At 68.1% G+C, this 47,752-nt stretch carries 39 protein-coding genes and 1 pseudogene (1 of these 40 running past the window's edge); 19 read left to right on the plus strand and 21 right to left on the minus strand.

Translation table 11 applies throughout. From position 1 onward, the window contains the following. On the plus strand, positions 1 to 604 hold the end of the coding sequence (locus tag RQI43_RS16200) for a divergent polysaccharide deacetylase family protein (RefSeq protein WP_311275837.1). Its footprint begins 623 nt before the window's first position; only the last 604 of its 1,227 coding nucleotides appear in the window; its start codon lies off the left edge, out of view; it ends in the stop codon at positions 602 to 604. Positions 605 to 875: 271 nt separating this feature from the next. On the opposite strand, the gene RQI43_RS16205 is transcribed toward RQI43_RS16200, so the two are convergent. Then, a complete protein-coding gene (locus tag RQI43_RS16205; RefSeq protein WP_311275800.1) occupies positions 876 to 2,069 on the minus strand; it encodes a murein L,D-transpeptidase family protein in 1,194 nt (397 codons plus the stop codon). Positions 2,070 to 2,390: 321 nt separating this feature from the next. On the opposite strand from RQI43_RS16205, the gene RQI43_RS16210 reads away from it, so the two are divergent. After that, positions 2,391 to 2,729, plus strand: a complete 339-nt coding sequence (locus RQI43_RS16210) for a RidA family protein (protein WP_311275838.1) — start codon at positions 2,391 to 2,393, stop codon at positions 2,727 to 2,729. 108 nt (positions 2,730 to 2,837) lie between these two features. Here RQI43_RS16210 and RQI43_RS16215 read toward each other — a convergent pair whose 3' ends face one another. Then, entirely contained in the window at positions 2,838 to 5,390 is a 2,553-nt protein-coding gene (locus tag RQI43_RS16215; RefSeq protein ID WP_311275801.1) for an ABC transporter ATP-binding protein, read from the minus strand. A gap of 289 nt (positions 5,391 to 5,679) precedes the next feature. Here RQI43_RS16215 and RQI43_RS16220 point away from each other — a divergent pair, with 289 nt between their 5' ends. Both RQI43_RS16220 and RQI43_RS16225 read left to right on the plus strand, forming a co-directional pair. After that, positions 5,680 to 9,312 carry an autotransporter domain-containing protein gene (locus RQI43_RS16220; protein WP_311275802.1) on the plus strand — a complete coding sequence of 1,211 codons (3,633 nt, stop codon included), beginning with the start codon at positions 5,680 to 5,682 and terminating at the stop codon, positions 9,310 to 9,312. 272 nt (positions 9,313 to 9,584) lie between these two features. Continuing rightward, entirely contained in the window at positions 9,585 to 10,442 is an 858-nt protein-coding gene (locus tag RQI43_RS16225; protein ID WP_056422280.1) for a class II glutamine amidotransferase, read from the plus strand. Here RQI43_RS16225 and RQI43_RS16230 read toward each other — a convergent pair. Together RQI43_RS16230 and RQI43_RS16235 are read right to left on the minus strand one after the other, a co-directional pair. Beyond that, entirely contained in the window at positions 10,415 to 11,098 is a 684-nt protein-coding gene (locus RQI43_RS16230) for a TenA family protein (RefSeq protein WP_056454689.1), read from the minus strand. The genes RQI43_RS16225 and RQI43_RS16230 overlap by 28 nt on opposite strands. Next, positions 11,095 to 11,982, minus strand: a complete 888-nt coding sequence (locus RQI43_RS16235) for an aldose 1-epimerase family protein (protein WP_311275803.1) — start codon at positions 11,980 to 11,982, stop codon at positions 11,095 to 11,097. The genes RQI43_RS16230 and RQI43_RS16235 overlap by 4 nt, the downstream gene beginning before the upstream one ends. A gap of 248 nt (positions 11,983 to 12,230) precedes the next feature. Between RQI43_RS16235 and RQI43_RS16240 the strand changes: the two genes are divergently transcribed. Beyond that, a complete protein-coding gene (locus RQI43_RS16240) occupies positions 12,231 to 13,931 on the plus strand; it encodes an HWE histidine kinase domain-containing protein (RefSeq protein WP_311275804.1) in 1,701 nt (566 codons plus the stop codon). 58 nt (positions 13,932 to 13,989) lie between these two features. On the opposite strand, the gene RQI43_RS16245 is transcribed toward RQI43_RS16240, so the two are convergent. The 9 genes from RQI43_RS16245 to urtA form a co-directional block, all read right to left on the minus strand. Continuing rightward, a complete protein-coding gene (locus tag RQI43_RS16245) occupies positions 13,990 to 15,018 on the minus strand; it encodes an aliphatic amidase (protein WP_311275805.1) in 1,029 nt (342 codons plus the stop codon). Positions 15,019 to 15,094: 76 nt separating this feature from the next. Then, on the minus strand, positions 15,095 to 15,412 hold the full coding sequence (locus tag RQI43_RS16250; protein ID WP_311275806.1) for a zinc ribbon domain-containing protein: 318 nt from the start codon (positions 15,410 to 15,412) through the stop codon (positions 15,095 to 15,097). Between the two features lie 241 nt (positions 15,413 to 15,653). After that, entirely contained in the window at positions 15,654 to 16,883 is a 1,230-nt protein-coding gene (gene fmdA / locus RQI43_RS16255; protein WP_056422266.1) for a formamidase, read from the minus strand. A 114-nt stretch (positions 16,884 to 16,997) separates the two neighbouring features. Beyond that, positions 16,998 to 18,014: an alpha/beta fold hydrolase gene (locus RQI43_RS16260; protein WP_207414353.1), complete on the minus strand. Its 1,017-nt coding sequence runs from the start codon at positions 18,012 to 18,014 to the stop codon at positions 16,998 to 17,000. Between the two features lie 53 nt (positions 18,015 to 18,067). After that, on the minus strand, positions 18,068 to 18,820 hold the full coding sequence (gene urtE / locus RQI43_RS16265) for an urea ABC transporter ATP-binding subunit UrtE (RefSeq protein ID WP_405030639.1): 753 nt from the start codon (positions 18,818 to 18,820) through the stop codon (positions 18,068 to 18,070). A gap of 14 nt (positions 18,821 to 18,834) precedes the next feature. Further along, a complete protein-coding gene (urtD, locus tag RQI43_RS16270) occupies positions 18,835 to 19,620 on the minus strand; it encodes an urea ABC transporter ATP-binding protein UrtD (protein ID WP_018041704.1) in 786 nt (261 codons plus the stop codon). Between the two features lie 14 nt (positions 19,621 to 19,634). Continuing rightward, positions 19,635 to 20,801 (minus strand): urea ABC transporter permease subunit UrtC, encoded by a 1,167-nt coding sequence (urtC, locus tag RQI43_RS16275; protein ID WP_207414355.1) that lies wholly within the window; start codon positions 20,799 to 20,801, stop codon positions 19,635 to 19,637. Positions 20,802 to 20,814: 13 nt separating this feature from the next. Then, complete coding sequence (urtB, locus tag RQI43_RS16280) at positions 20,815 to 21,741, minus strand: urea ABC transporter permease subunit UrtB (protein ID WP_018041706.1); 927 nt, start codon at positions 21,739 to 21,741, stop codon at positions 20,815 to 20,817. Positions 21,742 to 22,031: 290 nt separating this feature from the next. After that, complete coding sequence (gene urtA, locus RQI43_RS16285) at positions 22,032 to 23,291, minus strand: urea ABC transporter substrate-binding protein (RefSeq protein ID WP_311275807.1); 1,260 nt, start codon at positions 23,289 to 23,291, stop codon at positions 22,032 to 22,034. Between the two features lie 475 nt (positions 23,292 to 23,766). Here urtA and RQI43_RS16290 point away from each other — a divergent pair, with 475 nt between their 5' ends. Continuing rightward, positions 23,767 to 27,201: an ATP-binding protein gene (locus tag RQI43_RS16290; protein WP_311275808.1), complete on the plus strand. Its 3,435-nt coding sequence runs from the start codon at positions 23,767 to 23,769 to the stop codon at positions 27,199 to 27,201. Then, positions 27,194 to 28,096 (plus strand): DNA-binding response regulator, encoded by a 903-nt coding sequence (locus RQI43_RS16295; protein ID WP_311275809.1) that lies wholly within the window; start codon positions 27,194 to 27,196, stop codon positions 28,094 to 28,096. The genes RQI43_RS16290 and RQI43_RS16295 overlap by 8 nt, the downstream gene beginning before the upstream one ends. 2 nt (positions 28,097 to 28,098) lie before the next feature. Here RQI43_RS16295 and RQI43_RS16300 read toward each other — a convergent pair whose 3' ends face one another. Further along, positions 28,099 to 29,226 (minus strand): acyltransferase family protein, encoded by a 1,128-nt coding sequence (locus RQI43_RS16300; RefSeq protein ID WP_405030640.1) that lies wholly within the window; start codon positions 29,224 to 29,226, stop codon positions 28,099 to 28,101. Between the two features lie 208 nt (positions 29,227 to 29,434). On the opposite strand from RQI43_RS16300, the gene RQI43_RS16305 reads away from it, so the two are divergent. Then, positions 29,435 to 29,929 carry a lipocalin-like domain-containing protein gene (locus RQI43_RS16305; RefSeq protein ID WP_311275811.1) on the plus strand — a complete coding sequence of 165 codons (495 nt, stop codon included), beginning with the start codon at positions 29,435 to 29,437 and terminating at the stop codon, positions 29,927 to 29,929. 61 nt (positions 29,930 to 29,990) lie between these two features. On the opposite strand, the gene RQI43_RS16310 is transcribed toward RQI43_RS16305, so the two are convergent. The 3 genes from RQI43_RS16310 to RQI43_RS16320 form a co-directional block, all read right to left on the minus strand. Further along, positions 29,991 to 32,198, minus strand: a complete 2,208-nt coding sequence (locus tag RQI43_RS16310; protein ID WP_311275812.1) for a TonB-dependent siderophore receptor — start codon at positions 32,196 to 32,198, stop codon at positions 29,991 to 29,993. 273 nt (positions 32,199 to 32,471) lie between these two features. Continuing rightward, positions 32,472 to 32,855, minus strand: a complete 384-nt coding sequence (locus tag RQI43_RS16315) for a restriction endonuclease (protein ID WP_311275813.1) — start codon at positions 32,853 to 32,855, stop codon at positions 32,472 to 32,474. 10 nt (positions 32,856 to 32,865) lie between these two features. Then, complete coding sequence (locus RQI43_RS16320) at positions 32,866 to 33,699, minus strand: alpha/beta hydrolase (RefSeq protein WP_311275814.1); 834 nt, start codon at positions 33,697 to 33,699, stop codon at positions 32,866 to 32,868. Positions 33,700 to 33,918: 219 nt separating this feature from the next. On the opposite strand from RQI43_RS16320, the gene RQI43_RS16325 reads away from it, so the two are divergent. The 4 genes from RQI43_RS16325 (at position 33,919) to RQI43_RS16340 (ending at position 37,066) form a co-directional block, all read left to right on the plus strand. Continuing rightward, complete coding sequence (locus tag RQI43_RS16325) at positions 33,919 to 34,698, plus strand: site-2 protease family protein (RefSeq protein ID WP_311275815.1); 780 nt, start codon at positions 33,919 to 33,921, stop codon at positions 34,696 to 34,698. 56 nt (positions 34,699 to 34,754) lie between these two features. Further along, positions 34,755 to 35,009 carry a hypothetical protein gene (locus RQI43_RS16330; RefSeq protein ID WP_018041714.1) on the plus strand — a complete coding sequence of 85 codons (255 nt, stop codon included), beginning with the start codon at positions 34,755 to 34,757 and terminating at the stop codon, positions 35,007 to 35,009. A gap of 112 nt (positions 35,010 to 35,121) precedes the next feature. After that, a complete protein-coding gene (locus RQI43_RS16335) occupies positions 35,122 to 36,129 on the plus strand; it encodes an SDR family oxidoreductase (protein ID WP_311275816.1) in 1,008 nt (335 codons plus the stop codon). 1 nt (position 36,130) lies between these two features. Next, the gene (locus RQI43_RS16340) at positions 36,131 to 37,066 is read left to right on the plus strand and encodes an alpha/beta hydrolase (RefSeq protein WP_311275817.1); all 936 of its coding nucleotides are present in this window, start codon (positions 36,131 to 36,133) and stop codon (positions 37,064 to 37,066) included. 27 nt (positions 37,067 to 37,093) lie between these two features. On the opposite strand, the gene RQI43_RS16345 is transcribed toward RQI43_RS16340, so the two are convergent. After that, on the minus strand, positions 37,094 to 37,444 hold the full coding sequence (locus RQI43_RS16345; protein ID WP_311275818.1) for a winged helix-turn-helix domain-containing protein: 351 nt from the start codon (positions 37,442 to 37,444) through the stop codon (positions 37,094 to 37,096). 207 nt (positions 37,445 to 37,651) lie between these two features. Between RQI43_RS16345 and RQI43_RS16350 the strand changes: the two genes are divergently transcribed. The 7 genes from RQI43_RS16350 (at position 37,652) to RQI43_RS16380 (ending at position 43,801) form a co-directional block, all read left to right on the plus strand. Next, on the plus strand, positions 37,652 to 38,707 hold the full coding sequence (locus RQI43_RS16350) for an NAD(P)-dependent alcohol dehydrogenase (RefSeq protein ID WP_311275819.1): 1,056 nt from the start codon (positions 37,652 to 37,654) through the stop codon (positions 38,705 to 38,707). Between the two features lie 37 nt (positions 38,708 to 38,744). Further along, complete coding sequence (gene modA, locus RQI43_RS16355) at positions 38,745 to 39,530, plus strand: molybdate ABC transporter substrate-binding protein (RefSeq protein WP_311275820.1); 786 nt, start codon at positions 38,745 to 38,747, stop codon at positions 39,528 to 39,530. A gap of 8 nt (positions 39,531 to 39,538) precedes the next feature. Then, positions 39,539 to 39,748 carry a molybdopterin-binding protein gene (locus RQI43_RS16360; RefSeq protein ID WP_056422220.1) on the plus strand — a complete coding sequence of 70 codons (210 nt, stop codon included), beginning with the start codon at positions 39,539 to 39,541 and terminating at the stop codon, positions 39,746 to 39,748. An 89-nt stretch (positions 39,749 to 39,837) separates the two neighbouring features. After that, complete coding sequence (locus RQI43_RS16365; protein ID WP_311275821.1) at positions 39,838 to 40,221, plus strand: hypothetical protein; 384 nt, start codon at positions 39,838 to 39,840, stop codon at positions 40,219 to 40,221. A gap of 385 nt (positions 40,222 to 40,606) precedes the next feature. Further along, complete coding sequence (locus RQI43_RS16370; RefSeq protein WP_311275822.1) at positions 40,607 to 41,950, plus strand: PLP-dependent transferase; 1,344 nt, start codon at positions 40,607 to 40,609, stop codon at positions 41,948 to 41,950. 2 nt (positions 41,951 to 41,952) lie between these two features. After that, complete coding sequence (locus tag RQI43_RS16375) at positions 41,953 to 43,014, plus strand: isopenicillin N synthase family oxygenase (protein ID WP_056422213.1); 1,062 nt, start codon at positions 41,953 to 41,955, stop codon at positions 43,012 to 43,014. 160 nt (positions 43,015 to 43,174) lie between these two features. After that, positions 43,175 to 43,801, plus strand: a complete 627-nt coding sequence (locus RQI43_RS16380) for a carbonic anhydrase (protein ID WP_311275824.1) — start codon at positions 43,175 to 43,177, stop codon at positions 43,799 to 43,801. Between the two features lie 298 nt (positions 43,802 to 44,099). On the opposite strand, the gene RQI43_RS16385 is transcribed toward RQI43_RS16380, so the two are convergent. From RQI43_RS16385 to RQI43_RS16395, 3 genes and pseudogenes are all read right to left on the minus strand, one after another. Then, the gene (locus RQI43_RS16385) at positions 44,100 to 45,260 is read right to left on the minus strand and encodes a VWA domain-containing protein (RefSeq protein ID WP_056422208.1); all 1,161 of its coding nucleotides are present in this window, start codon (positions 45,258 to 45,260) and stop codon (positions 44,100 to 44,102) included. Further along, entirely contained in the window at positions 45,257 to 47,575 is a 2,319-nt protein-coding gene (locus RQI43_RS16390) for a DUF5682 family protein (RefSeq protein WP_056422205.1), read from the minus strand. The genes RQI43_RS16385 and RQI43_RS16390 overlap by 4 nt, the downstream gene beginning before the upstream one ends. After that, positions 47,568 to 47,752, minus strand: a pseudogene (locus tag RQI43_RS16395) (hypothetical protein); the annotation flags it as partial. The pseudogene RQI43_RS16395 and the gene RQI43_RS16390, both read right to left, overlap by 8 nt.

The following is a 47,752-nucleotide window of genomic DNA, read 5'->3' on the forward strand; positions in this document are numbered from 1 at the left end:
CTCACCCTATGGCGGCGATCTCGAACGCAGCGTCGCCCGCGCCCGCGATTTCGGCCATGAGATCCTGGTCCAGGCGCCGATGGAGCCGTTCGATTATCCCGACAGCGATCCCGGCCCGCAGACCATGCTGACGAGTTCGCGGCCGCCGGAAAACCTGGACCGTCTGTCCTGGGTCATGAGCCGGTTCGGAGGCTATGTCGGTCTCGTGAACTTCATGGGAGCCAAGCTCGAAGGCGATGCCGCCGCCTTCGAGCCGGTATTGCGCGAGATCGGCGCGAGGGGGCTCGGCTTCGTGGATGACGGCGCGTCGTCGCGCTCGCTGGCGACGTCTCTCGGCGGCAAGCTCAAGATCCCCGTCGCCCGCGCCGAGATCGTCCTCGATGCCTTGCCCCAGGCGGACGCGATCGACCGCGAACTCGCCCGGCTGGAGGCCCAGGCCAAGGCGACCGGGTTCGCGCTGGCCTCGGCGGGCGCCATGCCGATGACGATCGAGCGGATCGCCCGCTGGGCGAGTGACCTCGAAGCCCGCGGCGTTCGCCTCGTCCCCGTCAGCACCGCCCTGCGGGGAGCGCCACCCGCGCGGCTGTCGAGCGCGGGACCGTGAGAGGGGCGGCGGCTGAGTCCTTCGGCTGAGCTGATCGACCACGTGCGGTCCGGGCGTGAGCATCCCCTCGCCCCGCCTGCGGGGAGAGGGACGCGTCTCCCCCTCGTCGGGAAGCGCGTCGAGGCGGAAGCCGACGGTGAGGGGGCTCGTCCGGATGAGGTTCATTCGGGAACCGCCCCCTCACCCTCGCTCCGCTCATCACAGGCACGACAAGGTGCCTGTGATCCTCTCCCCGCGCGCGGGGAGAGGGGAACCTGCTCATTCGTATGCGCTAGCGCTGCGCCAGGGTTTCGATGATGACCGGCGGGGTCGGGGCCGGCATCTGTCCGGTGAGGGAGGCCGAGAGCATCGTCGGCAGGGTCTGATCGTAGCGCATGACGAGGGCGGCGAAGCGCGACGGCTCGGTCTCGTAGGCCGGCTTGAACCCGCGCACCCGCATGAGCGCGGGAACCGAAGCCGCCACCATCCAGCGCGACCAGACCGCCTCGGCGACGAGGACCGGGCGGCGCTGGGCCGGAATCACGATCACGTCCTGGCCGGCATAGGCGAGGGCCTCGGGCCGGCTGACATCGCCGAGCGAGACGCCCTTGGCGGAGAGGGCGGCCCAGAAGGGATGCTGTGCCCCGTCCGAATAGGTGGTGCGCACGGCAGCGCTCCCATCCTCCACCAGGCTTGCGATGCGCGCCTCCTCCTGCACCCGGCGCGCCGTCACCAGCGATTCCAGGGCGGGGTCCTTGTAGGGAAGGAAGGCGTAGCGGCCGGCGGTGACGGTGACGTTCGGCTCCTCGCCCGTCGCCTCGAACCGGTCCGAACCTTCCTTGAGCTGGCGCCAGAAGGCGATGTTCGGGTCCGTCCGGTAGCGGGCCATGTTCGCCGCGCTCATCCGGAACGGGTAGGACTGGAACTGGAACGCCGCCTGTCCGCCGGCGAAGGCGTCGCGGGCGATGGCGTAGATCTCGCCGACCACCTGGTCGGTCATGGCGAAACACCCCATCGACGAGCAGACGCCGTGGACCATCACGGCCGAACCGGTGAAGCCGTGCGCGCGGTCATAGGCGTTGGGGTAGCCGACATCGAAGGAGAGGTAGTAGCTCGAATTCGGGTTCATCTGGCGCGGAGGCACCGAGTAGAACCCTTCCGGCGTCTGGCGGTCGCCGGTCTTGCGCTTGGGGCCGAGCTGGCCCGACCAGCGGCAGATCGGAAAGGTCTTGATATGGACGAAGCGCCCACTGGCGGCTTTCTTCCAGACCTCGATCTCGGATTCCTTCTTGTAGGCTCTGAACAGGACCGGCGCCGAGGCGCTGGTGCCCTTCTGGCTCATCAGCGCGAGGGTCGCCGCCGGGATCGGAGCCGTGGCCTTGGCCGATTGCGCCCGTGCGATGTCCGGCGCGGCGAGCCCCAGAGCCAGCAGGAGAAGCCAGGCGACGGCGCGGCGCTGTACGACTGGCGAGGGTAGAACGACCATGCCCGGCCCTGGAAAGGGATGCGCCGACCGACCGCCGACACCGTGCAACAGGGTGCACGAAGCCTTGCTTATCCCATCCCAATGGGGCGGCAATAGGGGAAGCGCCGCCGCCCTTCTTCTTTGGTCGACCGACGATCACCGACGCCGGCCGAAATGCGGAGGTTCGGCGGGTCGAGGGACGCTCTGTCGCGAAGATTACATCGGAGGGAGATATCGTCGGCCTGGCATTCGTGGGTTGTCACGCCATGCCGGCAATGGAGCATCGAGATGCTGCGACCCATCAATCCGCCCGGTCCCTCGATTCCCGGCATCTCGCAGGCAATGCTGGTTTCGGAGGGCCGATTGCTCATCCTCTCGGGCCATGTCCCCTTCGACGGCGCCAGCGAAGTGGTCAGCGGGGATCTGGCGACCCAGCTCGATCGGGTGTTCCGGAATATGCAGGCGACGCTCCACGCGGCGGGCGCCGATTTCAGCGCCGTCGCGCGTCTCACGATCTATGTCCGGGACTATGATCCAAGCCAGCTCCCAATCATCCGGGCGGTGCGCGATCGCTGGATCAACGCCGAATGCCCACCGGCCAGCGCATTGATCGGCGTTGCGGCGCTGGCATTCCCCGACATGTTGGTCGAGGTGGATGCGATGGCGTTCCTGCCCGCCTAGCCTCGCCGCCGTTGAGCGGCAGCGGCGTGGCGAAGCGGACCGGAGGGGACAGCGGCCGGCCATGTCGGACGGGCCACCGGCGACGAGGAGGGGCGTGTCCCGGCCCCGTCAGGCGGCCATCACCGTGTTGCGCTCCACATGCAGCACCGCGCCGAAGGGATCGTTCGCGTCGAGCGTATCGGTACTCGGCAGGCAGACGATGAGGCCGCGGCCGGCTCGCGCCGCGCGCAGGCTGGCGAGGCGCGTCCTGATCTCGGCGGCCTTGCCGTCGTCCAGCGCGATGGCGACGACCACGATGTCCGGTTTGCGCACGAGGCAGCGGGCGAGGTCGATGCCGATGCGCTCGCGCGAGCCGATGGCGTTCTCCCCGAGGCTCGCCCCGCCGCCGCCCATGCCCGGCTCCACGCGGCTGGCGAGGCCGAGCCGGTAGACGGTTGATTCGAGGCCCTGCTGCACGAGGACCCGGCGCACCAGGGCTCGCACGCGCGGCTCCGCCCCGGCCTCCTCGCCGTTGATGCGGCCGAACAGGAGGTTCTCCTCCAGGCTGGCGGCCGGGTTCAGCCGGTCGGGATCGTAGAATTCCACCGCCGAGCGCAGGTTCTGCGGCAGAAGCCGCGCGAAAGAGTGGCGTGCGGCGACGATGCGCTCCTCGAAAGCGGCGTCGATCAGGCCGAACCGGTGTCGCGTCTCGCTGTAGCGAAGCGCCAATCCGATCAGGCGCTTGCGGTCGCGCTGGCCCGCCGGGCCCCGGCGCCAGCCCTTCGCCTCCGGCTGACGGCTGACGAGATCTTCGAAGAACCCGCGCTCGGCCGCGGGAAACAGCGAGAACGCGTCGAAGAGCGGGTGGTCGTCCGGAAGGTCCGCGAAGATCTCGATGGTGCTGCGCGCTACCTGGAGCCCGATCTCGGTGAAGGGCCGGGTCAGGTCCTCGGCCTCGAGCACGGCGCGCAGGTAGGGATGGGCCGCGATATGGCTGCCGGAGAAGGCCGGTCCCACGGCCTCGCCGAACAGGATGTTCTCGCCCACCGTCGCCTGATGGTTGTAACGGGCGGGATCGAACGGCTCCACCAGCCGCGCCGCCTTGTCCTCTGCCAGGGCCTCGCGCACGGCATGGCGGGCGGAGACGATGGAATCGGCGATGCCGGGTTCGGCGTTCGGGTCCACCGTTCCCTCGAGGCCGCGTGCATAGACGAAAGTGTCGAGCCCGGTCAGGTGCAGCACCTCGATGAGGTCCGCCTCGGACGGCTTTTCCTGCCGCGCCGCGCCGTAGAGGATGTTCTGTTCCAGCGTGCCCTCGATCAGGATCGCCTCGGCGCCGGCCAGCGCGATGTGGCTGGCGCGCTCGGCCGGGTCGAGGCTGCGCAGGTCGATTCCGTCATAGGTCACCGCGCCCGCGGTGGGTTCGAGCTGTCCGGCCAGCAGGGCGGCCAGCGCCCGCGCGCCGCTGCCGCGCTCGCCCACGATGGCGAGGTGGGAGGGCATCGCCACGGTGACGTCGACGCCGGCGAGGCGTTCGCCGCTGGCGGGATCGTAGACGCCAACGCCGGACGCGGCGAGTTCCCCGCCCTTCGGCAGCGCGGCGAAGGCGCCGGGCCTGTTGCCGCCGCGCCCTTCGAGGGACACGAGCGTCGCCGCCAGATCGCGGAAGACCGGCGCCACGGCCTCATGGATCCAGCGCAGGCGCAGGGTGACCGCCAGGGCCAGAACGGCGAGGGCGAAGCCGCCGCCGGCCGCCACCAGGGCACCGGGCTCCACCGGTACCGTCGTGCCGTCGTGCCCGCGCCAGAGCGCCACCGCCACGACGATGGCAGGCAGCAAGATGACGAGCGCCGTGGACGGCGCGCGCGCATAGGCGAGGCGCGATTCCGATGCCGCCAGCGCGTCGCGGGTGCTGGCCCCCTTGGCGGCGAGGCGGCTGCGCTCGAAGGCCGCCGCGCCGTGAGCGCGTACCGCCGGCATCCGCCGGATGAGATCGGCGAGGGCCCGCCCCGCCGCCCCCCCAGCCCGCAGACGCAAAGCCGCGCGATCGTGCACACGCCGCTGGATCAGGGCGCGGGCGAGCCCGGATGCCAGGAGGCCGACGGCCACGGTGGGCAGCAGGCGCGGGGCGGCCAGGGCGGCGAGAATCAGGGCGAGGATTCCGCTGCCGATCGCCAGCGCCGGCACCAGGACCGCCAGTCCGAACAGGGTGTCGAGGCGGCCCAGCATGTCGGCCAGGATCTGCGCCAGGGCGCGGGCCTCGTCGCGGGCGCTCGGCGGCGCGCGCAGGATCGCCTCGGTGACCCGACCATGCAGGGCCGCCACCGTGCGCGCCTGCGCCTGGAAGCAGAGGCGCGCCACCGCCCAGCCGAGGCCGGCCGAGGCCAAGGCCGCCGCCGCCAGGCCGAGGAAGGCCACGCGCACGAGGTCGGCCGTGGGCAGGGCCCAGCCGGCGAAGGCGACGAACGGCTCCGCGTCGCCCGTCCGCCACGGCAACGTCGCGGTGATTCGCAGGAACCGGCCCGCCGTTTCGGTATCGTGGACCTGGACGCCCACGAGGTCGCGCATGCACAGCAGCGCGAGAAACGCGAGGGGCCCCCCGAGACCTAGCGCGAGCCCGACCGCGGCGACATGCTCGCTCCGCGCGGTCCGCCAGGTGAAGGCGATCGGATCCCGGTCCATCGGCACTCTGTGCAAATCGCCCCGGGAAACCGAGGCTCGCTGAGCGGCTTAGAGGATCGGGCGCGGCGGCGAAAGCGCTGGGGCGCACCTCGGCGGGCCATGCCGCCATTCTCCCGGCGCCGTTCTTCAGCCTTCGTCCATCGCGCCGGGAGCGGCCATCCGGCGCTACACGCGCGCCACGAATGCCCTGCCGTGTTCGCGCCAGGCGATTTTCGTCACGGCATCGTCTTACGGCCAAGCTAGCACCGCGCCGCCAACAGGCTGCTGCCTTTTTTCGTGCGAGGCTTCCGTGTCCACACCTCTCAAGACCGCCCTGCTTGCCGCGACGTGCCTCCTGCCGGTCGGTGCGCAGGCTCAGCAGATTCCGACCTCGCCGGGCATCGGCTTCACGAACAGCACCTCGGTCGTCCCCGGGACGGTCATTCCGCGCGTCCTCGACAGCTACATCGGCCTGATGACGTCCAATCCCGCCGTCATGATCCAGAACTACCAGACGGTGGTCGGGATGACGCAGGCCCGGAATGCGGACCAGACCCTGGCGGCGATCCACGACGACCGCACCGTACAGGCCTACAGCATCCTGAACGGGCTCGGCCCCCTTACCTCCGCCTACCTCACCGGGGCCGGGGCCTCGTTCACCGGCACCCGGCCGACGAGCCTTACGCCGACCACCTATGCGACGACGACGCTGGCCGACTACGCGGCCAACCTCAGCACCGGCGCGAGCGCGAGCGGCGGCGCGACGAGCTTCGGCGACGGGACGGCGACACCCCTCGCGGCGGCGGTCAGCTTCATCGACAACACGGTCCGGGCCAATGCTTCGACGGAACCGTCGAAGCGGGTCTTCGGGCGCTACCAGGGCCCCAATCCGGCCATCGACCCCCTGGCGCCCCGTTTCAACGATTACAACGCCATCACGAACAAGGCGGGCCTGACCACCGCGGACACGGCGAACTTCGTCGTGCCCGGCTACCTCTCCAATTTCCCCGTTCCGGCGGTCTACGGAACGACCGACCGTTGGGTGAAGGGCTTCACCGTCACCCAGGAGATGATCGATGCCAATGGCGGACGACCGCTGACGGCTCCCAATGTCGGCTCCTTCGGCCCCACCGGCGCCTTCAACCCGACGACGTTCGGGGTCGGCGAGTATGTTCCGGGAATCGGGACCTCGCCCCGTCCGTTCCGCGTCAGCACGGCGGTCGACGTGCCGACGCTGCTCAACCCCCGCACCAACACCACGAATGCCTACGCGGATGGCGGCTATCCGAGCGGCCACACCAATTCGGGCTATCTCCAGAGCCTCGGTGTCGGCTTCCTCGTCCCGCAGCGGATGCAGGAACTCCTGACCCGCGCCTCCGAGCTCGGTAACAACCGCATCCTGACCGGCATGCACTCGCCCCTCGACGTGATGGGCGGGCGCATGCAGTCGACGGCGATTGCCGCCACCAACATCTACGCCGCCCTCTACGACGCGGCCGGCAACCGGATCGACTGGACCAACCCCGCCAATGCCGGCGCCTACGCCGTGTATCAGGCCTACCAGCAGACCCAATCCTACCTGGCCGCGAGCTGCGGGGCGGGGACCGTGGCGGGGTGCCTCGCCGCAGGCGCGGCCTCCGGAGCGGCCGATTCCTTCGGCAACGCCGCGCAGAACAAGGCGGATTACACCGCCCGGATGACCTACGGCTTCCAGCCGACCGGACCCAGCACGCCCCTGACGGCCGCCGAGGTGCCGGTCCAGGCGCAGGTGCTCCTTCTCACCCGCTTCCCCTATCTCAGCGACGCCCAGCGTCGGGAGGTGCTGGCGACGACGGGCCTGTCCTCGGGCTACCCGCTGCTCGACGGCAACACCTATGACGGCTGGGGCCGCCTGAATCTCGTAGCGGCGGCGGACGGCTACGGCGCCTTCAACGGCGCCGTCACGGTGACGATGGACGCCGCCAAGGGCGGGTACGACGCCAGCGACACCTGGCGGAACGACATCGGCGGAACCGGCTCCCTGACGAAGGCCGGCACCGGCACGCTCACCCTCACCGGCACGAACACCTATTCGGGCGGCACCACCATCGCGGGCGGCACCCTCGTCGCCTCCGCCGCCAGCCTCGGCTCGGGTGCCATCACCGACAATGCCAGCCTGATCCTCGACCAGGCCACCGACGGAACGCTGGCGAATTCCATCGCCGGCACCGGCATCCTGACCAAGGCCGGATCCGGTACTCTCAACCTGACCGGCACCAGCACGTTCAGCGGTCTCACGGGCGTCGCGCAGGGGCGTCTCGACGTGAACGGCAGTCTCGCGCATTCCGTGGTGACGGTGGGCGAGGGCGCTGCCATCGGCGGCACCGGCACGGTGGGCGGGCTCGTGGCCCGGTCCGGCGCGGCGGTGGCGCCGGGCAATTCCATCGGCACCCTCAACGTGGCCGGCAATGCCAGCTTCGCGCCCGGTTCCACCTTGCAGGTCGAAGCCAACGCCGCCGGCCAGTCCGACCGCGTCACGGCGACCGGCACCGCCACCCTCGACGGCGGCACCGTCCAGGTGCTGGCCGGTGCGGGCCGCTACGACCCGCGCACGAGCTACACCGTCCTGACCGCCGCCCGCGGCGTCACGGGGCAGTTCGCCGGCGTCACCTCCAACTTCGCCTTTCTCACCCCGACCCTGCGCTACAGCGCGGGGGCGGTCGACCTGACGCTGACCCGCAACGACATCGCCTTCTCCACCATCGCCCAGACCCGCAATCAGGCCGGCGTCGCCGACGCCATCCAGGCGGGCGGCGCGGGCTCCGCCCTCTACGGGCGCACCGTCGGACTGACCACGCCCGAGGCGCGCGCCGCCTTCGGGGCGCTCACCGGCGACATCCACGCCAGTGCCGCGAGCGCCCAGTTCGAGACCGCCTTCTTCGTGCGCGAGGCCATCCTCGACCGCCTGCGCTGGGGCGCGGCGGAGGTCGCCGATTACGGCAGCCTGCCGGCCACTTACACGGCCGACCTGCCGGGTCGGTCCGCTCCTGTGGCGCCCGTGCCCGTGCGGGTTCTCGACCCGCGCGTGTTCGGGGTCTGGGGACAGGGTTTCGGCAGCTTCGGCCAGGCCCGTAGCGACGGCAACGCCGCCGGGCTCTCGCGCCAGACCTCCGGCTTCGTGCTCGGTGCGGATCTCCGTCTGGAGACCGGCTTCCGCCTCGGCGTGGCCGGTGGCTACACCGCGACCAGCCTCGACAGCGCAGGGCGCCTCTCATCGGGCACGATCGAAAGCGGCTTCGGCGGCGTCTATGGCGGCTTCGAGCGGGGGGGCTTCGCGCTACGCCTCGGTGCGGTCTATGCCGACCAGTCGAGCCGCATGAGCCGGGTCGTGAGCTTCGCCGGGTTCTCCGACAACGACACGGCCCGCTACGGCGGCTCGACCGTTCAAGGCTTCGGTGAGCTGGGTTACCGCTTCTTCCTGGGCGCTGCCCAGCCCGTCCTGGTCGCCAAGGGCGGGGCGGCTCCGGCCCCGGTCCAGCAGACCTATATCGAGCCGTTCCTGGGCGGGGCCTACGTGTCGATCGGGCGCGACCGCTTCACCGAAACGGGTGGACTGGCGGCGCTGACGAGCGCGGCGCAGAGCACCGAGGTGGCGACCTCGACGTTGGGCCTGCGCGGCCAGACCAGCTTCGATCTCGGGTCCGGTGCGCCGGTCTCGCTGAACGGGTTGGTTGGCTATCGCCGGGCCTATGGCGACGTGGTGCCGAAAGCCCTCCTGAGCTTCGGCACGGGGCCGAGCTTCCTCACCATGGGCACGCCGATCGGCCGGGACGCCCTGGTGGCACAAGCCGGGCTCGACGTGCGGGTGGCGCGCGGCACCACGCTGGGTGTGTCCTATACGGGCCAGGTGGGCGAGCGGGCGCAGGACCATGCCGTGAAGGGCAACTTCACCTATCGGTTCTGAACCTTACGGCGGACATTGCGCCGCCGGACCGCGCGGGTCCGGCGGCGTTTACATCCCAGGAGGAAATGGCCTCCGAAGGTCGTGCGCTTTTTCAGTGCCGACCAAGGCTTTCTGCGCGAGGAAGGCTGTTTGCGTGAAGCGGAGCGTTTCGGAAGGATTACCGGCTCCCGCGGGTGGGAAAATCCTCTAGAGTGGGTAGCTTGGCGGTCTCCCCAAGGACTCCGTCCTCCGCAAGCCCACCCGTTCCTCCCACGCGAAGTCCCCGAACCTCCATGTGCGAATTGCTCGGCATGAGCGCGAACGTGCCCACCGACATCCGTTTCTCCTTCGCGGGCCTCGCCCGGCGCGGCGGGGAGACCGGGCCTCACGCCGATGGATGGGGCATCACCTTCTACGAGGGGCGGGGCGCGCGCGCCTTCCACGAGCCCGAGCCGAGCGCGCGTTCGGTCCTCGCCAAGCTGCTGCGCGACTACGCGATCAAGAGCCGGATCGTGATCGCGCATGTGCGCAAGGCCAATCGCGGGCGGGTCGGGCTCGAGAACACCCATCCGTTCAGCCGCGAGCTCTGGGGCCGGCGCTGGACCTTCGCCCATAACGGCCAGCTCAAGGGCGTGAAGAAGTGGCCGCTGACCTGGTTCAAGCCGGTGGGCTCCACCGATAGCGAATACGCGTTCTGCTGGATGCTCGACCGGCTGCAAACCCGCTATCCGAGCCTGCCGAGCCCGGCGCGGCTCGACAATGCCGTCGCTGAACTCTGCGCCGAGCTGCACGGGCTCGGCGTGTTCAACATGCTGCTCAGCGATAGCCGGACGCTCTATGCCCACTGCGGCAAGCGCCTGTGCTACCTCACCCGCTGCGCGCCGTTCGGCACCGCGACCCTCATCGACGAGGATTGGCACGTGGATTTCGCGCAGGAGACGCGGACCGACGACGTGGTGACCGTCATCGCCACCAAGGCGCTCACCCGCGACGAGTGCTGGACCGATGTGGAGCGCGGCCACATGCTCTCCCTGCGCGACGGCATCGTCCGCATCGTCAAGCCGGGAGTGCCGAAGCCGGTGCGAATTCCTCCGCCCTGTTCCGGGGTCGGGCGTCCCGACGGTCAGACTGGCCAGGCCGCCTCGCGGTAAGCGCTGTCCCAGAACATCCATTCGAGCTGCGTCGCGCGGGAGAAAGCGCGGTGCATCCGCTCACGCAGCGAGAGCGAGACCCCGAGCGCCGCGGAATCGGTGGTCGCGATCATCTCGGCGACGGCGGTGCCGAATTCCTCGCCCGCGTAGGTGTCGATCCAGGCAGCGTAGGGATTGCCGGTGCCTGCCCGTGACAGGATGTCGGTGCCGATCTCGGCATAGATCCAGAAGCACGGGAGCAGGGCGCCGAGCAGGACCTCGTAGGGCTCGGCATAGGCCGTGGCGAGGAGATACGAGACATAATGGTCGCAGGCCGGCGAGAGCGGCGTCGCCGCGAAGGTCTCGGCCGTGATGCCGTAATCCCGGAAGAAGCCGCCATGGAGGGAGCGCTCGACCACGATCGCCGTCTCGGCGGCCTTGGCGAACTGCACGATGCCCTCGGGCTCCGGCGACTTCGCCGCCGCCAGGGCCAGCGCCCGGCCGAAACCGATGAGGTAATGCGCGTCCTGCAGGATGTAGTGGCGAAAGCGGGCCTCGCCGAGGGTGCCGGCGGCGAGTTCCGCATTGAACGGCATCGTCCGGATGGCCTCGTAGGCCGTCTCGTTGCGCGCCCAGGCTTCGGCCGAGAAGCCGTTCTCGTCGACGGGGCGGATCATGAGCGGGGACCTTCCAGGGTAAGGCTGACCCCGTGGCGGACGCGCTGGCCGGGGGCGATGAGGCGCTGTGAATCCCGGCGGGTCAGGTCGCCGTCGAACCCGGCCCAATCGGCATGGCCGGTCCAGCATTCCAGGGACAGGAACGGCGCCGTGGGCTTCGTCCAGATGGCGAGATGCGGGAAATCCGAGACATCCATGCGGATGGCGCTGCCGTCGGGAGCGGTGAAGCGCATCCGTGCGCTCGCCGCATCGCGCAGGACGATGGCCTCGGCGAATAGGTCGGGATCGAGGGGCAGGATGCGGCCTTCGAGGGGGAACGGACGCTCCTGGCGCAGGAGCAGGCCGCCATCCCCCACCTCGGGCGCCAGAGCCCGTTCGGGGTGCTCGAACTCCACCGCGTAGCCGCCTCCCGCCTTGCGCTCTCCGCCGGCGAAGGGCCAGGGGAAGGCCGGGTGGAAGCCCAGGGCGTAGGGCAGGTTCGTCCCACCGGTATTCTCGATCCAGATCTCGAAATCGAGATGGGCCGGGCCGACCCGCGTGGTGATGTCGAGTTGGAACGGAAACGGATAGCGAGCCCGCGTCGCCTCGCTCTCGATGAGGCGCAACGTGACGCTGTCGTCGCTCTGCGAGACGATCGTGAAGGGCAGGTCGCGGGCAAAGCCGTGCTGGCCCATCGGATAGGCCGTGCCATCCACCCGGACCACGCCGCCGGACGAGGCGCCGACCACCGGGAAGAGCCAGGGCGCATGCCGGTTCCAATGCGCCGGATCTCCGTTCCAGAGATACTCCCGCCCACCCACCTGCCAGGAGACGGGCTCGGCACCGGACGCCGCGACCACCGCCACGGTGCCGTCTCCGGCCTTGAGAGTGATGCGGTCGCTCATGTGGTCTTCCTCGGTGCTGTCACGCTCGGGGCCTTCACGCTGACGCGGTTGTGGCCGCAGGCGGAGCGCCGGTCCAGCCTCAACCGGGACGATTAAGCGTTCACCGTCACGGAGAAATCCCGGCGCCGCGCCAAATTGCCCATACGGCTGGTCCGCCAAGTCAGGCATACAGTATTATGGCCAAGCTGATTCGGTCGGCCGAACCGGGTCCGTCTGGCTGAAACGTTCCCCATGGCCGACCTCCCGTCATGACGCTCACATCCCGTATCGTCGCGCTGGTCGTGCTCGCCCTCGTCCCTGCCATCGCGGTCCAGAGCTTCAACGAGCACGCGCTGCGCAGCGCCCGCGAGGATGCCGTGACGGCCTCGGCAATGCGCAACGCCCGCGCGGTGGCGGAAGACCTCGCCCAGTTCGCCAGCGGCATGCGCCAGCTCCTCGATATCCTCGCGGAGGCTCCGTTCATCCGCGACCAGGAAGCGGCGGGGTGTACCAGCTTCCTGCGCTCCATCATCCGAAAGCTTTCCGGTGCCACGATCCTCATCGTGGCGGATGCGAAGGGGCAGCTCGTCTGCAACAGCCTGGGAATGGAGCAGGGCGCCTATTCCATCGCCGACCGGACCTATTTCCAGAAAGCGATGCAGTCGGGCGTGCCGGTGATCGGGGAATATGTGGTCGGTCGCGGCAGCCGGGTTCCCACCATCCAGTTCGCCTATCCGATCCGGGATTCCAGCGACAGGTCCTCCGGCCTGCTCATCTTCGGCTTCGATCCCGCCTGGCTGGGCGAGCGGCTGGCCCATGCCGGGCTGCCCAAGGACGCCGCCGTGACGGTGACCGACCGCAGCGGCACCATCATCGTCCAGAATCCCGATCTCGGCTCCTGGGTCGGTCAGACGATGCCGGCCGCCTTCGCGTCCGGTCTGGACAGGGCCAGCACCCTCGGAACCGCCGTCGAGATGCCCGGTCTCAATGGAATCCGCCGCATCACCAGCGTGGTCCGTCCCGATGGCGCCCTCGACGGGATGACCGTCGCCGTGGGCCTCGCCCGCGATACCGCCTTCGCCGATATCGATGCGGCGACGCGGCGCGGCGTGATCCTGATCTTCCTCGGGACGCTCGTCGCCATCGTGGCGGCCTTGATCGGCGGCCGCGTCTTCATCCGCAAGCCGGTGCGGCGGCTGTTGAAGGCGTCCCGCGCCTGGCGTTCCGGCCAGCTCTTCGCCCGGTCGGGCCTAACGGGCCGCTCCGAATTCGGCCAGCTCGGCCAGGCTTTCGACGCCATGGCCGCCACGCTCGAGAAGCACGAGGACGGTCTGCGGGCCGAGCTCGAACGCACGCGCAGCCTGCAGGAACAGCAGGTGACGATGATGCACGAACTGAATCACCGGGTGAAGAACACCCTCGCCACGGTCCAGTCCCTCGCCCGGCAATCGCGCGGCGGCGAGGAGCAGGCGGCGCAGCTGGAGGGCCGCATCCTCGCTCTGTCGAAGACCCACGATCTCCTGACCCGCGACGACTGGACCGGCGCGCCGCTCCGCGCCGTGCTCGAGAACGAGCTCAGCCCCTACCGCAGTTCGGCGGACCATATGGAACTCGTCGGCCCCGATATCGACCTACCGCCGCGCTACGTGCTGGCCTTGGGAATGACCGCCCACGAACTCACCACCAACGCGGCGAAATACGGCGCCTTGTCAGGCAGCCAGGGCCGCCTGTCGGTGATCTGGCGCGTCACCGAGGATGGCATGGGTGGGCGGCGGCTGGAAATCGAGTGGCGGGAACGCGGCGGCCCGGCCGTGGCGCAGCCGAAGCGCCGCGGCTTCGGCACCCGGCTCATCACCGGCGGCATCGCCCGCGAACTCGCGGGCTCGGTCGAGCTCGATTTCCAAGCCGAAGGCCTGCGCTGCCGGATCGACGTGCCGATCGCGACCGCGCCGACGGTCCGCTTCCACTGATCTTTCGATACAAAGCCTCGACGAGTCGAACTCGTCGAGGCTTTGTCTTCGCGAGCCCCTACTTGGCGGCGTTGGGGATGCCTTCGATTGGGCATTCCGGCGTGCCGAGATCGGGGCGGGTGATGGCGCGGACCGCCTCGCGGGTGCCGGCCGGGTCCTCGATCCAGCGACGATAGAAGTCGTAGGGACAATCGGCCTTGCCGGGCTCGTTTTCTTTCGAGTTGATCATGCCCGTATAGCCACGGTGCAGCAGTTTGAAGAGATGGTTCTCCGACTGCATGTTGGCGCGGGCATCGCGGATAAGGAACTTCGACAGGGCGGCATATTGAACGCCCATTTCCTCGGTACCGCATTCGCCGAGCGTCCGGCCGTCGAAGCCGATGATCGCCGAATGGCCGAAATAGCTATAGACGCCGTCGAAGCCGGCGGCATTGGCCACGGCCACATAGGTGTTATTGGCGAAAGCCATCGCCTTCGACATCAGGATCTGCTGCTCCTTGGCCGGATACATGTAGCCCTGGCAGCGGATGATGAGCTCGGCGCCCCGCATGGCGCAGTCGCGCCAGATCTCGGGGTAATTGCCGTCGTCGCAGATGATGAGGCTGATCTTGAGGCCCTTCGGCCCATCCGAGACATAGGTGCAATCGCCCGGATACCAGCCCTCGATCGGGGTCCAGGGCATGATCTTGCGGTATTTCTGCACGATCTCACCCTGGTCGTTCATCAGGATGAGGGTGTTGTAGGGCGCCTTGTTCGGATGCTCCTCGTGGCGCTCGCCGGTGAGCGAGAACACGCCCCAGACACCCGCCTTCCGGCAGGCCTCGGCGAAGATCGCGGTCTCCTCCCCGGGCACGGCAGATGCGGTCTCGTACATCTCCTTGCCGTCATACATGATCCCGTGGGTCGAGTATTCGGGGAAGATCACGAGATCCATGCCGGGCAGGCCGGACTTCATGGCCACCACCATGTCGGCGATCTTTCGCGCGTTCTCCAGCACTTCTGCCTTCGTGTGCAGACGCGGCATCTTATAGTTGACGACCGCGACGCCGACGCTGTCGTTGCTCGAGGAAATGTCGCCATGCATCATGGGTGGGGTCCTCCTGGATTCGGGAGTGCAATGCGCCGTTTCCCTCCCCCGCAGAGGGGGGAGGGTGTGGCAGCTTTCAGTGGCTGATCATCCACGGCCGCGCGTTGGGGAAGCTTTTGGCAGCCGCCGGCTGCTTGGTTTTCGAGGCCCCCGAGCAACAGCCGCAGCCGGCTCCGTGCCCCGATGATTTGCGGGGCGCGTGGGCGCTCCGCTCGTTAACCGCATGCGCCTTGCGCCGGCCCGCATCCATGGAGGCGAGGTTGGGCGCGGTGAGGAAGGCGCGGCCGCAGGACGAGCCGCAATCGGGGCAGTCATGCGGGTCCTTGAACAGCGCCATCGGGCGCAGCACCGTGAAGGGCCCGCAGGCGTCGCAGGCATAATCGTAGACGGGCATGGGGGCCTCTCGAAGGATCGACAATGGGCGACGCGACGGGGGAAACGTACTTCCCCCCAAAGGGCTGTCGGTCTCATGCATCGCATGCGTCGCGCGCCTTCCCTCCCCCTTGTGGGGAGGGATCGAGGGTGGGGGTGGTGGGGTGACCCTCGACCTCTGGAGGCTGACGGAGCCACCCCCACCCCTTACCCCTCCCCACAAGGGGGAGGGAAGGCGCTCGACTGAAGGGCAGGACCGCCTCTCAAAGATCCGGCGAGAGCGGCATCTGGATCGAGCCGTCGATATGCTTGATCGGCCCGTCCGCACCCGGATTGATGTCGAAGTCGAAGATCTTCGTCGGAATCCAGAGCGTGGCGCAGGCGTTGGGGATGTCGACGACGCCGGAGATGTGGCCCTGGACCGGGGCGGTGCCGAGGATTGAATAGGCCTGGGCGCCCGAATAGCCGAACTTCTTCAGGTATTCGATGGCGTTGAGGCAAGCCTGCCGGTAGGCCACGGTCACGTCGAGGTAATGCTGCTTGCCGTATTCATCGACGGAGATGCCCTCGAAGATCAGGTGATCGTCGAATTTGGGCGTCATCGGCGACGGCTTGAAGATCGGGTTCTTGATCCCGTATTTCGACATGCCGTCCTTGATCAGGCTGACCTTGAGATGGACCCAGCCCGCCATTTCGATGGCGCCGCAGAAGGTGATCTCGCCATCGCCCTGGCTGAAATGCAGGTCGCCCATGGAGAGGCCGGCGCCCGGCACGTAGACGGGGAAGTAGATCTTCGAGCCGCGCGACAGATCCTTGATGTCGCAATTGCCGCCATGCTCGCGGCCCGGCACCGTGCGGGCGCCTTCCGCCGCGGCCTTGTCCTTCGCCTCGCCCTTGAGCCGGCCCATATGGGCGGTGGGGCCGAAGGGCAGCGTGGCGAGCGCCGGCACCCGGCCGGGATTGGTGTCGTAGAGCGCCTTCTCGCGGGTGTTCCAGGTGTCCAGCATCTTCGGATCGGGCAGGCAGCCGATCAGGCCGGGATGGATCAGGCCGGGGAAGCGCACGCCGGGGATGTGGCGCGACTTGGTGAACATGCCCTCGAAATCCCAGATCGACTTCTGCGCCTGAGGGAAGTGTTCGTCGAGGAAGCCGCCGCCGTTCTTCTTGGAGAAGAAGCCGTTGAAGCCCCACTGGCTCTCGGGCTTGGCGCCGATATCGAGGAGATCGACCACCAGGAGATCGCCGGGCTCCGCGCCCTCGACGCCGATGGGGCCGGAGAGGAAGTGGACGATCGACAGGTCGATGTCGCGCACGTCGTCGGCGGAATCGTTGTTCTTGATGAAGCCGCCGGTCCAGTCATAGGTCTCGACGATGAAGTCGTCGCCGGGCTTGACCATGGCCACCATCGGAATGTCCGGGTGCCAGCGATTGTGGACCATGTCGTTGTCGTAGGCCGACTGCGTCAGGTCGACCTTGATCAGGGTCTCAGCCATCGTTGTTCGACTCCCTCTGGCGTGACCGGGGCGTGCGCCCCGTTTGGGCCGGCCGGCTCATCCGGCGGGCCGTGGACGATGGCCGGCGGCGCCCTTGGCGGCGCTGCCCGGCGTTCAGCTCGCGAGCAGCTCTTTGAGCGCGGCGTCGAGCGTGGCGATGTCGTCGGGGCTGGTGCCGGGACCGCCGGCGAAATGGCCCCACCAGGTCTCGATCACCCGCAACTCGGCGTTCGGCATCGATTCCGCCTCGATCCGGTTGTCCTCCGGCGGGAAGTACAGGTCGGTAGAGGCCGGCATCAGGATCGCCTTGGCGCGGATCGCGGCAAGCGCAGCCTTGGTGTCGCCCTTGAAGACCGGATTGGCGCCGATATCGCCGTTCTGCCAGGTCCAGAGCATGGCCAGCAGATCGTTGGCATCGCGGGTGTAGAACAGGCCTTCCCAGAACCCGACGAGGAAATCCTCCAGGGACGCGTAGCCCATATGGGTCAGGTCGGCTTCGATCCGGTAGAAGGTCTGCGACAGGCCCCAGCCGGCATAGACCCGGCCGAAGGCCCGCAGCCCCTTGTTCGGCGGCGACGTGTACCAACCCTCCGCGAAAGCGGCGTCCGCCTGCAGGGCGGCTTTCGCCCCTTCGAGGAAGACGAAGTTGTGCCGCGAACACTTGGCCGAACCCTGAAACGGCAGGATGCGCGGAACCATGTCGGGATAGAGCGCGCCCCAATGGTAGGTCTGGAGCGCACCCATCGACCAGCCCGTCACCAGCACCAGCGTCTCGATGCCGAAATGCTCGGTGACGAGGCGGTGCTGGGCCACGACGTTGTCGTAGGCCGTCACATTGGGAAAGCGCGGCCCGTCCCAGGGGGCGGGCGTGTTGCTCGGCGAGGACGAGAGCCCATTGCCGAACATGTTCGGGATGATGATGAAGTATTTGTCCGGGTCGAGGGCCTTGCCCGGCCCGATCAACCATTCGTTCTCCGTGTGTTGGCCCGAATACCAGGTCGGATAGACGATGGCGTTGTCCTTGGCCGCGTTGAGCGTTCCGAAGGTCTTGAAGGCGAGCTTGGCCTTGCGCAGCGTCTTACCGCATTGGAGCACATAGTCGCCGAGTTCGAAGATCTCGTAATCCGCCATGGGGGCTCCCTGGAGCTGTGTTGCGGAACGGCGGGCGGATGCTGCCCCGGTGATCAGACCGAGAGGAAGCGGGCGACCTGTGCCTCGTCGATATCCGCCCGCATCGCCTCGTGGACGATGTTGCCGTTCTCGATGACGAGGACCCGGTCGGCGACGTCGAGGGCGAAGCTCAGCACCTGCTCCGAGACGACGATGGAAAGGCCGCGCTCGTCGCGGATCTTCTTCAGGGTCCGTCCCATCTCGCGGATGATCGAGGGCTGGATGCCCTCGGTCGGCTCGTCGAGGAGGAGCACCTTCGGACGGCTGGCCAGGGCCCGCGCGATGGCCAGTTGCTGCTGCTGGCCGCCGGAAAGGTTGCCGCCGCGTCTTGCCTTCATCTCCAGCAGGACCGGGAACATCGTGTAGAGGTCCTGCGGAACCTTGCGCTCCTTGGTGACGGTCAGGCCCGTCTCGATATTCTCCTGCACCGTCATGGCCGAGAAGATCATCCGGCCCTGCGGCACGTAGGCGAGGCCGCCCGCCACGCGCTGGTGGCTCTTGAGGGCGGTGATGTCCCGGCCGTCGACCGTGATGGTGCCGGACTTCACCGGGACGATCCCCATCAGGGTCTTCATCAGCGTGGTCTTGCCCATGCCGTTGCGGCCCATCACGGCGACGATCTCGCCGGGTGCGATGCTGATGTCGAGGCCGTGCAGCACCTCGCTCTGGCCATAGGCTGAGTGGAGGTCGCGGATCGCCAGCATCGGCTGAGCCCCGAGGGCGGGCGCCGGCGGGAGGGTGGCCAAGGCGGAACTGGTCTGAAGCATGGCGCCGGTCCTGTTCAGTGGCCGAGATAGACTTCGATGACCTTCGGGTCGTTCTTCACCCGCTCCATCGAGCCTTCGGAGAGCACCTTGCCCTGGTGCAGCACGGTGACCCGGTGGGCGATGTCCTCGACGAACTTCATGTCGTGCTCGATCACCAGCACCGAGCGGCCGACGATGATCTGGTTGAGGAGTTCGGCGGTCTTGATGCGCTCGCCGACGCTCATTCCGGCCACCGGCTCGTCGAGCATCAGGAGTTCGGGGTCCTGGATCAGCAGCATGCCGATCTCGAGCCATTGCTTCTGGCCGTGGCTGAGGAACTCGGCCCGCTCTTTGAGCTGATCTTTCAGGAAGATCATGGTCGCGACTTCGTGGATTCGGTCGCGGACCTCGGCATCGCGTTTGAAGGTCAGCGCACCCCACACCGTGCGGCCGCGGGGGAAGGAGATCTCCAAATTCTCGAACACCGTGAGGTCGTCGTAGATCGACGGCGTCTGGAACTTGCGGCCGACGCCGGCCTGGACGATGGCGCTCTCCGAGATCTTGGTGAGTTCCTGGCCCTTGAACTTGATCGACCCGGCGCTGGCCTTGGTGCGCCCGCAGATCAGGTCGAGCACCGTGGTCTTGCCGGCGCCGTTGGGGCCGATGATGACGCGGATCTCGTTGGGATCGACGTAGAACGACACGTCGTTCACCGCCTTGAAGCCGTCGAAGGAGACGGTGAGGGCTTCCACCGAGAGGAGGAAGTCCTTCGCGTCGGGGGATTCGCCGATGATCGGCGAGCTCAGGATGGCGGCGTTCATCGTCAGTCTCGCTCCTATTCGGCGGGGGTGCCGTGGGGGACGGGCGCACCCACCGGCGCCAGGGCCTTCACCTTGCGGGTCAGGCGCGGCTCGACATAGCTGCGGTAGATGCCGGCCAAGCCGTTGGGGAAGGCGAGTACGACGGCGATGAACAGGGCGCCGAGGCCGAAGAGCCAGAGTTCGGGGAAGCTCTCCGAGAAGGTGGTCTTGGCCCAGTTGACCAGAAGCGTGCCCCAGACGGCGCCGAACAGGGACAGGCGCCCGCCGACGGCGGCGTAGATCACCATCTCGATGGAGGGCACGATGCCGACGAAGGACGGCGACATGAACCCGACCTGCAGGGTGAACATCGCCCCGCCGATGGCGGCGAAGCCGGCCGCGAGGCAGAAGGCGAAGACCTTGAACCCGGCCACGGAATAGCCCGAGAACCGGACCCGGTCCTCCTTGTCGCGCATGGCGAGGAGGATGCGCCCGAGCTTGGCCTTCTTCACGTATTGCGCCGCCAGGATGCAGCCGAGGAGCAGGCCGCCATTGACGAAGTAGAGGATGAACTTCGCGCTGTCGGTGCGGATGTCCCAACCGTGCAGGGTCCGCAGGTCGGTGATGCCGTTGATGCCGCCGGTATAGCCCTGCTGGCCGACGATGAGGATCGTCAGGATCGCGGCGATGGCCTGGGTGATGATGGCGAAGTAGGTGCCGCCGACCCGGCGGGTGAACATCGCGAAGCCGATGATGAAGGCGAAGAACACCGGCACGGCCACGACGAGGATCAGCGTCAGCGGCAGACTCTGGAACGGCTTCCACATCAGGGGAAGTTCGGTGATCTGGTTCCAGTCCATGAAGTCCGGGATGCCCGGCGTCGACTGGATCTTGGTGTTCTCGACGCTGGAGGCTTCGAGCTTCAGGTACATGGCCATGCAATAGCCGCCGAGGCCGAAGAACACGCCCTGTCCGAGAGACAGGATGCCGGCATAGCCCCAGCACATGACGAGGCCCAGCGCCACGAAGGCGTAGGTGAGATACTTGCCGACTAGGTTGAGGCGGAACGCGTCGAGGGTCGCCGGCAGGACGAAGAGGATGAGACCGGCGAGCAGCGCGAGGCTCACCCACTCCATCGGTTTCATGAAGGGATTGTCGTTCACGGTGAGCGACTTCGACAGGGTCTGGACGGGGCTTGTCATCGGGATGGCCTCCTCAGCGCCGGACCTTGAGAGTGAACAGACCCTGCGGGCGAACCATCAGGATCCCGACGACGGCGAGCAGCGTCAGAACCTTGGCGGTGGAGCCGGACAGGAAGAATTCGAGGGTCGACTGGGTCTGCGAGATCGAGAAGGCCGAGGCGATGGTGCCGAGCAGGCTCGCCGCGCCGCCGAAGACGACGATCAGGAAGGTGTCGACGATGTAGAGCTGGCCCGAGGTCGGCCCGGTGGAGCCGATCATGGTGAAGGCCGAGCCGGCCACACCGGCGATGCCGCAGCCGAGGCCGAACGTGTAGCGATCCACCTTCTCGGTATCGATGCCGACCGCGCCGGCCATGGGGCGGTTCTGCATCACCGCACGCACCTGCTGGCCGAAGCGCGAGCGGTACATCAGCAGGCCGACGCCGACGGTGATGAGAGTCGTGATCGCCATCACGAACAGGCCGTTGATCGGCACCTCGATCGTGTCGGTGACCTGGACCGAACCGATGAGCCAGGAGGGCAGCTCGACGCCGACTTCGCGGGCCCCGAAGATGGTGCGGTAGGCCTGCTGCAGGATCAGCGACAGGCCCCAGGTGGCGAGCAGCGTATCGAGGGGGCGCTTGTAGAGATGCCGGATGAGCGTCCATTCGACGATCATCCCCAGGGCTCCCGAGGCCAGGAAGGCCAGGATCATCGCCACGAAGAAGTAGACCCCGAACAGGCCGGGCAGGTGGGTCTGGAAGAAGGTCGAGCACAGATAGGTGACGTAGGCGCCGAGGATCATGAACTCCCCATGCGCCATGTTGATCACGCCCATCTGGCCGAAGATGACCGCGAGGCCGAGGGCCATCAGCACGTAGACCGAGAACAGGATCAGGCCGGCGAAACCCTGCATCGCGAAGATCGCGCCGAGATCTCCGAGGGAATAGTCACCGAGCATGTTTTCGTACTCCGAGGGAGGCAATGACGGTCGTGCAATCCTTGGGCCGCCGGCGTCTTCCCTTCCGAATGGGCGACGGTATCTGGCATCCCGTCATTCCGGGGCGCCGTAGGCGAGCCCGGAATCCAGAGCCGCCGACGGTGCAGAACCTTGTGGAACCTGCGTTTCTGGATCCCGGGCTCCACTGCGTGGACCCGGGATGACGGAGTGTCCGAGTTTCCGGTGGAGGCTCTCGTCGCCAGCTATTGTCCCGTCTGGACGACGAGGAAATCTACGCCGATAGCGCAGTCCTACTGGTAGCCCTTCGGGAAGGGGTTCGGCTCGATGAGCGTGGGGCTCTCGTAGACGATCTCGAACTGGCCGCTCGGCAGAGCCTTTGCGACGCGGGTCTTCGACCAGAGATGGTGGTTCGGGTGGATCTTGACGTAGCCTTCGGGGGCTTCCTTGAACTCGATGTCGGCGGAGGCTGCGACCACCTTGTCGACGTCGAAGGAGCCGGCCTTCTCGCAGGCCATCTTCCACAGGAACGGGCCGAGATAAGCGGCCTGGGTCACGTCGCCGATGACGGTCTTCTCGCCCCACATCTTGTGGAAGGCGGCGACGAACTTCTCGTTGTTGGCGTTCTTGAGCGACTGGAAGTACTTCATGCAGGAATAGGCGCCCGCGATGTTGTCGCCGCCGATGCCGTCGATCTCGTCTTCCGTCACGGAGATGGTCAGCAGGGTCTGCTTGTTGAGGTCGATACCGGCCGCCTTGAGCTGCTTGTAGAACGCCACGTTCGAGCCGCCGACGACGTCGGTGAAGATCACGTCGGGCTTGGTCAGCTTGATCTTGTTGATGACCGAGTTGAACTGGGTGTGGCCCAGCGGGAAATATTCCTCGCCGACGACCTTGGTCTTCAGCACGTTCTCGATGTGCTTGCGGGCGATCTTGTTCGAGGTGCGCGGCCAGATATAGTCCGAGCCGATGAAGAAGAACGTCTTGGCGCCCTTCTCCTTGGTCACCCAGTTGAGCGATTCGAGGATCTGCTGCGTGGCTTCCTGGCCGGTATAGATGACGTTCTTGGACTGCTCCAGGCCCTCGTAGAAGGTCGGGTAGTAGAGCAGGCCGTTATACTGTTCGAACACCGGAAGCGCGGCCTTGCGCGAGGCGGAGGTCCAGCAGCCCATCACGGCGGCGCAATGGTCGTTGACGAGGAGCTTCTTGGCCTTCTCGGCGAAGGTCGGCCAGTCGGAGGCGCCGTCCTCCTGGATGATCTTGATCTTGCGGCCCAGCACGCCGCCCATCTCGTTGATCTGCGCGATGGCGAGCTTCTCCGCCTGGATCGATCCGGTCTCGGAGATCGCCATCGTGCCGGTGGCGGAATGGAGGATGCCGACGGTGACTTCGGTGTCGGTCACCGCGAGGCCGGTGGTGTTCACCGCCGAGGTCGGAGGAGCCGCAGCGAAGGCGCTGCGCGGCATCATGGCCATGGCCGGAATGCTCGCCAGACCCATGAGAAGTTTGCGACGGAGGGCCGAGTGCGGTCCGTGCTCGTTGTCGGCTGCCATCCTGCGTGAACCCCTTCCAGGAAATGTCCCGCCGGCTCCTGCATAAGGCGGGCCGTTGCGGATGGCGGAAGCTAGGCGTGATGGCGCGGCGCAGCATATACGCTGTTTTGCGTAGGGAGGTAGGTTGCATCGCCCTCCTCCCCAGCGGATCTCGGGCTTGCCCGAGATCCGTCGAGCTTGTGGGGAGGAGTTGGAGGTGAGGGTGGTGTGGCGACCCTCCGCTTACGGAGACTGGCGGAGCCACCCCCACTCCTAACCTCTCCCCACAAGGGGGAGAGGGACGCGCTCTGCCTGAAATAGCAGATGTGTGAATCCCGTAGTCCCGTGGAGCAAGGCCTCGACGCGGCTCTCCTGGTGTACCAATGTCTCCCGGCCCCGCGGCACGGGGATTGCTGATCGACCGCCGTTTACCCGTGACCGCATGCGGGCCGGCTCCTCCCACACGTGACGCTGACCGGGCAGACTGAACGACCCCATGAGCGGCCGCCAGCAGATTCCCCCGATCCGGCGAGCCTATAACCGCTTCGTCGCGGACGAGACCCTCGAAGATTACGCCCTTCGCTTCACCGCCAAGAAGGCGCGGCGCTGGTCGAGCCTGCGGGTGGCGCAGACGGCATTGGGGTCGCTCTCGTTCCTGGCACTGGAGGCGATCGGCGGCACTCTCGTCCTGGCCACGGGCTTCACCAACACGGCGGCGGCGGTGCTGTTCGTGGGCGTGCTGATCTTCGCCACCGCCGTGCCGATCAGCCTCTATGCCGCGCGCTACGGCGTCGACATCGATCTCCTCACCCGCGGGGCCGGCTTCGGCTATCTCGGCTCCACCATCACCTCGCTGATCTATGCGAGCTTCACCTTCCTGTTCTTCGCCATCGAGGCGTCGATCATGGCGCTGGCGCTGCAACTCTGCCTCGGCCTGCCGCTCTGGATCGGTTATATCGTCAGCGCGGTCGTGGTGATCCCCCTCGTTATCTACGGGATCAGCCTGATCAGCCGGTTCCAGATCTGGACCCAGCCGCTCTGGATCGGGCTCAACCTCCTGCCCCTGGGCTTCATCGCGTGGAAGAGCGGCCCCGCCTTCGGTGACCACCTGTCCTATCCGGGGGCGTCGGAAGCCGTCGGCTCCATCTCCACATTCATGGGCTACCCGATCTCGGGCTTCGACCTCGCCCAGTTCGGCCTCGCCTCCGCCATCCTCCTCGCGCTGTTGGCGCAGATCGGCGAGCAGGTGGATTTCCTCCGCTTCGTCCCGCCGGCCGAGACGTCCGAATCGGGGAGCAATCCGCGCTGGTGGCTCGCCGTGCTCGGGGCCGGGGCGGGCTGGATCCTGCCCGGCATGTTCAAGATCATGCTCGGCGCCTTCCTGGCGGTGCTGGCCCTTGGGCAGGGCGTGCCCTACGATCAGGCGGCCGAGCCGACGCAGATGTATGTGGTCGCCTTCGGCTACGTGATGCCGTCACGGGAGGGGGCGATCCTCCTCACCGGCCTGTTCGTGGTGATCTCGCAGCTCAAGATCAACGTCACCAACGCCTATGCCGGCTCCATCGCCTGGTCGAATTTCTTCTCGCGCCTGACCCACAGCCATCCCGGCCGCGTGGTCTGGCTCGTCTTCAACGTCGCCATCGCGCTCCTGCTGATGGAGCTCGGCATCGACAAGACCCTCGCCAGCACGCTCTCGCTCTATGCGGTTGTGGTCTCGGCCTGGGTCGGTGCTCTCTCGGCGGATCTGGCCATCAACAAGCCCCTCGGCCTGTCGCCGCCGGGGATCGAGTTCAAGCGCGCGCATCTCTACGCCGTGAACCCGGTCGGCACCGGAGCGTCCGCGCTGGCGCTGGTGGTGGGCTCCCTCGCTTATGTGGGTCTGCTTGGGGGCGGGCTCCAGAACTTCGCGCCGCTTCTGGCCCTCGTCACCGCCTTCGCCGCCGCACCCGCCATCGCCTACGCCACCGGCGGCCGGTACTACCTCGCCAGGCCCGCTACCGCCGAATGGGGCGGGCGCGCGGAGATCCAGTGCACCGTCTGCGAGCATCCGTTCGAGGGCGAGGACATGGCCCATTGCCCGGCCTATGCCGGGCCGATCTGCTCGCTCTGCTGCTCCCTCGACGCCCGCTGCGGCGACCTGTGCAAGCCGCATGGCCGCCTGGAGGCGCAGGCCCAGGGCGTGCTCTCGCGGATCATGCCCGAGAAGACCGCCGCCTGGATCGGGGCGCCCCTCGGCCGCTACCTCGCCCTCATGCTCACCCTCGTCTCGGTGATCGGGCTCATTCTCGGCATCGTCCATGGCGGGATTTCGACGACGCAGCCGGAGCATCGCGAGACCCTGCGCGCCGCGCTGACCAGCGTGTTCTTCATCCTCGTGGTCATCCTCGGCATCGTCGCCTGGCTGTTCGTGCTCGCCCAGGAGAGCCGCCGCGTGGCGCAGGAGGAGACCACCCGCCAGACCGCCCTCTACGAGGCCGAGATCGAGGCCCACAAGATCACCGATGCCAAGCTGCAGCAGGCCAAGGAGACGGCCGAGGCCGCCAACCTCGCCAAGAGCCGCTACGTGGTGGGCATGAGCCACGAACTGCGCACGCCGCTCAACGCCGTCCTCGGCTACGCGCAGCTGCTGGAGGGGGACGACGACATCCCCGCTCCGCGCCGCAACGGCATCCGCGTCATCCGGCGCAGCGCCCAGCACCTGTCGGGCCTGATCGACGGCCTCCTCGACATTTCGCGCATGGAGGCGGGGCGCCTCCAGATCCACCGCAACGAATTCCGCCTCGCCGAATTCCTGGACCAGATCGTCGACATGGTCCGGCTCCAGGCCAACGCCGCCGGCCTCGAATTCCGGTTCTCGCGCCCGCCCGTGCTGCCGGCCGTGGTGGCGGCGGACGAGAAGCGCCTTCGCCAGATCCTGCTCAACCTCCTCTCCAACGCGATCAAGTTCACGGAAACCGGTTGGGTCTCCCTGGAGATGACCTATCGCAGCCAGGTCGCGGTGTTCTCGATTCGCGATAGCGGCCTCGGCATTCCCGAGGGCGACCTGCAGCGGATCTTCGGACCCTTCGAGCGCGGCTCGCTGCCCGCCGCCCGCAACACGCCGGGAACCGGGCTCGGGCTCACCATCGCGCATCTCCTCGCCCAGGTGATGGGCGGCGAGGTCAGCGTGGAGAGCGAAGTCGGCCGTGGCACCTGCTTCAGCCTTCGGCTCATGCTGGCCTCGGTGCACCGCCCGGCCGGTCCCAAGCCCGCCGAACCGTCCGAGCGCGCCGCCGGCAGCCGGCGGGAGAGGCCGGTCCATGTCGGGCCGCCGCGCGTGGTGCTGGTGGCGGACGACGATGCCGCGCATCGCGCCCTCATGCGCGAGGTGCTCGAACCGCTCGGCCTCGTCGTGCTGGAATCCCCCGACGGGCCGCATTGCCTGAACCTGGCGATGGAGCGCCGGCCCGACATCATCCTTCTCGACATAGCCATGCCGGGGATGAGCGGCTGGGCCGTGGCCAAGGCCCTGCGCGATGCCGGGCTCTCCTCCCGCATCGCCATCATGTCCGCCAACGTCCACGAGATCAGCCCGATCCGGGGCGACGACGCCCCGCATGACGAGATCATCCCGAAGCCCTTCGACCTGCGCGACTTCCTGGAGCGGATCGACCGGCTGCTGGCGCTGGGCCAGCCCGCCCCGTCCGCGCCCGCCTTGGCCGAGGCTCCGCCCCGGAGCGGACAAGGCGGCGAATCCCTGCGCCAGGACCATATCGCCGAGCTGATCCGCCTCGGCCGGATCGGCCATGTCCGCGGCATCGAAGCCAAGCTGACGGAGCTCGAAGGCCAGTCGGCCATGCCCGCCGAGATCGCCGCGCAGATGCGCGGGCTCGTGGCCTCCTACGACCTCCGGCGCTACGTACGCATCCTCGAAGGGATGCGCGATGGCTGAGACGCAGCGCGACATCGTCCTCGTCGTCGACGATTCCCCCGAGACCCTGAGCTTCCTCACGGAGGCGATCGAGCGCTCCGGCGCCACCGTCCTGGTGGCGGTGGCGGGCGACCTCGCTTTGGCGCTGGTGGAGGAGATCACCCCCGACATCATCCTGCTTGATGCAATGATGCCCGGCATGGACGGGTTCGAGACCTGCCGCCGCCTGAAGGCGCGCAGCGACCTCGCCCTCGTGCCGGTGATCTTCATGACCGGCCTGTCCGAGACCGAACACATCGTGAAGGGCCTGGAGGCGGGCGGCAGCGACTACGTCACCAAGCCGATCGCCCCCGACGAGATCCTGGCCCGCATCCGCGTGCATCTGGCGAGCGCGCGGGCCGCGCAGAGCGCGCGGGCGGCCCTCGACACGACCGGCCGCACACTCTTCGCTGTGGATCGCCAGGGCACCGTCCTGTGGAGCACGCCGCAGGCCGCCCGCGTGCTGGCCAAGCTCGGCGACGGGGGCTCGCGCCTGCCCGAGGCCGGCCGCTCCTGGCTCGCCGAACAGCTGAAGGGCGGCAACGCGGCCTCCGTCACGCTGCCGGATACGGAGGGCGCCGCCCATAGCCTCAGCCTCATCGGCACCACCGGCGACGAGGTGCTGCTGCGCCTCTCCCGCGATGCTTCCGCCAGCGGCATCGAGCGCCTGCGCGCCAACCTGCCGATCACCGCCCGCGAGGCCGACGTGCTGTTCTGGCTGTCGCGGGGCAAGGCGAGCCGCGATATCGGCGACATCCTCGGCCTGTCACCGCGCACGGTGACGAAGCATCTGGAGAGCATCTACGCCAAGCTCGGCGTCGAGAACCGCACCGCCGCCTCGATGATCGCCTCCCGCTACATCGACGATCAGGCCTGATTTCAGCCTGTTGCCGCTGTCCTCGCGGATCGCGGTGGCGTCTCGGCGACGATGTGGAACGCTGCCGGGCGACGGAACAGGAAGACGAAGGGCGTGTGGCGCACCACCCGCTCGATGGCGAGGGGGACGAGCACGGCGACGAGGGTCACGACGAGGCTGGCCAGCCCGATATCGGCGATGGCGCCGGTCTTCACGATGAGCGTCCGGGTCGCCGCCATGGGCAGGAAGAACGCGAGGTAGATCACGATCGAGCGCTCGCCGCAGGCTCTGAGCGCCGCCGTCACCGGCCCCCCGGCGAGGGTGAGCAATGCGCCGACGGCCACGATGGCGAGCGCCCCGGCCCCGCCGAGGGCCAGGCTGACGAGGGGCAGGCTCGCGAGCGTCGGAAATGTCTCGTGGCCTGTGGAGGTGAAGGCGAAGAGGCCGTTCACCAATGCCCAGGCCGCGAGGCCGCCGAGGGCGGCACGGGGGTGGCGACGGACGAGGTCGGCGAACCGGAAGATCCAGGCCGCGAACAGGTAGCCGGCAACAAACCAGACGTAGCGGCCGCAGAATTCGGTGACGAGATCCGAATGACCTTCGAGGGGAAGGCTCTGGAGCAGGGCGGCCCCGCCGAGGAGGAGCGCCGGATGCAGGCGGCGCAGGAGCTTCGTCAGCACCGAGAAGACGGCGAGCAGATAGATGAACCAGAGGGTCGAATAGGGCTCAACCAGAGCGTGCGCGAGATGGGCAAGGAAGGCCCCCGGCCCGCCGCCGTCGACGATCTGGCCGTATTTCACCGTCGACTGGATCAGCACCCAGAGCAGGTAGAAATAGGCGAAGTGGACGACCCGCCGGTCGGCGAAGAGACGCCAGTCCCGGTCGATCACGCGGCCGACGAACAGGCCCGACAGCAGGAAGAAATCGGGAATCCGGAACGGCTTGGCGAAGGCGACGACGGTATGGAGGAAGCCCTCGCCACCCATGTCCATGCCGGTGCCGAGGGTCGAGTGCATCATCACCACGAGGACGATGCACAGGCCCTTGGCGACGTCGACCCAGGCGAGTCTCAAGGCCTCCTCGGCGCCGGGGCCTGGGATTAGGGTCGCTGGGGCCAAAGCTGCACTCCGTCGAAATCCGGGAACGAGCATGGCCGATCCGGAATCAAGGCCGGCTGCCTGTGATGCAGCTTTCCTTGATCCATGCCGAAGGCCCGGTCAACGCGAAGGTTCGGATCGCAGAGCGGTCCACAATGGCCGTTTCGCATCGGGATGGCCTCGATGTCATGGCGGAATGTCAAGTATTCGCATAATCTATTGCGCTTCGCCGGTGGCGAATCGAAAGACATGGGAGGGATTCGTGAAACTATGCGTTCCCGCCGCAGCGTGGTGCTTCGTCGCCTCGTCTGCCGTCGCGCTCGAAGCGCACGACATTCATGGAACGTGGCGCCTCGCGAGCGCCACCCGCAAGATCGTCGACACGAACGAGACGCTCGATGCTTATGGCGGACCCCGCCCCAGCGGTTGGCTCACCTACGGCAAGGACGGGCGCATGATGGTCATCTGCGCCTTCGAGGGCCGCACGAAACCCATCGCCAACGACAGGATGACCGACGAAGATCGTATCCATTTGCACAAGACGTTCTTCGCTTATGCTGGCACGTACACGCTCGATGGACAAAGGATCACGCACGCGATCGACACGTCGTGGAACGAAGCGTGGAGCGGAACCTCGCAGGTCAGGGATGTGGAACTGAAGGATGGCAAGATCATCCTGACGACCCCTCCCTTCAAGTTCAACGTCGACGGCAAGACGAGCATTCTCACCCTCGTCTGGGAGCGGTACCCTCGATGATTGCCCCGGCCTGGGGAGGCTCGCGGGGGGGGCTCGCCGAGCCCCGCCCGGTTCTACGGCGTCAGAAGTCGAGGGAGGCGGATAGGATGAAGGTCCGGGGCGATGCGACGGTCACGAAGGTGCCCGTCGTGAGCCAATAGCGGTTGTCGGCGATGTTCTCAACATTGAACCGGAAGGTGATGGGCCTGTCATAGACCAGCGTCGCGTAGCGAAGGCCGAGATCGACCCGCGTCCAGTCGGGGAAGCGCAAGGTGTTGGCGTCGGTGAGGTATGCGCCGGACGTGTAGATCACCCGGCCGTTGAGGGAGAGGCCCGGCACCCAGGGCGTATCCCATTCGAGGCCGGCGGAGACGGTGAGATCGGACACGCCGGCGGCGTCGTTCCCCCGCCGCAGGGGATCGATCGGCTTGGTCAGTTCGGGGCGCAGGAAGGTCGCGCTCGCGAACCCGCGCAGGTTGGGTGCGATGGCGCCGTAGGCCGACAGTTCCAGGCCCTGGTTGCGTTGCTCGCCATTGTAGGCCTGGGCACCGGAGGCGGTCTGGACCAGATCGGGCCGGCTGATCTGGAAGAGGGCGGCCGTCGTCGTGATGGTCCCCCAATCGACCTTGATCCCGACTTCCTGCTGATCCGACTTGTAGGGGCTGAGGATCGCGCCCGTATTGCTGAAGCCGGGACCGACGATGGTGCCTGCCGTCAGTCCTTCCGCGTAGTTCGCGTAGAGGGAAACGTTCTGCCAGGGCTTGATGACGATGCCGGCGAGGGGCGATGTGGCATCGGCATCGTATTCGCTCGTCCGTGCCTGGGTCACGGTGTCGAAGCTCTTCTGGTTCACCATCTGGTAGCGGACGCCCGCGGTGAGCAGCAGAGAATCGTCGAAGGCCGACATCGTGTCGACGACGGCGACGCTCGTCAGCGAGGTGTCGGCATAGCGTTGGGGATTGAGGCGCGCCCCGGTGACCACGGGAAGCGGCGCCGGCCGGTAGATGTTCGACGGCACCGATTCACCCGGTGTGTTCGACACATAGGCGAAGCCGTCCTCCCGATTGAACCCGGTGAAGACGAGGTTCAGCGAGTGGTTGATGAACCCTGTGTCGAAACGGGCCTTCATGCCGGCATTGCCGCTGATCGTGCTGCTCTCGGAATCGTAGAAGGCGTTGATGAGCCGGAAGTTGCCGAGAGCATCGACTCCGTTCGAGTACCCGAAGACGCGCGTATCCGGGAAGGTCTGCTGGTTGGAGCCCGCGCGATAGCCGATTCCACCATAGGCGGTCAGCCAATCCGTCAGGTCGTATTCCACGAAGGAGGCGACGGTGTTGTCGCGTTGCTTCAGCAGCGTCCCCGGAAACCAGTTGCCTCTTGCATCGGGCGGCCGGGGAATGAAGGGGATATCCGATTGTAGACTCAGCTGGGGCCGGAAGTTCTTGGTGTCTTCGTTCTGCGAGATGACATCGAGGGCCCAGCGCAGGCGTTCGCCGCGATAGTCGAGCGAGAGGGCGCCGATGCCGCTCTGCAGGTTGCCGTTGTCGATCGAGGCCTCGCCGGTCCGGCCCAGGCCGTTGAAGCGGATGCCCCATTCCTTGTTCTCGCCGGCGCGGGTACCGGCATCGACATGGACGCCGAAATTGCCATCGCTGATGAATTGCGGCGTGACGCGCACGAAAGGGATATCGAGCGCGCGCTTGGTCACGATGTTGATGCTGCCGCCGACGCTCCCGCCCGGCGGGATGCCGTACATGAAGGCACCGGGCCCTTTGAGCAGCTCGATGCGCTCGATGTATTGCGCCGCCACGCGGTTGGAGGGGACCAGTCCGTACAGGCCATTCAGGCCCACATCCTGTGACTGAACGGGAAAGCCGCGGATCTGGAACGTATCGTCGAACCCGTTGCTGCCCGTCGTCAGGCGCACCGAGGAATCGTTGATGAGCGTATCGGCGACGGTGCGCGCCTGCTGATCCTGGATCACCTGCTGGGTGAAGTTGACGGTGCTGAAGGGCGTGTTCAGCACATCCCTGGTGCCGAGGATCCCGAGGGAACCGCCGCGCGCCACCTGACCGCCGGCATAGGGGGGCGGCAGGTCTCCCAGGCGCCCCGACCCCGAACTACCCCGGCCCGCGGCGCCGGACGAGGCCTCCACCGACAGCTCGTCCAGCCGCACCGCGGTCTGCGCCCACGCGCTCGAGGATGATCCCATCCAGGCGAGACCGAGCGAGGCGGCGCCAATTGCGGAGTAACTCAGGGTTGTTGCCAGTGTCGAGACGCGCTTACGCACCGTTGCATTCCTGCTTTTGCGACAGGCATGCGAGCTTTCGGCTCGGAGCCAGCACATTGAAGATTCAAAAATTGGGGGGAACGACTTTGTGTATACGCAAGCGAATAATTTATTACATGAAATCGAGCAAGGACTTGGGAATCGTTGCTAAGGCTGCGTGCTTCCAGAGCAACAAAAACGAATTGTTCTAAAGAAAAACAGCCGACTTTACGGAGCGGCGGCCACCCGCCCGACGACCGTGCGGGGGCGACCATCGAAGCGGATGGCGGGGCGTCAGGAAACCTTGCGGCGCGAGAGTTTGCGCGCCCGCGTCATCCGCGTCGCGGCGTGGAAATCGTCCGGCTTGGTCCGCACCCAGGCGAGGAAGCCGCTGATCTCGGGATCGGCCCGCAGAACCTCGATATCGGCGAGGCGGCGGGCGATCTCGGCTTCGCTGTAGCGGGCGTGGATCGCGGAATGGCAGATCTGGTGCAGGCGGACGGTGCCGGCCTTGGCGCCGCCCTTCAGCTTGGGCGTGAGGTGGTGCAGGCTCGATTTGGCGCGCGGCGGGATCGGCCGTTCGCAGAGCGGGCAGATCGTCGGGCCGGACGGAAGGTTCCCCGTCTGCTCGTCCTCCCGCCATTGCCGGGCGCGTCGTCCCAAATTCCCGTCTCCCATCCTGCCGCTATCAACGCGGCATGGCCGGAATGGGCTCGGCACTCCTGACGGGACGGAACGTCGCTTCCGCCTCCGCGTCGCGCTGGCCGAGGAGAGAGACGTGATCGCCCGGCACGGCGACGAACCGCGCCCTGGTCCCGGCGAGGGCCGCGAGGTCGCGCCCATGCGCCACGGGAATCACGGGGTCGCCGGTGCCGTGGACGATGAGGATGCGCCCCGTCGCCTCGCCGATGCGGCGATCCGAGCGCCAGGTATCGCGCAGGAGCAGCCGGGGCAGCAGCGGGAAGTGTTCGCGGACGAGGCGGGTGAGGGAGACGAACGGCGCTTCGAGATAGAGGCCGAGATGCGGCTCGCGCGCGGCCACGGCCACGGCCACTGCCGCCCCCATGGAATGGCCGTGAAGCAGGATCGGTGCGTCCGGGGCGCGGTCACGGACGAGGCGGTAGGCCGCCAGCCCGTCCTCGATGAGGCCCGCCTCGCTCGGTGAGCCGGTCGAGCCCGGATAGCCGCGATAGGCGATGGCGAGGGTGCCCCAGCCGGCCGCGCGCCAGACCCCGTCCGAGAACCGCGCGGCATGTGGCTCGGGCAGCGAGCCGTTGCCGTGGAAGGTCAGCACCACGCCGCGTCCGGGTTCCGGTGCCCGCCACAGGCCGTAGAGGCGGTGGCCGTCGGCCGTATTCAGCGTGACCGCCTCCGTCCCGGCCGGCACCCCGCGCTCGCCCTCGCCGAAACCGCTCCCGAAAGCGCCGGGATAGATGAGATGACGCTGGAACAGGAACAGGGCGCCGAGGACCGAGGCCGAGAGCCCGAGGGCGAGGAGCAGGATGACGCGGAGCAGGGTCATGCGTGACGGGCTTGGCTCATGGAAGAGTGGTCGAGAAGGGCGGTCGGTGACGGTGCGCTGTTGAGACCACCACTTTATCGTGTCATGCGCACGAAGCTCCCGCGATGCGACGGTGCCTCGCGCGGCGCTACGAGCGTATGAGGCGTTTGGACATGGCGGAATTTGGGAACTCGACCCGCCGCCGCCGGTCCGTCGGTCCGAGGCTCCATCGGGGGTGAGATGTCGTCAGAGCTTCCGCCGAGCCAGGTTCGCGCCGCGACCGTGCCGATCGGCCCCAGTACGAACTTCCTGCTGATCGCCCTGATCTTCCTCGGGACCGGCCTCGCCATCGGCACCGGCGCCGTGGCGGGCTCGGGTGTGGCGTTCGTCTTCGTGATGGCCGGCTGGCTGCTCAGCCTGTGCCTGCACGAATTCGGCCATGCCTTCGTCGCCTGGAAAGGAGGCGATACGGACATCCCGCGCAGCGGCTACCTCACCCTGGACCTGCGTCTCTACGCCGACCCGCTCTCCTCCATCGTCCTGCCGCTGCTGTTCACGATCCTCGGGGGGATCGGATTTCCCGGCGGGCGCGTGTTCGTGAACACCCATCTCCTGTCCAGCAAGCTCTGGATCTCGGCAGTCTCGGCGGCCGGCCCGGCGATGAACGGCCTCGTCCTCCTCGCGCTGGCCGTGCTCTATTCCCTCACGGGCGAGGAATCCGACACGCTGCGGGCGGTTCTCGCCGTCTCCGCCCTGTTCCAGGGCACCGCCATCATCCTCAACCTGCTGCCGCTTCCGGGCCTCGACGGCTACGGCATCCTTCAGCCCTGGCTGCCCGAGCCGGTACGGCGCTTCGCCGATCCGCTGGCGGGACATGTCAGCCTGATCCTGGCGGGTCTCTTCCTGTTCTCCGGCGCCTTCGGCCCGGTGGTGTTCCGGATAAGCCTCCTCCTCATCGGCCTTCTCGGCATCGAGATCGTGGACGCGCGGGACGGCTACGGCTTGATCCGTCTCTGGTAAGGTGTCCGCGCCCGGCCTATGAGGCAGGGAGGGCGGTGCGGCCCACGGAGACGGCAATGGCCTTGAAGACGACGTTCGTGGTCCAGACCTTCGTGATCAAGCGCAAGCGCCTCGTGCCCGGTGACCGCGAGGTGGCGCCCACCGAGAGCGGCGCGCTGAAGAAGGCGGAGGCCATGTCCGGCCGCTTGCCCGGCACCGCCGCCCTGAAGGTGGTCGCCGACGACGAGACCGGCGAGCTCGAAAGCGCGACGATCCTCGGCCAGTTCGGCGAGGTGCCCGACGATTTCGCCGAGAGTCTCACCGGGGGCTGACGCGAGCGCGCGCGTGAAAACCGCGCAGGCCGGCGCTGCCGGCAACGCATTCCCGACTCATGCGTAGGTTTGGAGATTTTCCAACCCCTGCAGTGACCGGGAGAACGCGCCCATGAAACATAAACCCCTGCGCGAGCAGGTTATCGTGATCACGGGGGCATCGAGCGGTATCGGCCTCGCCACGGCCCGCATGGCCTCGGCGCGGGGCGCTCGCGTCGTCCTCGCGGCACGGAGCGCGGACGTCCTCGCACGCCTTCGCGAGGAGTTCGGCGGCGCCGGCCGTGCCGCCTCCGTCGTGGCGGATGTGGGACGCCGCGAGGATGTCCAGGCCATCGCCGACGCCGCCATCGCGACCTTCGGCGGTTTCGACACCTGGGTGAACGTCGCCGGCCTTACCGTCTATGGGCCGCTCTCTGAGATCGCCCAGGAGGACCACGAGCGGCTCATCCGGACCAACCTCTGGGGCACGGTGAACGGATCCCTGATCGCGGTCGAGCACCTGCGCCGGCGCGGGGGCGCGCTCATCAATGTCGGCAGCATCGCCTCCGACCTCGCCTTCCCGTTCCAGGGCCTCTACGCGACCTCGAAACACGCGGTGAAGGGCTTCACCGACACGCTGCGCATGGAGTTGATCGCCGAGGACGCGCCGGTCTCCGTCACGCTGATCAAGCCGGCCTCGATCGACACGCCACTCCCCGACCGGGCCCGCAACTACATGGACCGGCGGCCGGCTTTGCCTCCGCCCATCTATCCGCCGGAGGAGGTCGCCAACGCGATCCTTCACGCGGCGGAGCATGGCCAGCGCGACATCATCGTCGGCGGTGGCGGCAAGCTGTTCGTCATGGGCAAGGAATTCGCCCCCGGCGCCTACGACCGGCTGGCCTCCTCCATCATCGCGCTCCAGAAGCGCTCGGAGCCGGCGGAGCAATCCGAGGGGGCCCTGCACGCTCCGCGCGGCGCGGGCGAGGTGAGGGGCGCGCCGCCCTATCCCGTCATGCGGACGAGCACCTATACCCGGGCGACCCTGCATCCCCTCGTGGCCATGGGCACCGTGGCGGGCCTCGCCGCCACCGCCGCCGTGATCCTCGGCCGCAAGTCTTTGCCCGGAAGACGATACTGAGGTGGCGTTGAGGATCGATGCCGAACCAAGCCGCGATGCAGTTCTCCTCGAAGCGTCTCCCCCTCCGGTGACGCGATGGGGGGCTGTGCCGCCACGCCGCTTCCTCGACATCCCGGACGGGCCGAGGATCGCCTATGTGGAAGCGGGGTCGGGGCCGGACCTCATCCTCGTCCACGGCGCGGTGATGACCCTGGACGACATGTGGCTCGGGCCCATGGAAGCGTTGTCGCGGCACTTCCGCGTGGTCGCCATCGATCGGCCCGGCCATGGCGAGAGCGAGCATATCCGCCTGAGCGACGCGTCGCTCTGGCGGCAGGCCGATATCCTGCGGGAGGTCTCGCGCGCTCTGCAGCTGACCCGACCCATCCTTGTCGGCCATTCCTTCGGCGGTGCGGTCTGTCTCGCCTTCGGCATGGCCTATCCCGACGAGACGGGCGGCGTGGTCGCCATCTCGCCGATCTGCTTTCCCGAATTGCGCCTCGAACAGATCCTGTTCGGGCCGCGCGCCAGCCCGGTGGGCGGGGAGGCACTGTCGCGGATGCTATCTGGCAGCGACGCGATGCTGATGCCGTTGCTGTGGCGGGCCATGTTCCTGCCGCAGCGGATGCCGGAGCGTTTCGCCGCCGAATTTCCCTTCCGGCTCGCCGGCCAGCACCGCCGCCTCGTCGCCGATGGCGAGAACGCCAATCTGCTATGGGGGGATCTGTCCCGCAGCGCGATCAGTTACGCGACCTGCCGGGTGCCCGTCGCCATCCTGTGCGGCAGCGCCGACATCGTCACGAACCCGCTGGTCCATGGGCGTCAGGCCGCGCGCCTGATTCCGGGCGCGACCTTTCGCTGGCTGCATGGGCTCGGCCACATGCTGCACCATTTCGAGGTCGACGCGGTGATGGACGCGGCGCTGGACATCGAGCGGAGGCGGGGAGATGAGGCGTGACCGGTGCCGCTGGGGAGCGTTACTCGCTCATCGATGCCCCGTCGCAACCGCCGCCCGGTCGAGGGCGTCGAGGTACGGCGCGGCGGCTTTCTCCGCCGCCGCCTCGATGGCACGGTAATCGCGGACCAGAGCCGTTCCGAAGGCCGTGAGCCGTGCCCCGCCGCCGCTCCTGCCGCCGATCTGTGCTTCGACCACCGGTCGGCCGAAACCGGTGTTCAAGGCTTCGATCAGCGTCCAGGCGCGCCTGTAGGACATCCCGATGGCCCGTCCCGCCGCGGAGATCGAGCCGTGCTCGGCGACCAATTCGAGCAAGCGGACTTTGCCGGGGCCGAGGCGGTTCCCGGGGCCGAGATCGATCCGGATGCTCAATGTCGCCATCTATCTGCCCCTCGCCGGCCCACGCCCTGGAACCGTTCCGGTGAGGATCGACGATAGGCCAGGCGGTCGGGCGATCAATCCTTGAGCAACCGATATATCCGAATGTATATAGCGCTTGGCCGGGACTTCCGTCGATGACGGGGTCGGGCGAGGATGGGGCGGGGTGGCACAGGGCCGCCTCGGCCAGCAGATCGCGGAGATACGAGCATGTTCACCTGCACCGGCTACGCATCCACCAGCGCGGAAGCGCCGCTCTCGCCCTTCACCTTTGAGCGTCGCGACCCCGGCGCCTCCGATATCGAGATCGAGATCCTGTATTGCGGCGTCTGCCACTCGGACCTGCACACCGCCCGCAACGAATGGGGCGGCACGCTCTACCCCTGCGTTCCCGGCCACGAGATCGTCGGCAGGGTGACGCGGGTCGGCACGGATGTCTCGGCGTTCAAGGCGGGCGACCTCGCCGGCGTCGGCTGCATGGTCGCCTCCTGTCGCGAGTGCGACAGCTGCAGAGAGAGCCTGGAGCAGTATTGCGTGCCCGGCTTCACCGGCACCTATAACGGTCCCGAGCCGCAGACCGGCGGGCACACGTTCGGTGGCTATTCGAGCCATATCGTGGTCGACAGCCACTTCGTCCTGCGCATCCCCGAAAACCTGGATCTCGCCGCCGTCGCCCCGCTCCTCTGCGCGGGCATCACCACCTATTCGCCCCTGCGCCACTGGGGCGTGAAGGCCGGGCAGAAGGTCGGCGTCGTGGGGCTCGGCGGCCTCGGCCATATGGGCGTCAAGCTCGCCCATGCCATGGGCGCGCATGTGGTCCTGTTCACCACCTCGCCCGGCAAGGAGGCCGATGCGAGGCGGCTCGGCGCCTCCGAGGTGGTGATCTCGAAGGATCCCGGCGCCATGGCGGCGCAGGGCGAGACCTTCGACTTCATCCTCGACACCGTGGCGGCCGACCACGACATCAACGCCTATCTCGGCCTGCTCAAGCGCGAGGGCACCCTCGTGCAGGTGGGCGCACCGGAGAAGCCCCTCGCCGTCAACGCCTTCAGCGTGATCTGGCGGCGCCGCAACTTCTCCGGTTCGCTCATCGGCGGCATCGCCGAGACGCAGGAGATGCTGGATTTCTGCGCCGAGCACGGGATTACCTCGGATATCGAGATCATTCCCATCGACCAGATCGAGACGGCCTATGGCCGCATGCTCAAGAGCGACGTGAAATACCGCTTCGTCATCGACATGGCGTCGCTGCCGAAAGCCGCCTGACGACCCGTCCCTGTCTGCTTTCGGGAAGCTCCCCTCCATGCGCCACGCCCTCCGTGCCCTCATGCTCGCCGGCCTCGTCGTTCTGGCGCCTGCCGCCAGGGCGGCCGAGACGACCACCGTCTTCGCCGCCGCCAGCCTGAAGAACGCCCTCGACAATGCCGGCAAGGCCTTCACCGCCAGGAGCGGCGTCGAGGTGAAGGCGAGCTACGCTGCCTCCTCGGCCCTGGCGCGGCAGATCGAATCCGGTGCCCCGGCCGATCTGTTCGCCTCGGCGGATCTCGAATGGATGGACTACCTCGCAAAGAAGAACCTCATCCGTCCCGAGACCCGCGTGAACCTGCTCGGCAACCGCATCGTCGTCATCGCGCCGAAGGACGCCGCGACCGCCGACCTGCCGTTCACCGCCGAGGGCTTTTCCGCCGCACTCGGACCCGAGGGGCGTCTCGCCACCGGCGAGGTCAATTCGGTGCCCATCGGCAAATACGCGAAAGCCGCCTTCGAGAAGCTCGGCCTGTGGGGAGGCCTGCAGCCGCGCCTTGCCCAGGCCGACAACGTGCGAGCTGCATTGCTCCTGGTCTCGCGCGGTGAAGCGCCGCTGGGCGTGGTCTACGAGAGCGACGCCAGATCCGATCCGGGCGTGAAGATCGTGGGCGTGTTTCCGCCGGACAGTCATCCCCCGGTCGTGTACCCCTTCGCCGTCACGGCCGAAGCCAAAGGGGAGGGGGCGGCGAAATTCCTCGCCTTCCTGAAGAGCGCCGAGGCGAGGCCGTTCTTCGAGGCGCAGGGCTTCACGCTCCTCGGCCCCAACGCAGCAAAACCATAGGAAACGTCATGAAGATCAGCGCGCGCAACACCCTCAAGGGCAAGATCGTCGCCGTCGAGAAGGGCGCGACCACCGCCCATGTGAAGATCGAGATTGCCGACGGCACGGTCGTCACCGCCTCGATCACCAATGAATCGGTGGATGCGCTCGGCCTCGCCGTGGGCGGCGAAGCCTATGCCGTCGTCAAATCCTCCGACGTGATGATCGCCGTCGACTGAGCGATCCCATCCGCCTCATCCTGGCCGGCACCTTCGTTCCGCAGGAAGAGGCGGTCCCCCGCATGGGAGGTGAGAGGGGAGGTGACGCCGTGGCCCTGAACTTCACCCGGATGGGACCTGCCACCTGGGTCGCACGGATCGACCATATCACCCTCTACCTCGGCGACGAGAACGGCGAGGTGAGCCACGTCCAGGCTGGCCTGGCGACCAAGGTCGCCGCCTCGCTCCCGGCCGTGCGGGACGCGGCCTCGGCCTATCTCGACCTGTTCGTGAACAAGACGAAAGCCTGCGGCCTCGCAGACGAGCCGTGGTGGCTGGACGAGATCGAGTTCCGCGACCCCGCCGGGGAGGGCGGTGCCGCCTACGCACTCCATTTCACCATGAACGGTGACGATGGCGGGCTGTGGACGGTCGAGATGCGGGCCTTCGAGGACGAGCACCGCCCTTTCCGGTTCGAGCGGCGGCAGGGGTGAGGGGCGAGCCGGATTGGCAGTAGGGAGTCCATCGACGGTCCGCGCCGTCTTGGCCTTACCCGCGCATCGGCGGTGGTAGGCGGGCTCATGCCGGGTTTGAACGGTCTCTTCTTCCTCTCACCCTCGCCGCCGAAGACTTTGTGTCGATCCACCTCGAAAATCGAAATTCCATTTCGTTGACAGGGACGGCCCATGCCTCATGATACGGATGTCATCTTGAGCAGTCGCCGAGCGGCATAGTCGAAAGCCGGAATAGAATTCATCTTCGACGGAACTGTAGTTCCGATCATTCCGGTCGATGCTGGGATCACGCCGCTACTGCGAAGCGGTGACCGATATCCCTTGGCCAATGCCCCCGCCCCGTTCCCTTTCCCGGAGCCACCCCATGTCGAACCAGAACACGACGCCCACGTCGCCCCGGCCCGCCTCGCTTCACCCCGAGACGATTGCCCTGCATGCGGGCTGGCGCGCCGATCCGACCACGGGCTCGGTGGCGGTGCCGATCCACCAGACCACCTCGTTCCAGTTCCGCGACACGGCCCATGCCGAGAACCTGTTCGCCTTGAAGGAACTCGGCCACCTCTACACCCGTGTGACGAATCCCACCGTCGACGTGCTGGAGCAGCGCCTCGCCGCCCTCGAAGGCGGGGCGGCGGCGCTGGCGCTGGCGTCGGGCCAGGCGGCCTCCGCCCTGTCGGTGCAGAACCTCGCGCGGGTGGGCGACAACATCGTCGCCTCCACCGACCTCTATGGCGGCACCTGGAACCTCTTCGCCAACACGCTGGCCGAGCAGGGAATCGAGGTTCGCTTCGTCGATCCGGCCGACCCGGAGAATTTCCGCCGCGCCACCGACGACCGCACCCGCGCCTATTACGGCGAGACGCTGGCCAACCCGAAACTCGCGGTCTTCCCCATCGCGGAGGTGGCCGAGATCGGCCGGAGCTTCGGCATCCCGCTCATCGTCGACAACACCGCCGCGCCGCTCCTGGCGCGCCCGTTCGACCATGGCGCGGCGATCGTGGTCTATTCCACCACCAAGTATCTCGGCGGCCACGGCATCGCCATCGGCGGCGCCATCATCGATGGCGGTCGGTTCGACTGGACGGCCAACCCCCAGCGCCAGCCGGCCCTCAACACCCCCGATCCGAGCTATCACGGCGCAGTCTGGACCGAGGCGGCCAAGCCCCTCGGGCCCATCGCCTATATCCTGCGCGCCCGGGTCCGGCTGCTACGCGACCTCGGCCCGTCCGTCTCGCCGCTCAATGCCTTCCTCACCCTGCAGGGGCTGGAGACCGTGGCCCTGCGGATCGAGCGCCACAGCCGCAACGCGCAGGCCGTGGTCGATTACCTCGCCGCACGGCCCGAGATCGAGCGGGTCATCCACCCCTCGCACGCCACCGGCAAAGCGCGCGAGCGGGCGGAACGATACCTCAAGGGCGGCTATGGCGGCCTCGTCGGGTTCGAACTCGCGGCCGGGCGAGAGGCCGGCCGGCACTTCATCGAGGCCCTGTCGCTGTTCTATCACGTGGCCAATATCGGCGATGCCCGCAGCCTCGCGATCCATCCGGCCAGCACCACGCATTCGCAATTGTCCCCCGCCGACCAGCGCGCCACCGGCGTGTCCGACGGCTATGTCCGCCTTTCCATCGGCCTCGAACATATCGACGACATCCTGGCCGATCTCGACCAGGCCCTGGCCTCGGTCGGGTCCTTCGCGAAAGCCGCCTGACCATGGCGGCTTCCCCGCTGGCTTCGTGGGCGGCACCGGAATCCTCTGCTTCCGCCGCCTCGATCCCCCGTCTCGACCTGCGCCGGCTGGATGCCGGACCGGCCGAGCGGGAGGCCTTCCTGGCCGAGCTGCGTGATGCCGCCCGCGATGTCGGCTTCTTTCACCTCGTCGGCCACGGCATTCCGGCGGCGGAGATCGCCGAGGTCCGGGCCCTAGCCCGGCGCTTCTTCGCCCTGCCCCTCCCGGAGAAACAGGCCGTTGCGATGGTGCGCTCGCCGCATTTTCGCGGCTACACGGCGGCCGGACGCGAGATCACGCGGGGCGCGCCGGATTGGCGCGAGCAGTTCGATGTCGGCGCCGAGCGCGAGGCCCTGCCGCAAACCGCAGCCTCGCCCCCCTGGAGCCGTCTGCAGGGCCCCAACCAATGGCCGGTCGGCCTGCCCGAACTCCGCGTCGGCCTGCTGCGCTGGCAGGCGGCGGTGACGCAGCTCGGCATCCGCCTGCTGCGCGCCTTCGCCCTCGCCTTGGGTCAGCCGGAGGACGTGTTCGCCCCGATCTACCAGGGCGCGCCGAACCAGCACATCAAGATCATCCGCTATCCCGGCCGTGAGGCCACGCAGGGAGAGCAGGGCGTCGGCGCCCACAAGGATAGCGGCTTCCTCACGCTGCTGGTCCAGGACGGGCAGAGCGGCCTCGAAGTCGAGGGGCGGGACGGCTGGATCGCCGCCGAGCCGGTGGAGGGGAGCTTCGTCGTCAATATCGGCGAACTCCTCGAACTCGCCTCCAACGGCTACCTGCGGGCCACGATCCACCGGGTCGTCACCCCGCCGGCGGGGCGCGACCGCCTCTCGGTCGCGTTCTTCCTCGGCGCCCGCCACGACGCCACCGTTCCCTTGCTCGATTTGCCGCCCGACCTCGCCGCAGAGGCGCGCGGCCCGGCGAGCGACCCCGACAACCCGCTCTTCCACGAGGTCGGCCGCAACTACCTCAAGGGCCGCCTGCGCTCCCATCCCGACGTGGCGGCGCGGTTCTACGGCGACCTCGCCGTGACGGGGGGCGCATGATCGGCGGCCCCCGGCGCGTGATCTCCGGCCTGCTGAACGCGCTCCTCCGCGGTCCGCCCTGGCACGGCGACAGTCCGCGCGGCACCCCTGACGCCGCTCATCTCGGCGGTGTCGCCGCCATGTTCAGCCACGCCACCTTCCTCACCGAGGTTTCCCCTCCATGGCAGCCGACATCGCCGTCTCCGACCCGGAGCCACAGGCCTATCGAGACATCCGCGTGGCCAACGACCGCTACGCGGAGAGCTTCGACAAGGGCGACCTCGCCCTTCCGCCGGCCCGCCGCTTCGCCATCCTGACCTGCATGGACGCGCGCCTCGATCCGGCGAAATATGCCGGCCTCGGGGAAGGCGACGCCCACGTCATCCGCAATGCCGGCGGGCGGGCCAGCGACGACGCCATCCGCTCCCTGGTGATCTCCCACAAGCTCCTTGGCACCGAGGCGTTCTTCGTGATCCACCACACCGATTGCGGGATGGAGCTGTTCACCGATGCCGTCATCGGCGACCTCCTCGCCGACAGTCTCGACACGGCGAACTTCGACGGCACGGTCTGGTCGAACCCGCATCATGGCGGCGGCTCGCCGGCCGGCTACGCCATCGACTGGCTGACCATCCCCGAGCAGAGCCATGCCGTCACCTCGGACGTCCGGCGCATCCGCGCGCATCCCCTCGTGCCGAGCCGCATCCCGATCTTCGGTTTCGTCTACGATGTCGCCACGGGGCGCCTGAACGAGATCGCCGCAGCCAGCCAAGCCGGCCGGCCCACGCCGCCGCTCCATCTCGGGTAGGGGGAACTCCATGAGACGTGCCTTGTGGCCGATCCGCTCCCGCTCCCGCCGGATGCTGAAACGCAGGCTGCGGAGGGCGAGGGCGTTCCACCCGGCCCTGCTTCGCGAGCGAACCAGGCTCCCGGCCGAGGTGTCGGCCGACGAAACAGCTTCGGATTAGATGCGTCCCGCTCAAAGCCCTTTTGATCGGATGTCTCAGCGGATGCTCATGCCAAAGTCGATCGTCTGCCAAAGTCGATCATCCAAGCAGACCTCCTCATCTTGAGGTAACGCCCTGGACAACAACTCAAACAAGCTCTCAGCCGGGCGCGCCCGCCGCCGGGATCGCCGCGATGCCGGCTGAGGCGGCCCAGGCCGTGAGTTCCGATTTGCGGATCGCCGCCGCCATCAGGTCGGGGAACAGGTCTGGCGTGCAGGCGAAGGCGGGCACGCCCAACGCGGCGAGCCGGCCCGCCAGCGCCCGGTCGTAAGACGGCGCGCCCTCGTCGGACAGGGCCAGCAGCGCCACCACCTGCACGCCCGACGCCACCATCCGCTGCGCGCGCGCCAGGAGCCCGGCCTCGACGCCGCCCTCGTAGAGGTCCGAGATCAGGACAAGGATCGTGTCCTCGGGGCGGGTGATGCGGGATTCGCAATAGCCCATCGCCCGGTTGATGTCGGTGCCGCCGCCGAGCTGGACCGAGAACAGCACCTCCACCGGGTCTTCCAACTCGTCGGAGAGATCCACCACCTCTGTGTCGAACACCACCAGCCGGGTGGTCACCGCCGGGAGTGAGGCCATCACCGCGCCGAAGATGCTCGAATAGACGACCGAACTCGCCATCGAGCCGGATTGGTCGATGCACAGGATCACGTCCTTGAGGCTGGCGCGCTGGCGCCGGCCATGGCCGAACCGGGTCTCGGGGATGATGGTGCGATACTCGGCTTGGTAATGGCGCAGGTTGGCCCGAATGGTCCGGTTCCAGTCGATCTCCGCATGGCGCGGGCGCCGGTTCACGCTGGCGCGATCGATGGCTCCGGTCACCGCCTGGCGCAGGGGTTCTTCGAGCTTGCGCATCAGGGCCTCCACCACCTTGCGCACCACGAGGCGGGCGGTGTCCTTGGTCTTGCCGCCGAGCAGCCCGCGCATGGAGATCAGGGTCGAGACGAGGGCGACGTCGGGGACCACCGCCTCCAGCATCTCGGGCTCGGTGAGCATGCGTTTGAGGTCGAGGCGCTCGAAGGCGTCGCGCTGCATCACCTGCACTACGGAGGCCGGGAAATAGTCGCGGATGTCGCCGAGCCAGCGCGGCACGGAGGGGGAGGAGGCACCGAGGCTGCCCTTCCGGTCGGAATCGTAAAGGGCGCCGAGCGCCCGGTCGATGCCGACATCGCGGCCCGACAGGCCGCAGCCGGTGCCGTCCGCCGCGCCCCCGCCGAGGACGAGGCGCCAGCGGCGCAGGCGCTCGGTGTCGCTCATGGCGTGTCCTCCGTCGTCTCGTCCCCACTCGGCGCCAGGAGAAGGCGCAGGATCGGCAGCACCCTGGCGGCGCGTTCGGCATCGAGGATGCGGCCCGATCCTTCTTCGTCGGAAACACCCGTCCCATGGCGGTTCAAAGCCTCGCCGATGGCGCGTCGCTCGCCCTGCGAGATCGTCGCGAAGGTGCGTCGCAGGAGGGGCAGCAATTCGGCAAAGAGCGTCCCGTCGAGGCCGGCGAGCCATTCGTCGAGGACCGCGAGCAGGGTGCCGCCGTGGATCAGGACCGTGCCGCTCTCCTCCAGGAACCCCTCGATCCAGGCGGCGGCCGCCACCGTGCCGGATGCGCGGGACAAAGCGAGGCGAAGCCGGTCGCCGGCCTGCTCCGCATCGAGGGCCCGGTCGTCGAACAGCAGTCGCACGGCGCGTCCGACGACGCGGCCATGCACATGGCTCTGGTCGGCCAGGCCGTGAAGGGCCTCCTGCCAGACCGCCTTCAGGTCGGGCTCCTCCAACAGCGAGATCGCGGCATGGACGCCGACGATCCGCGCCTTGGCGGCGCTCGCTGCATCGTCGTCGAGGCTCTGGCAGGCCGCCGTCAGTCCTGCGGCGGCGCGGGGCACGAGCCCGCGCACCACGCCCAGCACCGGCTCCGTGTCCGAAGAGCGTACCGAGCCGTAGCGCGCCAGTTCGGCCAGGGGCGGCAGCGCCTCCATGAGGTCGAACACGTCCGCCGAGACTGCGGCGCGGTCGTTGAGGGCGCGGATCACGTCGTCCGTGGCTCCGGCGAGATCGGCGTCGAGGAGCGTGCCGATGAGGCCCGACAGCTCCGCGACGCGGGTCGCCTCGCGGGCCCGCCTGCGCACCCGGCTGCCGGCGGCCTCGGCCACCGTGCCGCCATCGGCGGAGGCGGCGACTAGATCCACCACCCATTCGGGCTGCCAGGACAGGAACCACGCCTCCTTGAAGGTGCCGCGCCCGCGCGCCTGCTGACGCCGGCCCCAGGGGATGCCGATGAGATGGAGCCGGTTGAGGAAATGACTGCGGGCGAGGTCGTTCTCCTTGCGCAGGTCGAGGATGAGTTCGCCCGCGACCGCCTCCGGCTTTAGGCGCAGGCTTTTGCAGGTCGCGGCGAAATCTGCCTCCACCGGCGTGCCGGGACTATCCGGTGGGGTCGCGCCCAGGCGCTCGCCGATGACGAGCTTGCGCCGGATCAGGGCCATCGGCGCCGGATCGGCGAAGCACAGGGTCGCCTGCGCTGCCTCGTGCAGGTCGTCGAGGGAGGGGCGTGCCCGGCCCCGGAACCCGGCCAGCGCCTCGGCGAGACGGGCTGCCTCGATCACGGAGGCCGGCGAGGCGTCGAGGTCTTCCGCGCGGAGCAGGGCCGCCGCGCGAGCGAGCCACCGCGCTGCGACACGGCCCTCGTGGTTCCACAGGGTGTCGTACCATTCGGGCGAGAGTACCCCGGCCCGGTAGCCGCTGGCTGTGGCGAGGCGCTCGTATGACCAGGGCGCCCAGGCCGCGGCGACCTTGGTCCGAGGCAGTCCCTTCAGGGTCGCCGCGTCGAGGCCGACCTGTCCCTTGGCATCGTGGCGCGCCAGCGCCGGGGCGTGCCAGGCGCCGCAGATCACGGCGATGCGGGCAAAATCCTCCCGTGCCGCCTTGCGGAGGCAGGTGCGCATATGCGCTTCGCGCGCCTCCTCGCGAAACGCGTCCCCGTCGGCGTCCTGGCCGGGAGCGGTCTCCGCGCCCTCGCGCAGGGCCGTCATGGCCTCTTGGATCGCCGCGAACACGTCGCCATCCTCGCCCGTGCGGCTCTCGACGAAGGCATCCCACCAGCGCTCGCCATCGGGGAAACCCGCGACCTCGGCCAGTTCGCCGAGGGGATCGCGCCGAACGGCGACGGAGGGCGCCTCGCTCGCCTCGGCGGGCTCAGGCGTATCGAGCTCGGCCGGGGCCGTCTCGCTTTCGGGCGCCTCCCCCCTCGTTTCGAACCCGTCGGCGAGCTGGATCGCGTGCGGCAGGTCGATGAAACGCAGGGTCGCCCCATGGTCGAGGCCATGCCGCATGGCCACCCATTCGGGCGAGAAGGCCGCGAAGGGGAAGAAGGCGCAGGTCTGCGGCCGGTCCGCCCGGTAGACGAGCAGCGCCACCGGCGGTGTCATCGCCGGATCGGCGACGAGCGGGATCAGGGCGTCTGCATCCGGCGGCCCTTCGATGAGCAGGCAATCGGGCCGGAACGCATCGAGGGCCGCGCGCAGCGAGCGGGCCGAGCCCGGCCCGTGGTGGCGGATGCCGAAGATCCGAACCTCAGGCATCGCGGCCGGGGGTGGTGGGACGAAGGCTCATGGCACGCTCGTTACTCTTGGGTGGGGTGTCGCGGTGGATGGCGCGCGGGGCTTTCCCTCCCCCCTCTGCGGGGGAGGGTGGCCCTCGCGTGAGCGAGGGTCGGGAGAGGGGAGCGCCGTATCCGGAGAGGTCGCCCCCTCTCCCGC

The sequence above is a fragment of the Methylobacterium sp. WCS2018Hpa-22 genome, assembly GCF_031843785.1.
Taxonomy (GTDB): domain Bacteria; phylum Pseudomonadota; class Alphaproteobacteria; order Rhizobiales; family Beijerinckiaceae; genus Methylobacterium.

What these genes read in the sequence shown, in the direction of transcription:
- RQI43_RS16295 (WP_311275809.1), top strand. Translation starts at nt 27,194, where the DNA reads ATGGCTGAGACGCAGCGCGACATCGTCCTCGTCGTCGACGATTCCCCC.
- RQI43_RS16335 (WP_311275816.1), top strand. Translation starts at nt 35,122, where the DNA reads ATGAAACATAAACCCCTGCGCGAGCAGGTTATCGTGATCACGGGGGCA.
- RQI43_RS16260 (WP_207414353.1), bottom strand. Translation starts at nt 18,014, where the DNA reads ATGGCGGATTACGAGATCTTCGAACTCGGCGACTATGTGCTCCAATGC.
- RQI43_RS16345 (WP_311275818.1), bottom strand. Translation starts at nt 37,444, where the DNA reads ATGGCGACATTGAGCATCCGGATCGATCTCGGCCCCGGGAACCGCCTC.
- urtA (WP_311275807.1), bottom strand. Translation starts at nt 23,291, where the DNA reads ATGGCAGCCGACAACGAGCACGGACCGCACTCGGCCCTCCGTCGCAAA.
- RQI43_RS16315 (WP_311275813.1), bottom strand. Translation starts at nt 32,855, where the DNA reads ATGGGAGACGGGAATTTGGGACGACGCGCCCGGCAATGGCGGGAGGAC.
- urtD (WP_018041704.1), bottom strand. Translation starts at nt 19,620, where the DNA reads ATGAACGCCGCCATCCTGAGCTCGCCGATCATCGGCGAATCCCCCGAC.
- RQI43_RS16360 (WP_056422220.1), top strand. Translation starts at nt 39,539, where the DNA reads ATGAAGATCAGCGCGCGCAACACCCTCAAGGGCAAGATCGTCGCCGTC.
- RQI43_RS16300 (WP_405030640.1), bottom strand. Translation starts at nt 29,226, where the DNA reads ATGCTCGTTCCCGGATTTCGACGGAGTGCAGCTTTGGCCCCAGCGACC.
- urtC (WP_207414355.1), bottom strand. Translation starts at nt 20,801, where the DNA reads ATGACAAGCCCCGTCCAGACCCTGTCGAAGTCGCTCACCGTGAACGAC.
- RQI43_RS16240 (WP_311275804.1), top strand. Translation starts at nt 12,231, where the DNA reads ATGACGCTCACATCCCGTATCGTCGCGCTGGTCGTGCTCGCCCTCGTC.
- modA (WP_311275820.1), top strand. Translation starts at nt 38,745, where the DNA reads ATGCGCCACGCCCTCCGTGCCCTCATGCTCGCCGGCCTCGTCGTTCTG.
- RQI43_RS16330 (WP_018041714.1), top strand. Translation starts at nt 34,755, where the DNA reads ATGGCCTTGAAGACGACGTTCGTGGTCCAGACCTTCGTGATCAAGCGC.
- RQI43_RS16325 (WP_311275815.1), top strand. Translation starts at nt 33,919, where the DNA reads ATGTCGTCAGAGCTTCCGCCGAGCCAGGTTCGCGCCGCGACCGTGCCG.
- RQI43_RS16230 (WP_056454689.1), bottom strand. Translation starts at nt 11,098, where the DNA reads ATGATCCGCCCCGTCGACGAGAACGGCTTCTCGGCCGAAGCCTGGGCG.
- RQI43_RS16370 (WP_311275822.1), top strand. Translation starts at nt 40,607, where the DNA reads ATGTCGAACCAGAACACGACGCCCACGTCGCCCCGGCCCGCCTCGCTT.
- RQI43_RS16210 (WP_311275838.1), top strand. Translation starts at nt 2,391, where the DNA reads ATGCTGGTTTCGGAGGGCCGATTGCTCATCCTCTCGGGCCATGTCCCC.
- RQI43_RS16390 (WP_056422205.1), bottom strand. Translation starts at nt 47,575, where the DNA reads ATGCCTGAGGTTCGGATCTTCGGCATCCGCCACCACGGGCCGGGCTCG.
- urtE (WP_405030639.1), bottom strand. Translation starts at nt 18,820, where the DNA reads ATGCTTCAGACCAGTTCCGCCTTGGCCACCCTCCCGCCGGCGCCCGCC.
- urtB (WP_018041706.1), bottom strand. Translation starts at nt 21,741, where the DNA reads ATGCTCGGTGACTATTCCCTCGGAGATCTCGGCGCGATCTTCGCGATG.
- RQI43_RS16385 (WP_056422208.1), bottom strand. Translation starts at nt 45,260, where the DNA reads ATGAGCGACACCGAGCGCCTGCGCCGCTGGCGCCTCGTCCTCGGCGGG.
- fmdA (WP_056422266.1), bottom strand. Translation starts at nt 16,883, where the DNA reads ATGGCTGAGACCCTGATCAAGGTCGACCTGACGCAGTCGGCCTACGAC.
- RQI43_RS16290 (WP_311275808.1), top strand. Translation starts at nt 23,767, where the DNA reads ATGAGCGGCCGCCAGCAGATTCCCCCGATCCGGCGAGCCTATAACCGC.
- RQI43_RS16250 (WP_311275806.1), bottom strand. Translation starts at nt 15,412, where the DNA reads ATGCCCGTCTACGATTATGCCTGCGACGCCTGCGGGCCCTTCACGGTG.
- RQI43_RS16215 (WP_311275801.1), bottom strand. Translation starts at nt 5,390, where the DNA reads ATGGACCGGGATCCGATCGCCTTCACCTGGCGGACCGCGCGGAGCGAG.
- RQI43_RS16320 (WP_311275814.1), bottom strand. Translation starts at nt 33,699, where the DNA reads ATGACCCTGCTCCGCGTCATCCTGCTCCTCGCCCTCGGGCTCTCGGCC.
- RQI43_RS16350 (WP_311275819.1), top strand. Translation starts at nt 37,652, where the DNA reads ATGTTCACCTGCACCGGCTACGCATCCACCAGCGCGGAAGCGCCGCTC.
- RQI43_RS16225 (WP_056422280.1), top strand. Translation starts at nt 9,585, where the DNA reads ATGTGCGAATTGCTCGGCATGAGCGCGAACGTGCCCACCGACATCCGT.
- RQI43_RS16375 (WP_056422213.1), top strand. Translation starts at nt 41,953, where the DNA reads ATGGCGGCTTCCCCGCTGGCTTCGTGGGCGGCACCGGAATCCTCTGCT.
- RQI43_RS16205 (WP_311275800.1), bottom strand. Translation starts at nt 2,069, where the DNA reads ATGGTCGTTCTACCCTCGCCAGTCGTACAGCGCCGCGCCGTCGCCTGG.
- RQI43_RS16380 (WP_311275824.1), top strand. Translation starts at nt 43,175, where the DNA reads ATGGCAGCCGACATCGCCGTCTCCGACCCGGAGCCACAGGCCTATCGA.
- RQI43_RS16245 (WP_311275805.1), bottom strand. Translation starts at nt 15,018, where the DNA reads ATGATGCATGGCGACATTTCCTCGAGCAACGACAGCGTCGGCGTCGCG.
- RQI43_RS16235 (WP_311275803.1), bottom strand. Translation starts at nt 11,982, where the DNA reads ATGAGCGACCGCATCACTCTCAAGGCCGGAGACGGCACCGTGGCGGTG.